60 protein-coding genes and 2 tRNA genes (1 of these 62 only partly in view) are annotated in these 53334 nt (G+C 66.7%); 32 read left to right on the top strand and 30 right to left on the bottom strand.

The window, feature by feature from the left end; genetic code table 11:
• A protein-coding gene (locus tag ACR2MZ_RS06740; RefSeq protein WP_434004299.1) for an acyl-CoA carboxylase subunit beta crosses the window boundary here: on the bottom strand, positions 1–1574 show its 5' portion. 61 nt of this gene lie to the left of the window's left edge; the window shows 1574 of its 1635 coding nt (coding positions 1–1574); the start codon lies at positions 1572–1574; the stop codon falls past the left edge of the window.
• Positions 1575–1672: 98 nt separating this feature from the next.
• Between ACR2MZ_RS06740 and ACR2MZ_RS06735 the strand changes: the two genes are divergently transcribed.
• From ACR2MZ_RS06735 to ACR2MZ_RS06715, 5 genes are read left to right on the top strand one after another with little or no spacing between them, the layout of a single operon-like run.
• Entirely contained in the window at positions 1673–2383 is a 711-nt protein-coding gene (locus tag ACR2MZ_RS06735) for a metal-dependent hydrolase (protein ID WP_434004298.1), read from the top strand.
• Positions 2384–2442: 59 nt separating this feature from the next.
• Complete coding sequence (locus ACR2MZ_RS06730; RefSeq protein WP_434004297.1) at positions 2443–4422, top strand: vWA domain-containing protein; 1980 nt, start codon at positions 2443–2445, stop codon at positions 4420–4422.
• Between the two features lie 49 nt (positions 4423–4471).
• Positions 4472–6052 (top strand): phosphoenolpyruvate carboxykinase (ATP), encoded by a 1581-nt coding sequence (gene pckA / locus ACR2MZ_RS06725; RefSeq protein ID WP_434004296.1) that lies wholly within the window; start codon positions 4472–4474, stop codon positions 6050–6052.
• Entirely contained in the window at positions 6049–6426 is a 378-nt protein-coding gene (locus ACR2MZ_RS06720) for a hypothetical protein (protein ID WP_434004295.1), read from the top strand. Before pckA ends, ACR2MZ_RS06720 begins: the two co-directional genes overlap by 4 nt.
• Complete coding sequence (locus ACR2MZ_RS06715) at positions 6426–7094, top strand: molybdenum cofactor biosynthesis protein MoaE (protein WP_434004294.1); 669 nt, start codon at positions 6426–6428, stop codon at positions 7092–7094. The genes ACR2MZ_RS06720 and ACR2MZ_RS06715 overlap by 1 nt, the downstream gene beginning before the upstream one ends.
• Before the next feature lie 46 nt (positions 7095–7140).
• Here the strand turns inward: ACR2MZ_RS06715 and ACR2MZ_RS06710 are convergent, their stop codons facing one another.
• From ACR2MZ_RS06710 to ACR2MZ_RS06690, 5 genes are all read right to left on the bottom strand, one after another.
• Entirely contained in the window at positions 7141–7470 is a 330-nt protein-coding gene (locus tag ACR2MZ_RS06710) for a hypothetical protein (RefSeq protein WP_434004293.1), read from the bottom strand.
• Between the two features lie 64 nt (positions 7471–7534).
• Positions 7535–9178, bottom strand: coding sequence for a thiamine pyrophosphate-binding protein (locus tag ACR2MZ_RS06705; RefSeq protein WP_434004292.1), 1644 nt, complete (start codon positions 9176–9178; stop codon positions 7535–7537).
• Between the two features lie 13 nt (positions 9179–9191).
• Positions 9192–9857: an O-methyltransferase gene (locus tag ACR2MZ_RS06700; RefSeq protein ID WP_434004291.1), complete on the bottom strand. Its 666-nt coding sequence runs from the start codon at positions 9855–9857 to the stop codon at positions 9192–9194.
• A complete protein-coding gene (locus ACR2MZ_RS06695; protein ID WP_434004290.1) occupies positions 9858–11006 on the bottom strand; it encodes an aminotransferase class V-fold PLP-dependent enzyme in 1149 nt (382 codons plus the stop codon).
• Entirely contained in the window at positions 11006–11458 is a 453-nt protein-coding gene (locus tag ACR2MZ_RS06690) for a hypothetical protein (protein WP_434004289.1), read from the bottom strand. Before ACR2MZ_RS06690 ends, ACR2MZ_RS06695 begins: the two co-directional genes overlap by 1 nt.
• Positions 11459–11571: 113 nt before the next feature.
• Between ACR2MZ_RS06690 and ACR2MZ_RS06685 the strand changes: the two genes are divergently transcribed.
• On the top strand, positions 11572–12192 hold the full coding sequence (locus ACR2MZ_RS06685) for an ATP-dependent Clp protease proteolytic subunit (protein WP_434004288.1): 621 nt from the start codon (positions 11572–11574) through the stop codon (positions 12190–12192).
• Between the two features lie 165 nt (positions 12193–12357).
• Here ACR2MZ_RS06685 and ACR2MZ_RS06680 read toward each other — a convergent pair whose 3' ends face one another.
• Together ACR2MZ_RS06680 and ACR2MZ_RS06675 are read right to left on the bottom strand one after the other, a co-directional pair.
• Positions 12358–13113, bottom strand: coding sequence for an MBL fold metallo-hydrolase (locus ACR2MZ_RS06680; protein WP_434004287.1), 756 nt, complete (start codon positions 13111–13113; stop codon positions 12358–12360).
• Positions 13110–14822, bottom strand: a complete 1713-nt coding sequence (locus tag ACR2MZ_RS06675) for an ATP-dependent DNA ligase (protein WP_434004286.1) — start codon at positions 14820–14822, stop codon at positions 13110–13112. Before ACR2MZ_RS06675 ends, ACR2MZ_RS06680 begins: the two co-directional genes overlap by 4 nt.
• 20 nt (positions 14823–14842) lie before the next feature.
• Here ACR2MZ_RS06675 and ACR2MZ_RS06670 point away from each other — a divergent pair, with 20 nt between their 5' ends.
• Together ACR2MZ_RS06670 and ACR2MZ_RS06665 are read left to right on the top strand one after the other, a co-directional pair.
• Positions 14843–15055 carry a hypothetical protein gene (locus ACR2MZ_RS06670; protein WP_434004285.1) on the top strand — a complete coding sequence of 71 codons (213 nt, stop codon included), beginning with the start codon at positions 14843–14845 and terminating at the stop codon, positions 15053–15055.
• A complete protein-coding gene (locus tag ACR2MZ_RS06665; RefSeq protein WP_434004284.1) occupies positions 15052–15420 on the top strand; it encodes a hypothetical protein in 369 nt (122 codons plus the stop codon). Before ACR2MZ_RS06670 ends, ACR2MZ_RS06665 begins: the two co-directional genes overlap by 4 nt.
• A 43-nt stretch (positions 15421–15463) precedes the next feature.
• On the opposite strand, the gene ACR2MZ_RS06660 is transcribed toward ACR2MZ_RS06665, so the two are convergent.
• The 3 genes from ACR2MZ_RS06660 to ACR2MZ_RS06650 form a co-directional block, all read right to left on the bottom strand.
• Positions 15464–16129 (bottom strand): class I SAM-dependent methyltransferase, encoded by a 666-nt coding sequence (locus ACR2MZ_RS06660; protein ID WP_434004305.1) that lies wholly within the window; start codon positions 16127–16129, stop codon positions 15464–15466.
• Positions 16130–16200: 71 nt separating this feature from the next.
• Complete coding sequence (locus tag ACR2MZ_RS06655) at positions 16201–17172, bottom strand: MBL fold metallo-hydrolase RNA specificity domain-containing protein (protein WP_434004283.1); 972 nt, start codon at positions 17170–17172, stop codon at positions 16201–16203.
• Positions 17169–17909 carry an NAD(P)H-hydrate epimerase gene (locus ACR2MZ_RS06650; protein WP_434004282.1) on the bottom strand — a complete coding sequence of 247 codons (741 nt, stop codon included), beginning with the start codon at positions 17907–17909 and terminating at the stop codon, positions 17169–17171. The genes ACR2MZ_RS06655 and ACR2MZ_RS06650 overlap by 4 nt, the downstream gene beginning before the upstream one ends.
• Before the next feature lie 109 nt (positions 17910–18018).
• On the opposite strand from ACR2MZ_RS06650, the gene ACR2MZ_RS06645 reads away from it, so the two are divergent.
• Positions 18019–18321 (top strand): hypothetical protein, encoded by a 303-nt coding sequence (locus ACR2MZ_RS06645; RefSeq protein ID WP_434004281.1) that lies wholly within the window; start codon positions 18019–18021, stop codon positions 18319–18321.
• A gap of 16 nt (positions 18322–18337) precedes the next feature.
• Here ACR2MZ_RS06645 and ACR2MZ_RS06640 read toward each other — a convergent pair whose 3' ends face one another.
• From ACR2MZ_RS06640 to ACR2MZ_RS06630, 3 genes are read right to left on the bottom strand one after another with little or no spacing between them, the layout of a single operon-like run.
• Positions 18338–19267: a tyrosine-type recombinase/integrase gene (locus ACR2MZ_RS06640; RefSeq protein WP_434004280.1), complete on the bottom strand. Its 930-nt coding sequence runs from the start codon at positions 19265–19267 to the stop codon at positions 18338–18340.
• Positions 19268–19306: 39 nt separating this feature from the next.
• Positions 19307–19789: an Hsp20/alpha crystallin family protein gene (locus ACR2MZ_RS06635; RefSeq protein WP_434004279.1), complete on the bottom strand. Its 483-nt coding sequence runs from the start codon at positions 19787–19789 to the stop codon at positions 19307–19309.
• Positions 19790–19846: 57 nt separating this feature from the next.
• A complete protein-coding gene (locus ACR2MZ_RS06630; RefSeq protein WP_434004278.1) occupies positions 19847–20371 on the bottom strand; it encodes a COG4315 family predicted lipoprotein in 525 nt (174 codons plus the stop codon).
• A gap of 189 nt (positions 20372–20560) precedes the next feature.
• Between ACR2MZ_RS06630 and ACR2MZ_RS06625 the strand changes: the two genes are divergently transcribed.
• On the top strand, positions 20561–20953 hold the full coding sequence (locus ACR2MZ_RS06625; RefSeq protein ID WP_434004277.1) for a hypothetical protein: 393 nt from the start codon (positions 20561–20563) through the stop codon (positions 20951–20953).
• A gap of 80 nt (positions 20954–21033) precedes the next feature.
• Positions 21034–23079 carry a heavy metal translocating P-type ATPase gene (locus ACR2MZ_RS06620; protein WP_434004276.1) on the top strand — a complete coding sequence of 682 codons (2046 nt, stop codon included), beginning with the start codon at positions 21034–21036 and terminating at the stop codon, positions 23077–23079.
• On the opposite strand, the gene ACR2MZ_RS06615 is transcribed toward ACR2MZ_RS06620, so the two are convergent.
• Genes ACR2MZ_RS06615 through ACR2MZ_RS06605 form a run of 3 tightly spaced genes read right to left on the bottom strand, consistent with a single transcriptional unit; the run spans position 23069 to position 24573 of the window.
• On the bottom strand, positions 23069–23722 hold the full coding sequence (locus ACR2MZ_RS06615; RefSeq protein WP_434004275.1) for a hypothetical protein: 654 nt from the start codon (positions 23720–23722) through the stop codon (positions 23069–23071). The two genes, ACR2MZ_RS06620 and ACR2MZ_RS06615, sit on opposite strands and share 11 nt — an antisense overlap.
• A complete protein-coding gene (locus ACR2MZ_RS06610; RefSeq protein ID WP_434004274.1) occupies positions 23719–24243 on the bottom strand; it encodes an HMA2 domain-containing protein in 525 nt (174 codons plus the stop codon). Before ACR2MZ_RS06610 ends, ACR2MZ_RS06615 begins: the two co-directional genes overlap by 4 nt.
• Positions 24244–24246: 3 nt before the next feature.
• A complete protein-coding gene (locus ACR2MZ_RS06605; RefSeq protein WP_434004273.1) occupies positions 24247–24573 on the bottom strand; it encodes a hypothetical protein in 327 nt (108 codons plus the stop codon).
• 212 nt (positions 24574–24785) lie between these two features.
• On the opposite strand from ACR2MZ_RS06605, the gene ACR2MZ_RS06600 reads away from it, so the two are divergent.
• Together ACR2MZ_RS06600 and ACR2MZ_RS06595 are read left to right on the top strand one after the other, a co-directional pair.
• Positions 24786–25085, top strand: coding sequence for an EamA family transporter (locus ACR2MZ_RS06600; RefSeq protein WP_434004272.1), 300 nt, complete (start codon positions 24786–24788; stop codon positions 25083–25085).
• Positions 25051–25224, top strand: a complete 174-nt coding sequence (locus tag ACR2MZ_RS06595) for a hypothetical protein (RefSeq protein ID WP_434004271.1) — start codon at positions 25051–25053, stop codon at positions 25222–25224. The genes ACR2MZ_RS06600 and ACR2MZ_RS06595 overlap by 35 nt, the downstream gene beginning before the upstream one ends.
• Positions 25225–25249: 25 nt before the next feature.
• Here the strand turns inward: ACR2MZ_RS06595 and hpaD are convergent, their stop codons facing one another.
• The 8 genes from hpaD to ACR2MZ_RS06555 all read right to left on the bottom strand — a co-directional run bounded on the left by hpaD (position 25250) and on the right by ACR2MZ_RS06555 (position 32135).
• Complete coding sequence (gene hpaD / locus ACR2MZ_RS06590) at positions 25250–26284, bottom strand: 3,4-dihydroxyphenylacetate 2,3-dioxygenase (protein WP_434004270.1); 1035 nt, start codon at positions 26282–26284, stop codon at positions 25250–25252.
• Positions 26284–27789, bottom strand: a complete 1506-nt coding sequence (gene hpaE / locus ACR2MZ_RS06585) for a 5-carboxymethyl-2-hydroxymuconate semialdehyde dehydrogenase (protein WP_434004269.1) — start codon at positions 27787–27789, stop codon at positions 26284–26286. Before hpaE ends, hpaD begins: the two co-directional genes overlap by 1 nt.
• An 8-nt stretch (positions 27790–27797) precedes the next feature.
• Positions 27798–28553: a fumarylacetoacetate hydrolase family protein gene (locus tag ACR2MZ_RS06580; protein WP_434004268.1), complete on the bottom strand. Its 756-nt coding sequence runs from the start codon at positions 28551–28553 to the stop codon at positions 27798–27800.
• Positions 28550–29455: a 2,4-dihydroxyhept-2-ene-1,7-dioic acid aldolase gene (hpaI, locus tag ACR2MZ_RS06575; protein ID WP_434004267.1), complete on the bottom strand. Its 906-nt coding sequence runs from the start codon at positions 29453–29455 to the stop codon at positions 28550–28552. Before hpaI ends, ACR2MZ_RS06580 begins: the two co-directional genes overlap by 4 nt.
• On the bottom strand, positions 29452–30972 hold the full coding sequence (gene hpaB, locus ACR2MZ_RS06570) for a 4-hydroxyphenylacetate 3-monooxygenase, oxygenase component (RefSeq protein WP_434004266.1): 1521 nt from the start codon (positions 30970–30972) through the stop codon (positions 29452–29454). Before hpaB ends, hpaI begins: the two co-directional genes overlap by 4 nt.
• Before the next feature lie 36 nt (positions 30973–31008).
• Entirely contained in the window at positions 31009–31542 is a 534-nt protein-coding gene (locus ACR2MZ_RS06565; protein WP_434004265.1) for a flavin reductase family protein, read from the bottom strand.
• 95 nt (positions 31543–31637) lie between these two features.
• Complete coding sequence (locus ACR2MZ_RS06560; protein ID WP_434004264.1) at positions 31638–31904, bottom strand: glutaredoxin family protein; 267 nt, start codon at positions 31902–31904, stop codon at positions 31638–31640.
• A 96-nt stretch (positions 31905–32000) separates the two neighbouring features.
• Complete coding sequence (locus ACR2MZ_RS06555) at positions 32001–32135, bottom strand: hypothetical protein (RefSeq protein ID WP_434004263.1); 135 nt, start codon at positions 32133–32135, stop codon at positions 32001–32003.
• A 36-nt stretch (positions 32136–32171) separates the two neighbouring features.
• On the opposite strand from ACR2MZ_RS06555, the gene ACR2MZ_RS06550 reads away from it, so the two are divergent.
• On the top strand, positions 32172–32327 hold the full coding sequence (locus tag ACR2MZ_RS06550; RefSeq protein WP_434004262.1) for a hypothetical protein: 156 nt from the start codon (positions 32172–32174) through the stop codon (positions 32325–32327).
• A 2-nt stretch (positions 32328–32329) separates the two neighbouring features.
• Entirely contained in the window at positions 32330–32686 is a 357-nt protein-coding gene (locus ACR2MZ_RS06545; protein ID WP_434004261.1) for a hypothetical protein, read from the top strand.
• 1714 nt (positions 32687–34400) lie between these two features.
• Here the strand turns inward: ACR2MZ_RS06545 and ACR2MZ_RS06540 are convergent.
• Both ACR2MZ_RS06540 and ACR2MZ_RS06535 read right to left on the bottom strand, forming a co-directional pair.
• Positions 34401–34476, bottom strand: a tRNA-Arg gene (locus tag ACR2MZ_RS06540).
• A gap of 33 nt (positions 34477–34509) precedes the next feature.
• Positions 34510–35154: a hypothetical protein gene (locus tag ACR2MZ_RS06535; RefSeq protein ID WP_434004260.1), complete on the bottom strand. Its 645-nt coding sequence runs from the start codon at positions 35152–35154 to the stop codon at positions 34510–34512.
• Between the two features lie 30 nt (positions 35155–35184).
• Here ACR2MZ_RS06535 and ACR2MZ_RS06530 point away from each other — a divergent pair.
• Positions 35185–35260, top strand: a tRNA-Arg gene (locus ACR2MZ_RS06530).
• A gap of 274 nt (positions 35261–35534) precedes the next feature.
• On the opposite strand, the gene ACR2MZ_RS06525 is transcribed toward ACR2MZ_RS06530, so the two are convergent.
• On the bottom strand, positions 35535–36434 hold the full coding sequence (locus ACR2MZ_RS06525; RefSeq protein WP_434004259.1) for a 2-deoxy-5-keto-D-gluconate 6-phosphate aldolase domain-containing protein: 900 nt from the start codon (positions 36432–36434) through the stop codon (positions 35535–35537).
• 91 nt (positions 36435–36525) lie between these two features.
• Here ACR2MZ_RS06525 and ACR2MZ_RS06520 point away from each other — a divergent pair, with 91 nt between their 5' ends.
• The 16 genes from ACR2MZ_RS06520 to ACR2MZ_RS06445 all read left to right on the top strand — a co-directional run bounded on the left by ACR2MZ_RS06520 (position 36526) and on the right by ACR2MZ_RS06445 (position 51814).
• Complete coding sequence (locus ACR2MZ_RS06520) at positions 36526–37299, top strand: GntR family transcriptional regulator (RefSeq protein WP_434004258.1); 774 nt, start codon at positions 36526–36528, stop codon at positions 37297–37299.
• A 122-nt stretch (positions 37300–37421) separates the two neighbouring features.
• On the top strand, positions 37422–38435 hold the full coding sequence (locus tag ACR2MZ_RS06515; protein WP_434004257.1) for a sugar ABC transporter substrate-binding protein: 1014 nt from the start codon (positions 37422–37424) through the stop codon (positions 38433–38435).
• A 21-nt stretch (positions 38436–38456) separates the two neighbouring features.
• On the top strand, positions 38457–40019 hold the full coding sequence (locus ACR2MZ_RS06510; protein ID WP_434004256.1) for a sugar ABC transporter ATP-binding protein: 1563 nt from the start codon (positions 38457–38459) through the stop codon (positions 40017–40019).
• Positions 40012–41070: an ABC transporter permease gene (locus ACR2MZ_RS06505; protein ID WP_434004255.1), complete on the top strand. Its 1059-nt coding sequence runs from the start codon at positions 40012–40014 to the stop codon at positions 41068–41070. The genes ACR2MZ_RS06510 and ACR2MZ_RS06505 overlap by 8 nt, the downstream gene beginning before the upstream one ends.
• Positions 41067–41708 (top strand): hypothetical protein, encoded by a 642-nt coding sequence (locus tag ACR2MZ_RS06500; protein ID WP_434004254.1) that lies wholly within the window; start codon positions 41067–41069, stop codon positions 41706–41708. The genes ACR2MZ_RS06505 and ACR2MZ_RS06500 overlap by 4 nt, the downstream gene beginning before the upstream one ends.
• Complete coding sequence (locus tag ACR2MZ_RS06495) at positions 41705–42178, top strand: cytochrome C (protein ID WP_434004253.1); 474 nt, start codon at positions 41705–41707, stop codon at positions 42176–42178. Before ACR2MZ_RS06500 ends, ACR2MZ_RS06495 begins: the two co-directional genes overlap by 4 nt.
• Positions 42175–42645: a transporter gene (locus ACR2MZ_RS06490; protein ID WP_434004252.1), complete on the top strand. Its 471-nt coding sequence runs from the start codon at positions 42175–42177 to the stop codon at positions 42643–42645. The genes ACR2MZ_RS06495 and ACR2MZ_RS06490 overlap by 4 nt, the downstream gene beginning before the upstream one ends.
• The gene (locus tag ACR2MZ_RS06485) at positions 42642–43808 is read left to right on the top strand and encodes an aminotransferase class V-fold PLP-dependent enzyme (protein WP_434004251.1); all 1167 of its coding nucleotides are present in this window, start codon (positions 42642–42644) and stop codon (positions 43806–43808) included. Before ACR2MZ_RS06490 ends, ACR2MZ_RS06485 begins: the two co-directional genes overlap by 4 nt.
• Positions 43768–44112: a putative Se/S carrier protein gene (locus ACR2MZ_RS06480; protein ID WP_434004250.1), complete on the top strand. Its 345-nt coding sequence runs from the start codon at positions 43768–43770 to the stop codon at positions 44110–44112. Before ACR2MZ_RS06485 ends, ACR2MZ_RS06480 begins: the two co-directional genes overlap by 41 nt.
• Complete coding sequence (locus ACR2MZ_RS06475; protein ID WP_434004249.1) at positions 44109–45200, top strand: aldose 1-epimerase; 1092 nt, start codon at positions 44109–44111, stop codon at positions 45198–45200. The genes ACR2MZ_RS06480 and ACR2MZ_RS06475 overlap by 4 nt, the downstream gene beginning before the upstream one ends.
• Before the next feature lie 13 nt (positions 45201–45213).
• Positions 45214–46020, top strand: coding sequence for an SDR family NAD(P)-dependent oxidoreductase (locus ACR2MZ_RS06470; RefSeq protein ID WP_434004248.1), 807 nt, complete (start codon positions 45214–45216; stop codon positions 46018–46020).
• Between the two features lie 24 nt (positions 46021–46044).
• Positions 46045–47313 carry an enolase C-terminal domain-like protein gene (locus ACR2MZ_RS06465; RefSeq protein ID WP_434004304.1) on the top strand — a complete coding sequence of 423 codons (1269 nt, stop codon included), beginning with the start codon at positions 46045–46047 and terminating at the stop codon, positions 47311–47313.
• Positions 47300–48586 carry an AGE family epimerase/isomerase gene (locus ACR2MZ_RS06460; RefSeq protein ID WP_434004247.1) on the top strand — a complete coding sequence of 429 codons (1287 nt, stop codon included), beginning with the start codon at positions 47300–47302 and terminating at the stop codon, positions 48584–48586. The genes ACR2MZ_RS06465 and ACR2MZ_RS06460 overlap by 14 nt, the downstream gene beginning before the upstream one ends.
• Complete coding sequence (locus ACR2MZ_RS06455) at positions 48586–49422, top strand: SMP-30/gluconolactonase/LRE family protein (RefSeq protein ID WP_434004246.1); 837 nt, start codon at positions 48586–48588, stop codon at positions 49420–49422. The genes ACR2MZ_RS06460 and ACR2MZ_RS06455 overlap by 1 nt, the downstream gene beginning before the upstream one ends.
• Entirely contained in the window at positions 49419–50891 is a 1473-nt protein-coding gene (xylB, locus tag ACR2MZ_RS06450; protein ID WP_434004245.1) for a xylulokinase, read from the top strand. The genes ACR2MZ_RS06455 and xylB overlap by 4 nt, the downstream gene beginning before the upstream one ends.
• The gene (locus ACR2MZ_RS06445) at positions 50888–51814 is read left to right on the top strand and encodes a carbohydrate kinase family protein (protein ID WP_434004244.1); all 927 of its coding nucleotides are present in this window, start codon (positions 50888–50890) and stop codon (positions 51812–51814) included. Before xylB ends, ACR2MZ_RS06445 begins: the two co-directional genes overlap by 4 nt.
• Positions 51815–51971: 157 nt before the next feature.
• Here ACR2MZ_RS06445 and ACR2MZ_RS06440 read toward each other — a convergent pair whose 3' ends face one another.
• Together ACR2MZ_RS06440 and ACR2MZ_RS06435 are read right to left on the bottom strand one after the other, a co-directional pair.
• Positions 51972–53093, bottom strand: a complete 1122-nt coding sequence (locus tag ACR2MZ_RS06440; RefSeq protein WP_434004243.1) for a site-specific integrase — start codon at positions 53091–53093, stop codon at positions 51972–51974.
• On the bottom strand, positions 53094–53334 hold a 241-nt coding region (locus ACR2MZ_RS06435), incomplete at its 5' end, for a helix-turn-helix domain-containing protein (protein ID WP_434004242.1).

Raw genomic sequence — 53334 nt, 5'->3', positions numbered from 1 at the left:
TTCAGCGCGTTGATCAGCTCCCGGCGAGTTTCGCGCGGTTCGATCACGTCGTCCACATAGCCCCGCTCTGCCGCCACATAGGGGTTGGCGAAGCGCGCTGTGTACTCCGCGACCAGCTCCGCCCGCAGCTTTGCCGGGTCGGACTCCCCGGCCAGCTCGCGGCGGTAGATGATGTTCACCGCGGCCTCAGGCCCCATCACCGCGATCTCGGCCGTCGGCCAGGCCAGGTTCAGGTCGGCGCCCATCTGCTTGGGCGACATGACGCAGTAGGCGCCTCCGTAGTCCTTGCGTGTGATCACCGTCAGCTTCGGCACGGTGGCCTCTGCATACGCGTAGAGCAGCTTGGCGCCGTGGCGGATGATGCCCTCGTGCTCCTGCGCGGTGCCGGGCAGATAGCCGGGTACGTCGACCAGCGACACGATGGGGATGTTGAAGGCGTCGCAGAAGCGGATGAACCGCGCTGCTTTGATCGACGCCTTGATGTCGATAGCTCCCGCCAGCACCTTGGGCTGGTTGCCCACCAGGCCCACCGTGTGGCCGCCGAGCCGACCCAGACCCACAACTATGTTCTGCGCGAAGAACGGCTGCACCTCCAAGAACTGTCGGTCGTCCAAGAGTCGCCCAATCAGCTCCCGCATGTCGTAGGGCAGGTTGGGACTGTCAGGCACCAGCGTCTGCAGCTCGGGATCCGCCCGTTCCGGGTCGTCGTCACTGGGGACGAAGGGTGGCGGCTCGCCGTTCCAAGCGGGCAGGTAGCTGAGCAGCCGGCGGATACCCGCCCAGCACTCTGCCTCGGTCTCCGGTAGGAAGTGGCCGACTCCCGAGAGCGTGTTGTGCACATCGCCGCCGCCGAGCTGGTCGAAGGTGACCTCCTCGCCAGTCGTGACCCTCACCACCTCAGGCCCCGTGATGAACATGTAGCCGGAGCCGTCCACTATGTAGATGAAGTCGGTGATGGCCGGCGAGTAGACAGCGCCACCCGTGCAGGGCCCGGCGATGACGCTCAGCTGCGGGATCACACCCGACGACTGCACATTGCGGAAGAAGATGTCAGCGTAGCCGGCCAGCGCCACCACGCCCTCCTGGATGCGGGCGCCCCCAGAGTCGTTGATGCCAATGATCGGCACCCGGTTGCGCAGTGCAAGCTCTTGCACCTTCACAATCTTTTCAGCAGTCACCTCGCCCAGAGAACCGCCCAGCACAGTCGGGTCGTAGGCGTAGACGCAGACTTGGCGACCGTCGATGGAGCCGAAGCCCGTAACCACGCCGTCGCCTGGCACCCGCTTTGACTCCATGCCGAAGCCGGTCGCCCGGTTGGTGGCGAACATGTCCAGCTCGACGAAACTTTCGCGGTCCAGGAGAGCCGTGATGCGGTCGCGCGCGTCCGGCTTGCCCTGCTCTCGCCGCTTCCGGGCCGGCTCGGTCTCCTGGTGGAGCACCTGATAACGGCGGTTGCGGTACTGGTTGATCTTCTGCTCGCTGGCGCTGACCGGTCGCACCTCCGGCGCGGGGGTCGCGTCCTGCTTGGGCCGGATCCGGCGGACGGGACTCAGCTGCGGCTTCCGCTGATCCATCGCTCGACCAATGCTAGGCTGCGCCCCCCTCGGGGCGGCCGAGACCGAATAGGGTAAGTGCCACGCCCCTGGCAAAACCAACGGTGAGGAGGGAAGACATGCCCATCAATGACGAGGTTCGCTTTACCTGGATCGGTCACGGCACCTGGCTCGCGCGCAGCGCGCGGGGCAAGCAGCTCCTGCTGGACGCCTGGGTCGCCGGCAACCCTGTCGCTCCCGAGCACCTGAAGAAGATCGACAGCCTGGATCTCATCCTCATCACGCACGGCCACTTCGACCACACAGCTGACGCTGTCGAGATCGGCAAGGCCACCCGCGCCAAGCTGATAGGCATTCCGGAAACCGTCGGCGTTCTGACCGGCCTCGGCTTCCCCGGCAGCGACAACATCGGGATGAACAAGGGCGGCACTATCGACATCGACGGGATCAAGATCACCATGGTCGACGCCCGCCACTCCGGTGGCATCGAGGCAGGCGAGCAGAAGCTCTACGGTGGCGATCCGGCCGGTTACGTGATCGAGTTCGAGAACGGCTTCACCATCTACTTCGCCGGGGACACCGACGTCTTCATGGACATGAAGCTGTTCGGTGAGCTGCACCGGCTCGACGCGGCCTTCCTGCCCATCGGCGGCCACTACACGATGGATCCCAAGAGGGCGGCCAAGGCAGTCGAGCTGCTGGGCGTCAAGACTGTGGTGCCCATGCACTTCGCCACCTTCCCAATGCTGACGGGGCGCCCGAGCCAGCTCCAGGAGCTTGTTGGCCCCGGGGTCAAGGTGCTGGACATTCAGCCGGGCGCCGAGGTCTGACCTCCGCTCGGCCGGGTTCCCGGCCGCATCTCTCGCTGTAACGTTGGCGCCAACGGCTCATGCCAGCCAGCTTCAGGTACTCGCGGTGGGACGGCAGCCAGCTCTTCGAGGAGCTTGATCCCGAGCGGACTCTCGACGCCCTGGCCGACGACCTGATGAACTACGGCGACCTCAATGCCGCGCTCCAGCGCCTGAACCGCTGGGGCAATCAGGACCTGGCAGGCCTGGAGAAGCTGCTCCAGGATCTGCAGAAGAAGCGCGAGGAGGAGCTGGCCCGGTACGACCTGGACACGGCTGTCGACGCCATCCGCGAGCAGCTCCAGCAGGTGGTCGACCAGGAGCGGGCGGGTATCGAGCGCAAGCTTGCCGAGGCGCCGCCGGAAAGCCGCCGGCTGCTGGAGCGCATGGCCAAGCAGCGCCGGGACAAGCTCGACCGCTTGCCTGACGACCTCGGTGGGCGCGTCAAGGCGCTGCGGAACTACGAGTTCATGGACGAGGGCGCCCGCGAGGCCTTCGAGAAGCTGGTCAGCCAGCTGCAGCAGCAGGTCATGAACCAGATGTTCCAGGGCATGAAGCAGTCCATCTCTCAGATGACTCAGCAGGATCTGGGCGCAGTCAGGGAGATGGTCAGGGATCTGAACGCCATGCTGGAGGCGCGGCGACAGGGCCGCCAGCCCGACTTTCCAGGCTTCATGCAGAAGCACGGCCACTTCTTTCCGCCGGGTATCGAGAGCTTGGACCAGCTGCTGGAGCACCTGCAGCGGCAGATGGCTCAGATGCAGTCGCTCCTGCAGTCGATGTCGCCCGAAGCGCGGGCCGAGCTCCGGCTGATGATGGACGAGCTGCTCCAAGACGATTCCTTGCGCCTGGAACTGGCCAGGCTGGCCGGTCTCATGCAGCAGATGGCGCCGCCCTCAGAGCTCAGCGAACGTTATCCCTTCTTCGGCGACGAACCCGTCTCCATGCAGCAGGCGATGGGCTTGATGGACCAGCTGCAGCAGATGGACCGCTTGGAATCGCAGCTGCAGCGGGGCAGCTTCCGCCTGGATGACGTCGACCCCAGCCTGGCCGAGAGCCTGCTCGGGCCCGAGGCGCGCCGCCAGCTGGATCAGCTGCAGCAGGTCTCACGCGTGCTGGAGAAGGCCGGCTACATCGAGCGCAAGGGTCGGCGCTTGGAGCTCACCCCGAAGGGCATGCGCCGGATCGGCAAGGGAGCCTTGAAGGACATCTTCGCCCAGCTCAAGAAGAGTCAGGTCGGTCAGCACCAGCTGCGCGCCGGCGGCCTCGGCACTGAGGCGGCGGAAGAGCTGAAGCGCTATGAATACGGCGACCCCTTTCTTCTGGACATGAAGGAGACGCTTTTCAACTCACTTCAGCGCGAGGGTCCAGGGGTGCCTGTGCGACTGCAGCCGGACGACTTCCAGGTCCACCACACCGAGCACGCCAGCCAGGCGTCAACAGTGCTGATGATCGACATGAGCCGCTCGATGTTCCTGCGCGGCTGCTTTCTGGCCGCCAAGAAAGTCGCCATCGCGCTGGACGCACTCATCCGTTCCCAGTTTCCGCGCGACAGCCTCTACGTGATCGGCTTCTCCAACACAGCTGTGCAGCTGAAACCGCAGAACCTGCCGAGCCTGGCGCTGAACGACTACGTCTACGGCACCAACATGCAGCACGGCTTCCAGGTCGCGCGCTCTCTACTCGCCCGGCATCGCGGCAACCGTCAGATAGTCATGATCACTGACGGCGAGCCAACCGCCCACCTGGACGAGGGCGGTCAGGTGTTTTTCCACTACCCGCCCACGTTCCGCACGGTGCAGGAGACCCTGAAGGAGGTTCAGCGCTGCACCCGCGACCACATAGTCATCAACACCTTCATGCTCGAGCGAAGCCCTTATCTGGCCGACTTCGTCAGCCAGATGACACGCATCAACAAGGGCCGGGCGTTCTTCGTCTCGCCTGAGCGGTTGGGCGAGTATGTCCTGCTCGACTTCGTCTCCGGCAGGCAGCGCCGCCGCTACGCTCGCGCCGCCGGCTGAACGCCTGAATGGAGGCGTAACCGCGTAAGTCCGTGAGTATGATCGACGAATGCAGGTGATCGAGAGGCCCCTGCTGGGCCATGTCGGCCTGGGCGGCGCCATGCGAAGCTGGCACAACCTCGCTCCTGCCGAGCTTTACGAGCAGGCCATCGTCCGCGGCGAAGCCAACATCGTCAGTTCAGGTGCGCTGATCGCTGACACCGGCCAGCACACCGGCCGCTCGCCCAAGGACAAGTTCTTCGTCGAGGAGCCGAGCTCGCAGGACAAGATCTGGTGGCACTCCGGCAATCGGCCGATCTCATTCGAGCATTTCGACCAGCTGTTCGAGCGCATGGCCAAGTACATCCGGGCCAACGAGGTTTACGTGCGAGACCTATTCGCCTGCGCCGATCCACGCTACCGCCTCAAGGTGCGCGTGGTCACCCAGTACGCCTGGCACAGCCTATTCGTCAACAACCTTTTCATCAGACCTTCGCCGCAGGAGCTGGAGGGCTTCGAGCCTGACTTCACAGTCGTGGCGCTGCCCGAGGTCAAAGCCGATCCCTCGCTCCACGGCACCCGCTCCGAGACCTTCATCCTCGTCAATTTCGCGCGCCGGACTGTGCTGATCGGCGGCACGCGCTACGCCGGCGAGATGAAGAAGTCGATATTCACAGCTCTCAATTACCTCATGCCCGAGGCTGGAGCTCTGCCCATGCACTGCTCGGCGAACGTCGGTCATGACGGCAATGTGGCACTCTTCTTCGGCCTCTCAGGAACTGGCAAGACGACCCTCTCCTCGGATCCCACTCGCAAGCTGATCGGCGACGACGAGCACGGCTGGTCGGACGAAGGCGTGTTCAATTTCGAGGGCGGCTGCTACGCAAAAACCATCCGCATCTCGAAGGACGCCGAACCGGAGATCTACGCCGCCACCAACAGCTTCGGCACCGTCCTGGAAAACGTCGCTTTTGATCCTGACACCCGAGTCCCCGACTACGACGACGGCAGCAAGACCGAGAACACGCGGTCCGCCTATCCTGTCGAGCTCATCCCCAACGCCGATTTGAGCGGCCGCGCCGCTCACCCGAGCAACGTTGTCTTTCTCTCAGCCGACGCCTTCGGCGTGCTGCCCCCGGTCGCGCGCCTAAATGACGAACAGGTCCGCTACTTCTTCCTCTCCGGCTACACCGCCAAGGTCGCCGGCACCGAGCGCGGGGTGACCGAACCCGAGCCCACGTTCAGCTCCTGCTTCGCCGGCCCGTTCCTGGTGCTGTCGCCGGAGACCTACGCCCAGATGCTGGTCGAGCGCCTGCACAAGCACGATGCCCAGGTGTGGATGCTGAACACCGGCTGGGTGGGGGGCGCCTACGGGGTCGGCAAGCGCATCTCGATAGCTCACACGCGCGCGATCGTCAGAGCGGTGGTCGAGGGAAGGCTGCGGGACGTCGAGACGCGAACGGATCCGGTCTTCGGCCTGGCAGTGCCCGTGGCAGTGCCCAAGGTGCCTGCCGAGGTTCTCAATCCTCGCTCCGCCTGGCCGGATCCGCACGCGTACGACCAGCAGGCTCGGCGGCTCCGGGAGATGTTCGAGGCGAACCTGGCCCGGCTCGCCGAGGCGGGCGCGGTAGAGCCTACCGAAGAAGATTGACGGCAGCCCAGCGTGTCGGCATCGTCGGCAGCCGGCACTATCCCGACCTCGACCGAGTCGCCAGCTACGTGCGCGAGCTGCCCCGGGCGGCGAGCTTGGTCACCGGCAGCGCCAGCGGCGTGGACGCTACAGCAGCCCGAACTGCACGCGAACGAGGTTTACCGGTGAAGGTGCTGGCGGCATCTTTCGAGGAGGCGCGGGATGACGAGGTCGCCGCCAGTCGCAATCAGCGCCTGGTCGGAGCAGTGGATGTGCTGGTGGCTTTCTGGGACGGGGCCTCCAGCGGCACCCGTCGAACCATCGAGCGGGCCCTCGACAGCGGCAAGGAGGTGCACGTGCTCACTGCCCTCGGTTCGCCGGGAAAGGAGGCCTGATGGTCACCGTCAGGCTCTTCGCCCGCCTCCGCGAGCAGGCCGGGGTGGCCTCCGAGCAGCTGCCGGGCGGCGGCAGTATCGGCGACCTCTACCAGGCGTTGCGGCGGCGGCATCCCGGCCTGGAAGCAGACCAGAACCTGATCCGGCCTGCCCGCAACCAGAACTACGCCGGCTGGGAGGACGAGGTAGCTGACGGTGACGAGATCGCCTTCATCCCCCCGGTGAGCGGCGGCTCCGGGCCAGTGGCCCTGATCGAGCTGAGCGCCGAGGTGCTGGACGCCCGGCGCCTCGAAGCGGCTGTGACACACCCGGGCGCGGGCGCGATCTGCACCTTCACCGGCATCGTCCGCGACAGCGCTCGGGGTGAGAGCGTCACCCACCTGGAGTACGAGGCCTACGCCGGCATGGCCGAGGCCAAGATGACTGAGCTGGCCGACGAGATGGGCCGCCGCTGGCCTGCCGCTCGAGTGGCGATGGCGCACCGCATCGGCAAGCTGGACATCGGCGAGGCGTCGGTGGTGGTGACTGTCGCCTGCCCCCACCGGGGCGAAGCCATCGAAGCCTGCCACTGGGGCATCGACAGGCTGAAGGAGTCGGTGCCGGTCTGGAAGAAGGAGTTCGCCAGCTCCGGCGCGGTCTGGATCGAAGGCCCCGACGCCCGCCCCTGACCACTGCGCTGGAGCGGTGCGACCTCGCGGCGGCGCAGGCCTTCGTTCACAATCGATCGGTATCGTCGCCGCGCTCCGCATGCTCAGCCGCGAGGCGTGCCGCCTCGGTGTCCTGCCGCCCTCGCCGCCGAAGCGCCGAGCGAGGACCGAGGGGACGCCACCAGCGACGCGGGACATCAGCTGTCAACCTCCCTCGCAGTGCGTTGTACTCGGCCGCGAGCCCGTCCCTTCGGAGGCGAGCCAGCTGGACGTGGTCAAGGCTGATGTAGGGCTGCGCCAGTAGGTCGGCCTCGTGCTCGGCGGCGCGCACGAGTGCCTCGGAGATCGCGCCGGATGCCACCAGTCGGCTGACACGGCGAGTCGGCCCTCGGCTCATGACCGACAGGATGGCACACGCGGCGCCCCGACGCGAGGGACCAACCAACCGAAGATGTCAGCTTTCAGTGACCCTTGAAAGCCTCCTCCAGCCACGGAGCCACCACCGTGGGGACCACCTTGGCGTCGACCAGGAGCGATCTGTCCCGGCTGCCGGCCAGCCACTCCCCCACCTGAGCCAGGTCCTCGCGGCGGCGGACGGTAACTCCGTCCAAGCCGGCCGCCCGCGCCAGCGGCACAAAGTCAGTTTCCTCGAATCGCACCAGGCTCAGATCCTCGCCGAGTGGCTCGAAGTGATGTACCTCAGCCCCGAAGGCGGCATCGTTGAAGACCACGATCAGCATGCCCAACCGGAAGCGGGCGACAGTCTCGAGCTCCGAGATGCCCATCAGCGCGCCGCCGTCACCGAGCGCAGTGACCGTGAGCCGGTCGGGTCGGCCGATGGCCGCGCCGATGCCCGTGGCGAGTCCAATCCCCACCACTTGAAAGTTCTGCGTGAACGCGAAAGCCGCCGGCTCGGGCACAGTCCAGTAGAGCGCCGCATTGCCGCAGAAGTGGCCGCCGTCAGTGGCGATGTTCACCTCCCGCGGCAGCAGCTCACCGACGGCCAGCGACAGCGTTCGCGGGTCGATCCGCTCGGGCGTGCTCTCATCTTGGTACGGCTGCTTCAGCCAGCTACCCGCCGCGATGCGCGCCGCCAGCTCGTCGCTGCGCCAGCCGGGGACAGCCCGATCCGCCAGCTCGGCGCTCAGCCCGCAGACGGTGCTGCGGGCGTCGCCGACCAGCGCCAGGTCGACCCGGTGGTGCTGACCAAGCGCTCGAGCGTCACTGTCGATGGCAATCACCCTCGCCTGCCGGCTCAGCAGGCTGCCCTGGCGCGTTGTCCACATGTTGAGGCTGGCGCCTGCCGCCAGCACGAGGTCTGCCTCGGCGATCAGCTCCGCCGCCAGGTCGCTGGAAAAGCCGCCGGAGATGCCGAGTGACCAGCGACTGCTCTGGAAGTAGTCCTTGGCCGGCGCGCTCGTCGCCAGCAGGGCACCTATCTGCTCGGCCAGGCGCTCCAGCGCCTCACCGGCTCCGGCCAGGACCGCTCCGCGGCCGGCGATGACAAGAGGCCGGCGGCCTTTTGCCAGCAGCGCCGCCGCCGTCTTCAGCTCTGTCTGACCGGGGACGGCAGGCGGCAGGGCGACCAACGGCGGGAGCTCAGCCGGGGGCTCCGGGCAGTCAGCGTGCTGCACGTCGAGCGGCATCATCAGGACCACCGGGATGCGCTCCGCGAGCGCCCTGCGATAGGCCCGCACCGTGTCGACCACAGCGGTCTCCGGGCTGAGCAGCCGCGCCACGACGGCTCCCACTGCCACAACCAGCTGGGCCTGGTCGATCCTGAAGTTGGAGAGTAGAGCCGTGGCACCGACATCCGAGGTGACCAGGAGCAGCGGCGTCCGACTCTTCACAGCTTCGGTGAGTCCGGTCACGGCGTTGGTCAGACCCGGTCCGTGGTGCACAGTGCAGACACCCACCCGGCCGGTGACCCGGGAGTAGGCATCCGCCATTGTGATGGCACCGCCCTCGTGCCGGGCGCCAAAGAAGCGGGCCCCGGCCGCCACCATGGCGTTGGTGGCGACCAGGTTGCCGCTGCCGATCACACCGAAGACCTCTTCTACACCCAGCCTGACCAGCGTCTGTCCCACCGCGCGGGCTGTATTCATGACGGACCGGGCGTCAGACGGTGGGCAGCGCCAGGTCTGCCTTGCGCGCGAGGGAAACGCCGTCCCGCAGCGGCACGATGACGCTCTCCAGACTCGGTTCGTCGGCCACCAGCTGGTTGTAGCGCGCGACGTTCCGAGCGCCGCGCGACCGGGGATCCACCACCTCGCCCCGGCGCAGCGCGTTGTCAGCTAGCAGCAGTCCGCCCGGGCGCAGCCGCTTGAAGGAAAGCCGGAACGAGCGCTCCGCCGCCGCCTCGTCGGGAAAAGAGTTGAGGAGGTCGTTAAAGATCGCGTCGACTTCGACCGCCATGCCCTCCAGGTACTCCAGCGCATCCGCCTCCACCACCTCGATCCGGTCAGCCAGGCCCGCTTCGGCGATGTTGGCACGCGCCAGCCGGGCTCGCTCTGGATCCAGCTCCAAGCTCAGCACGCGGCCGCCGCAGCCGTTGGCCAGCCAGAGGGCGCTGTACCCGGCGGCAGTCCCGAGCTCGAGCACGTCGACGCAGCGGTTCATCCGGAGCAGCAGGGCGAGAAGACGGCCGACCGCAGGGCCGATGGCTGGCAGATTGTTGCTTTCCAACTCCTTCTCAAGGCGCGCCAGCACACCGCTGCTCGGCGGCAGCAAAGATTGGAGGTAGCCGTCAAGCTCCGGCGTCATCTCCAGCGCTTCCAGCTTCACTCAGCGAACCTCCAACGGCGCCAGCACCTCCAGCACTCTGTCCATCTCCCGCTCCAGGTTGTAGAAGTGCGGCGAGAGTCTGACCAGATCGCCGTGCAGGCGCGACACGATGCCGGCCGCAGTCAGCTCCCGCCAGACTGCTGAGGCGGGCGAACCGGGGCGCCGAAAGCTGACTATGCCTGAGCACTCTCCGGGCGCGCGGGGCCAGGGTTCCACCAGCTCGTAGCCGAGACCGTCCAGGCCTTCGCGGAGGCGGGCGGCCAGGCCCAGTACGCGCTCCTCCACCTGCGCCGGACCGGCGTCCAGAAGGATCTGCAGGCCGGCCAGGTAGCCGGTCAGATCCAGGAGCGAGAGAGCTGACTCCTCGAAGCGGCGGGCGGTGGCCGCCGGCTCGTAACGCGGCTGGAAGTACTCGAAGGGGCTGGTCACGCTGCCGGTGCCGACCAGCACCGGACTGAGCTTGCGAACGAGCTCGGGCCGGCAGTAACAGAAGCCCATGCCGATCGGACCGAGTTGCCACTTGTAGCCGCCCGCCGCGGCGAAGTCGACAGGCAGGCGGTCCAAATCAAGCTGCAGCGCTCCAGCCGATTGGATCAAGTCCACGGCAAAGATGACGCCGCGCCGGTCCAGCTCGGCGCCGATCTGAGCCAGGTCCAGCCGGTAGCCGTTCCAGAACTGGACATGGCTGAGCGCCACCACGCGCGTGCGCTCGTCCACCAGGGAGAGGACCGCGTTGGGCGTGATCCGGCCTGCCTCAGGCTCGACCAAGCGGAACTCGACCCCCCGCTCGCGCAGGGAGAGCCAGGGATAGAGGTTGGCCGGGTACTCGCCGCGGGCTCCCACCACGTTGTCGCCGGCGTGCCAGTTCAGACCCCCCGCCAGGAGCGAGAGGCCGTGAGCGGTGCTCCTGACAAGCGCCAGGGTGTCGGGCTCGGCGCCGACCAGCCGGGAAAGGGCCGAGCGGACCTCCTCGGCCAGCTCCTGGCTGTGGCCGGCGCGGTAGGGCCGGCTGGTCAGTTGCTCAGTCAGCTCCTCCAGCGCCGCCCGAGCCCGCTCCGAGAGCGGCGCGTTGCCGGCGTGGTTCAGGTAGAGACACTGGCGCGTGATGGGGAAGAGGTCGCGAGCGTCGTTCGGGCGGAGAAGGGGCATCAGGCCTCCCAGAAGTTTTCCAGCAACGGTTCCAGCGTGCCAATGTAGGCGGCCAGCAGATCGCTCGCCTGGTCCAGCAGCTGGTCGCTCAGCTCGGTCCCCGGCAGCGTCTCATACAGGCGTGACCAGCCCCTGTCCCACGGCTCCAGCTCCGCCCGCGGCAGCGTGCCCTTGACCTGCACCATATGGGCGCGGAAGAACTCGCGCGCTCGATCGTTCAGGGCCCTGTCGCCTTCGAAATGGAGGCCGACCTCCAACCTGCCGATGGCTCGATGGTGCCAGACCTCGAAGTGCGTTTCGCGATGACCGTAGTCGAACTTCAGCAGACGGGGCCCGGGCCGGGAGTCGAAGCCCCGAAGTTGGGCCGGCAGCCGGCCGGCCAGCTTCACCTGCACCGCGGCGAAGAAGTCCTTGGCGGTAAGGATCTGGGCGGCCGACCGGCTGGCTGTCACTCGGCAAAGCCTAAGTGTCCTGACCGGACAACGGGGCTGCGGGCCGACGACCGGGGGCGGCAGAGCAATCGGCAGGAGCTGGGAAGCTCGGCTTCGGCAATATAGTGACGGGGATGGAACCTCTGGCCTGGGTGCCGACTGTGATCGAGAACGAGGGCGGCAACCGCGAACGCTCGTTCGACATCTACTCTCGCCTGCTGCGAGACAGGATAGTCATAGTCGGGCGCCAGATCGACGACACGATGGCCAACTTGATAGTGGCCCAGCTTATCTTTCTCGCCGCTGAGGATCCCGAGAAGGAGATCCAGATGTTCATCAACTCTCCGGGGGGCTCGGTGGCCTCCGGCTTCGCCATCTACGACACCATGCAGTTCGTCTCGCCACCCATCTCCACCATCGCCATCGGCCGGGCTGCCAGCTTTGGCACGGTGCTACTGATGGCCGGCGAGAAGGGTAAGCGCTTTGCCCTTCCTTCGACCCGCATCCACCTGCATCAGCCACTGATCGCCGGTCAGGGCATCACCGGTCAGGCCACCGACTTGGACATCCACGCCCGCGAGATCATCCGAATCAAGGCGGAGATGAACGATCTCATCGCGTACCACACGGGTCAGCCGCTGGAGCGGATCGAGCGCGACACCGAGCGCGACTTCTACATGTCACCCGAGGAGTCGATCGAATATGGCCTCATCGATGGTCTGATCGAGACGCCTCCCCTGGCGGTAGCCGGATAGCGGGCAAGGGAACGGGCACGGGGAGGCAGGCTGTGGCTAAGTGGACGTCCGGTACCGACCGGGATGAACCCGGCCTATCGACCTGACGTTGGGGCGAGGTAAGCAGGTCTCCCGCTTCGAAGCTCCAAGCGGCAGCACATGGCAAGGGGAGGCAGGCGCAGAGCGTTAGAGCTCTAGTGTCATGCCGTCGCGGGCGGCCTTCACCTCGCTGCCGACTCGCTGGCTCATGGCGGCCGCCACCTCCCAGGGTCGGGCTCGCCACACGCCCATGCCGAAGTGGCTGATGACCGCCAAGCGCGGCTTCGCCTCCCGGATGATGCGCTCCGCGTCGTCCAGTCCCAAATGCGGCAGGTCTGGCCGGCTCTCCGTCAGCACTGTGTGAATCAGCATGACCTCCGCCCGGTGGTCTTCGGCAATGCCTTCATAGAACTTGGAGTCAGTCACCCAGCCCAGCTGGTCCCGGTCAGCGCCGAGCGTCCGGAAGCGGAAGCCGTAGGTCTCCACGCCGTGCACGTGGCGGCGGGTGCTGTGAAAGCTCAGCTCGCCCAGCTGGTAGGCACAGTCGGGCTCCAGCCTCACCAGTTCGTGGGGAAAACCGCGCAGGTAGTTCAGGATGACCGGGTCTTCGTCCAATGCGTCCGAGGGGCAGAAGACGGAGCCGCGGGAGCAAAAGCCGCCTTCCGTCATGCCCTCGATCATCACGTTGATGTCGCAGGAGTGGTCCAGGTGCTTGTGGCTGAGCATGATGCCGCCGAGCTTGGTCAGGTCGACCTTGCGCTTTGCGTACTGCACGACAGCGCCTGGCCCTGGATCGAGGGCCAGTCGGGTGCCGCCCGCCTCCAGGTAGAGCCCGCCCGAAGCTGCGAGCTGCTTGGCCACCATGAAGCGGGCGCCGGCAGTGCCCATGAAGGTCAGCTTCACCTGCCGTCCCCGGCAGAATCTTCTCCCGCCACCTCCGCCGCCGCTTCCGCCAGGCCGGGTCCTGTCGCGACTTCGGCCAGCGGCACCTCGCGCTCGAAGTAGCGGCTGTAGAGCTCCTCGACCCGGCCGAGAGTGTCGATCTCGCTCGCCGGCTTGTCAGGCCGCAGGCGGACGATGCGCGGAAAGCGCATGGCGTAGCCGCTGCGGTGGCGGTTGGAGCGCTGGAGGGCGTCGAAGGTCACCTCCAAGACCACCTCCGGCTTCACGACAAGGGTGCGGCCGTGCTCGGAGATGGTCTGAGCGAGGAAGTGCTTGGTCATAGTCTCGATCTCGCGGTCGGTGAGCCCGGTGTAGGCCTTGCCGACGTTGAGCAGGCGGCCGTCCTCGGTGCGAACCGCGAAGGTGTAGTCGGAGAGGACCTGACGCCGCTTGCCGTGCCCCCATTCGACGGCTGTGACCACCACGTCGAGTGAAGCCAGGGGCCGCTTCAGCTTGAGCCAGGCCAGGCCGCGGCGGCCAGGCGTGTAAGGGCTCTGCGGGTCCTTCAGCATCAGCCCCTCGTTGCCGCGCTCCCGCGTCTCGGCGAAGATCTGGTCCAGGTGCGGCGGATCCGCCGCATCTTCCAGCCGGGCAAGGAGGAACGGCCACGCGAGGCCGAGGGCCTCCAGCCGCCGCCGGCGCTCGGCCAGCGGCAGGTCGAGAAGCGGTTCGCCATCCAGCCAGAGCAGGTCGAAGGCGACCAGCACGACAGGCGCCTCCAGGCGCAGCTTGCGACTGACCAGCTTCCGGCCCAGCCGCCGCTGGAGTTGGGAGAACGGCAGCACTCGGTCGCCGCGATGGGCCAGGATCTCGCCGTCGATCAGCAGTTCATGGCCAGCGCCGGCCGCAGCCTCGACCACCTCGGGAAAGGCGGCAGTCGTCTCCTTCAGGTCGCGGCTGAAGAGCTCGCAGCGGCCATCGCGAGACAGATGCAGCTGGCAGCGAACGCCGTCGTACTTCTCCTCCGTCCAGAGCACAGGCGTGCGCATCCTGGCGAAGGCTTCAGCAGCCGTTTCGACCGGACTGGCGAGCATGAAGCGCACCGGCTGAAAGAGCTGCAGCTCGCCTTTCTCAAGGTCGCCCACCTGGCAGCGAAGAGCTGTCACGCCGAGATCGCCGGTCAGCATGTGCGTGCGCTGTACCGCCGCCAGCGGCACGTCGAAGGCCCGCGCCAGAGCCGCTTCGACCAGACCTTCCTGCATGCCTATTCGCATCTCCAGACTCAGGATCTTGAGCACGTACTTGACTTGAAGTGGTTCCAGCCGGGCCAGAAGCGCCTGCAGGCAGCGCTGTTTTTGGGCCGCGCTCTTAGCAAGCCGGATGGCGTCGAAGCCGGCGGCTATCTCGCCCAGGCTGACCTGCTCGCCGCCGCTTCGGCCCGCCAGCGCCTCCTGGCCCCAGTCGCCGAGGTCGGAATGCTTCAGGTAGAGGGCACTCAGCTCGGCGGAAGAGAGGTCCGACAGTTCGCTGACCGCCTGTGCGATGGCCTTCCAGCCCAGGTTCAAGCGGTATCTCTGCGAGCGGCCGTAGGGCTGGCCGCTCATCCAGAGGACCGCGCGGCTCAGGTCATCACTCTGGAGTGTGCTGAGATACTCGGCCAGGACGCGACCCTTCTCCAGCGTGGAACCCGTCGCGCCGATCTGCTCAGCGGTCTGCGCGAACTGAAGCACCGTTCCTTATCGTAGGTTCGGTGCGCCGCTGTCCGTATCTGGAGGAGCTGGTGAAAGAGCGGCAGCTGATGCTGCGGCGCTACCGCTTCGACTGCCACGTCGATCACCAGAGCCACCACAAGGTCAGCCTCCACGAGTCTCCCCCGATCTGTGTCCGCAACTACGAGGACTGCCACCTGTACAGGGAGGAGCGCCGCCGGGAGGACGACGTGATCCTCCGCTACACGGAATGAGCCAGCCCACCTGCGAGGTGTGCGCCGCCCCTGCCCTGCCTCTGCACGGCGCCTGCGCTTTCTGCCGTTCGCCGCTGGCCGATAGCTCCGCGGACCCTGAGCGGTTGCTGGTCTATCTGACGGAAAAGCTGCCCCGCGGCAGGGCGCGCCGGGCGGTGCTGAATCACAATCGGCTGAAGCGCTTCAGCGTGGTGGCGGCGGAGCAGACGTTCGAGGCGCGGCTCCAAAAGGTGGGCCTTCGCCTGAGCCCGGAGTCCGATCCCGCCGACTGGGTCGACAGTTTGCTGCAGGCGCTGAGCCGGGACGCCGCCCGCGATACCTCTCTGCGGACGGCCCTCAGTAAGGCCGGCTGGGCCCTGCGTTAGGCAACCGTCGAGCCGGGCGGCACAAGATGTCCGACTGGCCGACTCAGGTGCGCTGAGAGCACATGAGGCACCAGATCATCTCGTATTCGATCACGGCTTCCGGCGTCTCCCGGGCGAGCTGCTCCAGCTGATTGGCGCCCGCCTCGAACTCCTTTTCCGGGAGCAGCGCCAGGGTCGAGATGTAGCGGGACCGCACGCTCTCGGCCAGGCGCCGGACTGTAGTCTGGCGCCGCATTCGCACCTGCTCCTCGACGGCCCACAGAAAGCCCGCCCGGGTCAGCGCTTGCAGCCACCGCTCAGGGGACCGGAAGCGAGGCAGGTCTGCGCCGGGCAGCGAGGGGAACCAGCGGTTCAGCACATGTCCCCCGACATGCTCAGGCGTCAGCGTCCAGGTGGCGCTCCAACCGCCTGGTTTCAGCACCCGATGAACCTCCGCTGCGGCCGCCGGCCAGTCCGGGATCAGGTGCAGCGCCAGCGAGCTGAAGGCAAGATCCGCGCTCGCGCTGGGCAGCGGCAGCGCTTCGGCGCGGCCCAGGCGAGCCTCGAAGCCGTCCGCCTGGGCCAGCATATTGCGCTCAGGGTCGATGCCGATAACTGAGGCCGCGTTCGTCAGCTCGGCGGCAGCCTTCAGCAGCTTGCCCGGTCCGCAGCCGATCTCCACGATCGCCGGGGCGGCGGGCAGCGGACAACGTTCAAGCATCAGCTGCAGGCGCCTCGAGTCCTGTTCGCTCAGCGGCCGGAGTGCCGCGTAGCTGCCGGCGATCGCCTGGAAGTGGTCGCTCAGATCGCCAGCGCCAGCTGCTCGGTCCGGGCCAGCGCGTGCGCCCGCACTCCCCGCCGGCGGAGGTGCCGAGCGAGCTCATCCGCGTAGCCGTGGACCGTGTAGACGTGCTCCGCGCCAGAGAGACGGACCACCTCCAGCAGCTCGTCGAAGTCGCAGTGGTCGGAGAGCGGAAAGCTGCTGTCGGCCCCGAAGAGGCGGGCGAACTGGGGATCCTTGGCCCAGCCGGAGACGAGGGCCGTGCGGTAGCGCGCAAGGCGCCGGAGAGCCTGCTTGCCGGCAGGAGGCATGAGCACCACCCTGTCCTCCAAGCGTTCCTCGACCTGGCTCAGCTCAGCCCATTCGGGCAGCTTTACACCAGCCGCCTCATAGCCGCGGGCGAAGGGAAGGCAGCGTTCTTCGAGGGCGAACCGAAAGCCCAGGCGGCCGAGCAACAGCATCACCTCCTGCGCCTTGCCCAGGGCCTGGGCAAGGATGACAGGGGTCGCGCCGCCCGCTATGGCCTGACGGCACCAGAGGGCCAGCTCCGCGACGACCGAGTCCGGCTCGGGGAAGCGGAAATGCGGCAGGCCGTAGGTGCTCTCCACCACCAGGGCCTGCGCCCGGGGCACAGCGGTGGACAGCCCTGCGGGGCGCCGGAGCTTCATGTCACCTGTGTAGAGCAGGCTCCTGCCAGGCTGCTCGAAGAGCAGCATCGCCGAGCCCAACATGTGGCCCGCGTCATGCAGGGTCACCCTGGCCCCGTCCACCACCACCGTCTCGCCCAGCGGCACCACTTCCACGTCATGCGGGCGCCGATGCTGGCTGAGAAGGGCCAGGGTTGGCTCGGTCAGCAGAGCTCGGCGGTGGCGACGAGCGTGGTCGGAGTGGGCATGTGACACGAACGCGAGCTCCCGCACCACCTGCGGATCCAGCCAGAGCTGATGGCCGACGACCGAGATGCCTCGATCCCAGTTGACGTCGCAGCTCATAAACGCAGCGCCGAGAGCTGAAGCGTGTCGTGCATTGCAAACAGGTGCGGCGGGACGTCGGCGCCCACTGCGGCGTAGGCCGCGAAGGGGATGCCGATGTCAGCCAGCCACACATCACCCGCCAGCTCGGGACCACGCCCGGCCAGCAGGCCAGCCTTTGGTAGGCCGAGAGTCACGGTGATGGCGGCCTCGATGGCGATTCCTGGCGCGGCGCCGCTGTCCGCATCAAGGCCAGAAGGTACATCAGCGGCGATCACCTTGAGGCGCGCTCCGTTGATGGCTTCCAGGCACGACTTGAGCCTGCCCTCTGGCGCTCGATGCAGGCCTGTGCCAAAGACGGCGTCGAGCACTACTTTGGCGCCGCGCCAGCGTGGCTCCGGGTCGATACTGACTCCCAGCGCTCGCAGCGCCGTCAGCTGCTCCGCCGGCAGCGGACCGAGCCGTTCGGGCTCGGCCAACGCCACGCCGGCAAGCCGTCCCCAGCGGTGGAGATGACGAGCAGCAGCCAGGCCGTCACCACCGTTGTTTCCGGGCCCGCAGACTACATACGTACCACCCGGGCAATGCCTGGCCAGCTGCCAGCCGGCGGCCTCCATCAGCCAGGACACGGCCAGCCCGTAACGCTCATGTGCCAAGCGGTCGACCTCCGTGACCTGAGCGCTGCTGAGAGTGGAAAGAACTCGCGCCGGCTGCGCGGGAAAAGTCTGCAAAGATGCGATGACTGAACTGTACTTCACCTATTTATCAGCCAGACTCTTGACAAACCGGCGGCCCGACACGGAAGATCAATCGGGAGTACACGGACAGGGCTGTCCGAGTCAATCGTTCACAGCCGGAGGTCAGCCGATGATCCGAGAAGCGTCGATGGCGATCGAGACTGTCACAGTCTCACAGCAGCGGGAGCAGGCCGAGAAGTACGCCAAGCGCAACAAGATGCGCTACTTGGACCGCCTTTTGGATCAGCTCGAGCGGTTGAATCTGGCGGACCAGTCGGAGGTCCCCAAACCGCTCGCCGAGGCGGTCAAGACGCTCGTGGTGGCGTCGCCGCCGACGGCCGCCTGTGATCAGTGCGGCGACGAGGTGCTGGCGACCATGGAGTGCCTCTACGAGATCCAGGACGCACTCATGGGCCACCCGGACGACGATTAGTCCTGGGTTTGCCGGCTCAGCCCTCGTGCGGTAGTTCTTCCAGGTAGCGCTCGTAGCGCTGATACGCGTCTTGTTTGCGCGCGTCGACGATCTTGGTGTAGCCCTGCAAGGTGTTGAGGTTCGCGTGGCCCAGCACCTCCTGCACCAGCCGCACGTCGCCGCCAGTCACCTCCAGCAGGCTGGTCGCCGCCGTGTGGCGGGCGACATGGGGGGACTTGAAGGCCCAGGCGCCGACTGACCGCCGCACCCGGTTGACTATGTGCCGCGCTCCGTCAGCGGTGAGCCGCCGCTCGCCGCGGGCTGCCCGCGCCCGGTCGAAGTTCACGAAGAGCGCCAGCGAAGCATCCTCCCGCGCGTCGAGGTAATCAGTCAGGGCCACTTTCGCCTGCTCCGTCAGGTACACGGCGCGCTGCTTTTGGCCCTTGCCGGTCACGATCAGGCGGTGGCCCTGCTTGGGGACGTCGGTACGGTCCAGGCTCAGGGCTTCCGAAATCCGGCAGCCGGTGCTGATGAGGAAGTGCACCAGCGCCCGATCGCGCTTCTCGAGTGGTGTGACCCTGGGCAGCGCGGTCAGGAGATGGGAGAGCTCATCGGGCGGCAGCGGTTTGGGCAGGCGCTGTTCAAGCTTCGGCAGCGTGATGCGGTTGGACAGGTCGATTGGGATCAGGTTCTCGCGGGCCAGCCAGCGGAGCCAGGAGCGGATGGCCACGAGCGAGCGAGCCCTGGAGGCTGGACGTGGCACAGAGGCAGCGAGATGGCGCTGATAAGCTCGCAGGTCCTCGTAGGTCAGCTCATCCATCTGCAAGCTGTGCCGGCGCTCGCTGAGGAACTCGCGGAAGCGGTTCAGCTCGCCGCGGTAGGCCCGCACTGTGTTGGGGCTGCGGTTGGCCTCGAGCTCGAGCCAGCCCAGGTACTCATCCTGGGCGGTCGGGAAATCCAGAGACATCTCAGGGGGAGCCGGGCCGGAGGCTGCGGCGCGAGCGGCTCAGGACTCCTCGGCGCGGTCAGGTACCTTCCTGGCCTGAACCGCCCGTTTCGGTTTACCGGGCTCGCTGGCGCGATTCACCTGGATCCTGACCCGTTCCGGGTGTTTGCGAGTGGCCTTGGGCACGCGGAGAGTGAGCAGGCCGTGTTCGACCTGAGCCGCGGTCTCTTCCAGCAGGCAGTCGGCCGGCATGGCGATCTGGCGGAAGTAGCAGGTGCCCGGCAGCTCCTGGTGGAGGTAGTCACGATCGGGGCTGGTGACCTCGGCCTGGATCGTGAGCATATTCTCCGCGCAGAGGACCTCCACATCCTCGGGCCGGAGCCCAGGCATCGCCGCTTCGAGCATGAGCATGCCGCCCTCTTCCCAGACATTGATAGGCATTGATTGAGCTGACCGCTGCGGTTGGCCGCCCTGTCCTATCACCCGCAGCATCTCGCGCACCAGCGGGTCGGTCCGATAATCGGAGAAGCGCGAGTCAGCCACGTGGTTGATTCTAGTCGCCGCCTCTATGCCGATTGATGGACTGTCGGTTACAAGCAGTCAGTAGCCGCCGCCGGCGGTGGGCGAAGTTCCCGGGGCAAGGTTGGGACTCACCACGAACCACTTTCCACCGACTCCCTGGCCGTAGGTGTCGCCGCTGTCCTTGTCCATGGCGTAGTAATACAGCGGCCAGCCGTTGTAGGTGACCTGGGTGCCGCCCTCGGGGTTGGGGATTGTGCCCAGCTTGCCGGTCACACCTGGGCCCGCTGCCGGCTGGCTGGTGCCGGCCTCCAGCCGCAGAGGCGGCCAAGCCTTGGCGCATGGCCCGACGCAAGTCACCTTGCCCTGGGAATCGGGAGCAAAGTAGTAGAGCGACAAGCCTTTGCCATCGACCAGGATGGTCTGTGACGTTCCCGCCACCGTCTTGGTGGCGGTCTTGACAATCGGCGCCGCGGCGGGGCTGGTAGCCGTGGAGGCGGAGGAGCCCGATGAGTAGGAGCCTCCGCCACCACCGCAGGCGATCACGAGCAGCGCGATGGCCAGGGCGAACACCGACCGTCCTCGCTGCACGAGTTCAGCAGCCATTGGCAACCCAACTATGCGTTTCCATCAGTGGTTAGTACGGGTCCGGTTGCCTCGATGGTTCTAACCATCTCAACCAATCTGCGGTCGCATCCAACCGATCGCTGCCCGTACGACCCCTGCTCCCCAACCTCAACTCTTAGCCCCCTGCTTGCCCAGCCTTAAGGGCCCGTCCGGCAAGCTACCAGCAGGATGCAGCTTGCTTCCCATTCGGAGCCGATCGGGATCGAGGTGGTGCACCGGCTCCCGGGCCGATGCCGGCTGCGCTTCGGCGCGGATCGAGCCGCCAGCGGCCGGTTGCTCGCGCAACGGTTGGCCGGCCATCCGGGAGTGGTCTGCGTGCGCTGGCGGCCGGCCAATCGGTCACTGACAGTCGAGTACCTACCCTCGGTCGAGCTTGATGAGCTGCTCCAGCAGGCGAACGGGCGCGTGGGGCGTGGCCTGCCCGAAGTGGCGGGCTCAGGGTTGGAACACTTCGCCGCCCTGGGTGTAGCTGTCCTGAGCGGAAATCTGGCGGAAGCGCTCTTGCTGCTGCTGCTGCCGGTTCTCCTGCCGTGGGCTCCTGGATCGCCGCAGGTATATTAGCTGTACTCTGCGCTATCAAGTTTTGTCCCTCCATGGTCTCTGACGCTGCCCCGCGGCGCGCTCGGCAGCGACCTGCGCCGTTGGCCCGCAGCCTCCGCATCGCTCATGCAATTCCCGGCCGGGTGCGCTTTCAGGTCGCGACTGAAGACCAGGCCCACGGCGCAGAGCTGGCGCGCCGGATGGCGGCCCATCCCGCCGTTTCGGCGGCGAGCTGGCGCGAGAGCTCCCGCTCCCTCGTCGTCCGGTTCGACCCCGCTCTCAAGTCAGGCGACCTGCTCAGTGCGCTGCCTGCCGCCGCTCAAGACGCCGAGGCGCCTGCCACGCCGGCGACGCCTCTCTGGCGGCAGATGCTGGTCCCGGCCGTATCTCTCACCACCGGCCTGCTGGTCCCGGCGCCACCTGCTTCTTTCGTCATCGCCACATGCGCGCTGCCAATCGCGCGGCGGGCGGTCAGGGGTCTGGTCGGCCGGAAGCTAAACATCGACGTGCTGGATGGAGTGGCCGTAGGCCTGCTGCTCGCCAGCGGCGACGTGCTGGCGGCAGGCGTCTCGGTCGGTCTGATCGAGACCGGTGAGCGGATCCGGCGGCGAGCCTCGGGCCGAGCTCGTCGCGTTCTCCGTTCCTGGCTCGGCACGACGCCCAGCGCGGTCCGCCTCCATGAGGCTGGTAAGGAACGCATGATCCCGCTGGAGGAGGTCAAGGCGGGTGACCGCATCTCCGTCTACGCCGGCGAGTCGGTGCCTGTCGACGGGGTTGTCATCGAAGGTCTGGGTGACCTGGACGACAAGACGTGGTCGGGCGAAGCGATGCCGCGCCGGGTGGCCACGAGTGCCCAGGTGTTGGCTGGCAGCTCGCTTTACGACGGCCGCGTGCTGATCGAGGTCCTTGCTTCAGGTGATGAAACTCGCGCAGCCAAGTTGGCCATAGCGCTGGAGGACGCCATCGCCGCCGACACCAAGGTCTCCGACATGGTCTATCGCATTGCCGACCGCTTCGTGCTGCCGGTACTGGCCACCGGCGGGATCGCATTTGCGGTGACCGGGCAGGTTGGCCGCCTGGTGTCCATCCTGATTATCGACTATGGCACCGGCTTCCGAGTCTCCATCCCCACGACCGTGCTCACCACCATGATCACCGGCGCCCGCCAGAAGGTGCTGTTCAAGAACGGACGCGCGATCGAGGAGCTCGCCCAGGTCGACACCATCATCTTCGACAAGACTGGGACGCTGACCAGTGGCAGGCCGAGCGTAGCAGCCATCGAGCTTCTGGCCGACCTGGATCGGCAGGAGGTGCTCCGCCTCGCCGCCGCTGCCGAGGGCCAGATCCAGCACCCGATGGCTGCCGCCATCCGCCGCGCGGCCAAGGCTGATGGCCTCAGAGCTGAGACGCCTCACGAGGTCCGGTATCAGGTCGGCGGCGGCGTCATCTCCCGAGTCGGTGAGCACCTGGTGGTGGTGGGCCAGCCCGCACTGCTGGCGCAGCAAGGGATCACGTGTCCTGACACTTCGATCGCCGGCTCCTCAGTGGTCATAGTGGCAGTGGACGGCCGCGCAGTGGCGCGCATGTCACTGCGAGACCGGGTTGACAGCAACGCCAAGGACGTGCTGGCAAGCCTGCGGCGGTTGGGCATCCAAGGCTTCATCCTGGCGACCGGCGATCGAGGCTCCGCCGCCGCTGCTGTCGCCAGGCAGCTGGGACTGGACGAGTATCACGGCGGCATGCTGCCCGAGGACAAGGTTGCGTTGGTCCGCCGGCTGCGTGCTGAAGGCCACGGCGTCGCGGTCGTCGGCGACGGCATAAACGATGCCTACGCCATGGCCGAGGCAAGTGTCGGCATAGCGGTTCCAGACGGGGCTCACCTCGCGCGTGAAACGGCTGACGTCGTCCTGCTCGCAGAGGATCTGGCGCCGCTGCCCACTGCTGTTCGGTTGTCGCGCGAGGCAATGGGCATCATGCGCCAGAACATCGGCCTGGTCGCCCTTCCCAACACAGTTGGCATGGGCTTGGCAGTCGCCGGGCAGCTGACGCCGTTGGCGGCGACGCTCATGAACAACGGCTCCACTGTGCTCGCCGCAGCCAACGCTCTGCGCCCGCTGCAGAAGAACCGGCTGCCGGCTAAGAGCTAGTCGTCGCTCCCTCGCCTGCTGAGCCGCCTGCCTCTGGCGTCGCGGTCCGAGCCGCTGGGCTGCGCCGTGTGGCCCGGCGGCGGGGTGCAGCTGTGGTCTCAGCCGTCGCGGTCGGCCGCCGGCGGCGCCTACCGTTGCCGGTGGTCGCGTCGCTGGCTCCGGCCCGGCGGCGAGTCCGGGTGGCGCCGGCGGCCCCGTCACTGGTGGTCCCAGCTGCGGCGCGGCGGCGCCTGGTGGTACCAGCGCCCCCTCCAGCGGCGCGGCGGCGGCTCCGAGTGCCGGCTGCGCGGCGGGCGGCGCGACCGGCGGCCCCGGCTTTTCCTGCGACCGCACCGGCCGGATCGGCCTGCGCCGCCCGGCGCAGCGGCCGAGGCGTGCTGGTCAGTTCCACAGTGCCCTCGGCATCGCCGCCGACGGGCTTGGCGGCTCCCTCGAAGAGCTGGACTACGAAGTTGACAGGCCGCCCAAGATCCTGCCGGCGCAGCATCTGCACAGCTGGGATCGCCCCTATGAAGACCGCCACCGGCCACTCGATGAGGCCGAAGGCAAGCGCCAAGCCAACTCCGCCGTAGTACCCCGCCGTTCGGGGCACGTCCATGCTCATGGGACCAACTCGGACACTGATCGGTCCGCTGTTCTTCATAGGGGCTCCCTCCTTACTCCTTGTTTGGTGGCCGGTGCATGCTCGGGATACAGCTTGAGAAACGAATCGGCGCCGTAGTAGAGCAGCACATACCACGGCACAGTGCCGATGGTGAAACCTGTGTTCATGAGCTGGCGCACGCCGATGGTGAAGAAGGCGGCGGGGACAACCCAGCGCAGGGAAACACGTCCCTTACTGGCTGCTTTGAGCCTGTCGTCACCCAGTCTGACAGCCGCCACGAGAGCGTTGACCTGCGTCTGGGCCTGGCGCTCGAAGGGCGCCAGATCGAGCACGGTTTGCAGCCCCTCCCGCACCCGCGGTCCATTCGACGAGTGGATGAGAATCGACCCTGTGCGCTGGTTGACATGGACCTCGTCCACCGCATCAATCTCCGCCACATGGGAGCGGATCCGCTCGATCTGCTGAGGGTCACGGTCTTCCTTGGCGATCCGGACACGGATGCGGCCATGCGCAGCGTGTTCGATCCGCGCCCGCGGGCGCTCGGCGGCTCGGGGCGCCACAGACTATTCCGGCGCGATGGTCAGCGCGTTGCCCGCCGCTGTGCGGCGGCGCGGCCGCCGGGGGGTGGTGGTACGAGCAGTGGCCCGGGTGCGGCGCACAGGAGCCTTCTGTTCGGCGACCTGCTCATAGCGCGCTTCCGCCACCAGATCCTGAGCCTTCTCCAGCGCCTCCGCGCTGATCTCCTGCAGGCGCTCGGCGCCGGTCATACCCACCTTTACAGCACGCTTGGCGACAGGGCGCAGACGCTCACTGAACGCAGCGCCAATGGCGACTCCGAGACCGATGTACAGGCCGCCCGGGATGACAGCTTCCAACAAGTCAGCAAACATGCTTTTCTCCTCCAGCTTTTGGTGTGGTCTGAACCGTGTCTGACAGGTTACAACTGCTCGCGGCCGATGCGCACAGTTGACTTGGCAGAGTCAGCGGCAGACCTGGTTTGCGCGGGCACAGATGTGCCCTTGCGCCCGACCCGGTTGACACTCAGCAGCTAGGCATCGATCTCAGTTTGTCCGGAACAACCGCGTTGGCTCGGCCGGTAGGAATGAGCGGTGTCTACTTGACGCGCCGCGGCCTCCTGCTGTTCGCATCGATGTCCCTGATCTGGGGCATTCCGTACTTCTTCATCCGGATAGCTGTGAGCGAGCTCTCGCCGGCCACGCTCGTTTTCATGCGTACTACGCTGGCCGCGCTGGTCCTGCTTCCCTTCGCGCTGGCTCGCGGAGGCGGCTTCGCTGTCGCGTTTCTGCTCTTCTTCGCGCTGATCACCGAGATCGGGCCTGTGCGTCATCACCTACATCAATCCAGCGGTGGCGGCGCTACTCGGGGTCTTCGTGCTCGGTGAGACCTTCACCCTGGGCATGGCCGCCGGCTTTGTGCTGGTGGTGTGTGGCGCGGCGCTTGCCACCAGTCGGACAACGCAGTTCCGCCGGTTCCGCCAGCTTATCAGCCGAGAGCGGACCGGACCCGACGTCACCGGCTAGCGGGCAGTGCTTCGCCGATCCGATTTCAGCGGGGAAGTAGCGGCTGGCGGAGTTCCTGCGCCGCTGGGTCGCTGACCGGCACAGTGCTGCCGTCGGCCGCCTGGAGCAGGGAAGACTCCAGGTACCACCGCTCAGGCACTGTATGGCCCCAGAAGCTGCGGCGCTGCTCGTCGTTGACGCTCCAGCGCACCGGGTCCAGATCGGGATCGCCAGTCCAGTAATCAGCCGTGTAGAGCTCGATGCGGTGACCATCAGGATCGCGGAGATAGAGGTAGAAGGCGTTACTTACCCCATGGCGGCCGGGTCCACGCTCGATAGTCTCCTGCCAGCCCGCTCCGCCGAGCGCGTCGCAGGTGTTGAGGATGGCATCCTTGTCAGCCGCCCAGAAGCCCAGGTGGTGCAGCCGAGGACCGCGGCCGGCTGTGAGCGCCACATCGTGGACATGCGGCTTGCGGAACATCCAGGCCGCGTAGATGGTGCTGTCGCCACTATCGCCGCCGATGTACTCGGAGCAGCCGAAACCGAGTTCGTGATAGAGGTCGAAAGCCCGCTGCACGTCAGGCACATGCAGGTTGAAGTGGTCCAATCGCTGCATGCGCGCCCCCTGCTGAAGGTGATAGCGCTGCAGCAGGCAGGGCACCTTCTCCATCCGGCTGAAGAACTCGAGCGGACAGCCGAGTCGATCCTGGACGCGCAACGCCCGACCTTGACCTCGTTCCTCGCCCGCGTCCAGCCAGCGCGTGAAGCAGCCGGCCGCCCGGTAGTGGTCGGCTGCGCGCTCCAGCTCGGCCTCAGAGGCAACCAGGAAGGAGAGATGACCGGCTGCCGCCACGCGTCCCGAGCGGAGCACCAGGCAATGATGGTGCCTGTCCTCATAGCCGCGAAGGTAGATGGCTGAGTCATCCTCTTCGGTCACCACGAAGCCCAGGAGGTTGACGTAGAACTCGCGCGAGTGCCTGAGGTCAGTGACCAGCAGTTCGGCGTGCGCGGCGCGCACGATGTCGAAGGGAGCCGCCCGGCGGGCGCCTAGCCAGTCCTGGGGATCGCCTGGCTGGGCCATCAGCCGCCGGTGCCAAAGCGGGGGATGGGGTGCTCACCAAGCGCCACATGCACGGTCTGCAGCTCGCAGTAGAACTCGAAGCTGTAGTGGCCGCCCTCGCGCCCGATGCCGCTCCACTTGCTGCCTCCGAACGGAGTGCGCAGGTCGCGCACGTTCTGCGAGTTCAGCCAGACGAGTCCTGAGTCGATCGCCTGCGCCACCCGCTGACCCCGCTGCAGGTCGCGAGTCCAGACGTAGGCGGCCAGACCGTAGCGGACGTCGTTGGCAAGCCTGACCGCCTCCGCCTCGCCGTTGAAGGGCGTCGCCACCACCACCGGGCCGAAGATCTCCTCCTGGAAGACGCGCGCCTTCGGCTTGACGTCGGCGATGAGAGTGGCGGGCAGGTAGTTGCCCTGGGCCAGGTGCTGGGGTCGCTCACCGCCGGCGAGCAGCCGGCCCTCCTGGCGGCCGATCTCGACGTAGCTCTTCACGCGCTCGTAATGTTCGCGGTGGATCAGCGGTCCCAGCTCCGTGGCGGGGTCGAAGGGATCACCCAGCCGCACCTGGCTCGCGCGCTCTGCTGTGCGCTCCACGAACTCGTCGTAGATCGGCTCCTCGATGAGCAGCCGGGTTCCGGCAGTGCAGCGCTCGCCGTTGAGGGAGAAGACGCCGAAGACTGCCGCGTCCACAGCCCGCTCCAGGTCCGCGTCGGCGAAGACGACCACCGGAGACTTGCCGCCCAGCTCCATCGAGCAGCGCTTCAAGGTCTTCGCTCCGTTGGCGATGATCGCGCTGCCGGTGGTGGTCTCGCCGGTGAAGGAGATGAGCTGTACGCCTGGGTGCTCGACCAGCGGTGCGCCGCACGTCTCACCGAAGCCGTGAACCACATTGCAGACGCCCTCAGGGAGGCCCGACTCGGCGATGATGGCAGCCAACCGCGAAGCGCTCAGCGGCGACCACTCGGCAGGCTTCAACACGCAGGTGTCGCCGGCGGCCAGGCACGGCGCCACCTTCCAGGTCTCCAGCATGAAAGGGGTGTTCCAGGGTGTGATCAAACCGGCCACGCCGACCGGTTTCAGAAGCGTGTAGTTGAGAAAATCCCCTGTCTGGTAGGAGGCCGTGCCCAGGGTCTCGATCTGGGCGGCGAAGAAGTGGAAGTTCTGCGCCGCCCGCTTGGCCTGGCCCTTGGCCTGGGTGATGGGAAGCCCGGTGTCCAGCGTCTCCACCTCGGCGATCTCGGTGTCTGCCGCCTCGATCAGCTCGGCAATCCGTCGCAGATAGCGAGCCCGCTCGGCGGCACGCAGGCGGGGCCAGGGGCCTTCCTCGAATGCGTTGCGGGCAGCTCTGACTGCAAGGTCGATGTCCGCCTCAAGTCCTTCGGCGACAGTCGTGATCACCTCGTTGGTGGCGGGGTCGATGGTCTCGAAGGTGCCACCGGCCTGGCTGGGCTGGAACCTGCCGTCGATGAAGTGCTCGACAGGTCGGACGCTTGCCTTCACGTGAGGCCGCTCTGACCCGGTTGCCATTTGGCCCATCAGCCAAAAGCCTCCTGCTCACTGACTATGTGGTTTTCGAGAACGCCGAGCCCTTCCACCTCCAGCCGCATGCGATCGCCGGGATGAACGTGCGAGATGCCCTTGGGCGTGCCGGTCAGGATGAGATCGCCCGGCTCCAGGGTCATGAAGTGCGTGACGTATTCGATAATCTCCGGGATCTTGCGCATAAGGTCCCGCGTGCTGCCCTCCTGGCGCAGCTCGTCGTTGACGAAGGCCTTGAGCGTCAGGTCGTGGGGATCCTCCACCTCGTCTTGGACCAGATAGGGACCGATCGGGCAGAAGGTGTCCCAGCACTTGCCTCGCAGGGGGGGCCGAAAAAGGTTGGTCACGAAGTCGCGGATGACGAGATCGTTGGCGATCGTGTAACCGCCGATGTAGTTCAGCGCTTGCTCCGGTTTGACACGCCGGGCGCGCCGGCCGATCGCGACTGCCAGCTCCACCTCGTAATGAACGAACTTGCCGCCCTCGGGATAGATGACTGGCGCGCGGTGCGGCACCCAGGTGTTGGGCGACTTGAAGAAGAGCGCCGGCTCCTGAGGTTCCTTCAGCTCCAGCTCCGCCGCGTGGTCCGCATAGTTCAGAGCCAGGGCGATGACCTTGGTCGGCTCGACGGGCAGCAGGAACTGGAGGTCTGCCTCCTCGTGCTCAGCCCCGTCAGCAGTGCGCAGCAGACCCGGCGTGATCAGCTCGGCCGGCTCTGCCCGGCCATCCCTGAGCACGCGGGCCCGCTTCACCGCCTAGCACCCACCGGCACGGCGAAGTCGTACTGCGCCATCACCTCTCGGAGCCGGCGCTGGTTCTCAGCGCTGGGTTCGCAGAGCGGGAGGCGGTAGACCGGCTCGATCAGGCCCAACTCGCTCATCACCCACTTGAGCGGGCCGGGATTCGTCTCCCAGAAGAGGGCGTCATTGAGCGGCAAGAGCCGGTAGTGCAGATCCAGCGCCTCGGCGGGCTTGCCGGCCTGGACCAGATCGTAGATGGCGGCGACCTCCTTGGGCAGCAGATTGCCGGTGGCGCTGACGTGGCCGGCGCCGCCGATCGCCAGCATCGGGTAGCAGAGCAGCTCGATGCCTGAAAAGACGAGGAAGTCGCGACCGCACTCGTGCAACACCCGGCAGACGTGCTCGAAGTCCTTGTTCGACTCTTTCACCCCGATGATCTGGGGCTGATCGCGGCGGAGGCGGGCCAGCGTGGCGGGTGCGATGTTGATGGCCGTGCGGCCCGGGATGTTGTAGACCAGGAGCGGGATTTCGACTGACTCGGCGATGGCCGTGAAGTAGCGGTACAGGCCCTCCTGCGAGGGTCGGTTGTAGTAGGGCACGATCAGCAGCGCGGCGCTGGCCCCCAGGTCCTGCGCAAAGCGCGTGAGGCGCAGGGTCTCGGCCAGGTTGTTAGTGCCGGTGCCGGGAACGAACGGCACCCGCCCGGCGATGCGCTCGGCCACGTAGCGCATCACGTCCTCCCGCTCGTCCAGGGTCAGGGCGCTGGGCTCGCCGGTGGTGCCGGTGACTGAAAGACCGTGACTGCCGGAGGCGATCTGCCAGTCGACCAGCCGGCCCATCGCCTCCAGGTCGAGCTCGCCGCCGGCCTTGAAGGGAGTGACCAGGGGGACTATCGATCCCCGCAACTCCGTCATCCGCCTTGCCTGGCGGCCGGCGCCGCCAGCAGCTCCGAGCCGGCCAGTGGCGCCAGGGGCCCGTCGGTGTTGAGGAAGGCGTTGACGCGCTCCTTGACCTCGCTGCGATCATAGCTGCCGACCAGCGCCTGGGCCATCCGCACAGGATCGCCAAAGAAAAAGAACTCGTAGATCTCCTGCCGGCTGGCAAAGGAGCTCGCTGACGCATCCCAGGCGAGGCGGAACAGCTTCACGCGGTCGATGCCGTTCAAGCTCGCGGCCTGGAGGAAGCGATCGACGTCCACCCCGGTCTCGCCTTTTGTATCGGCCTCGGTGGGGAGGCCGAAGAGGCCGCTGGCGGCAAGCTGCCAGACGATCTCCCGCAGCCGCGGGTAGGTGCGCGGGAACCAGTTGCGAGCGGTGTTGAGCGGTGCCCAGGCGGGCGTCATCAGGCCCCACTGGTTCACTTCTGCGTCCGCCTCAGCCGCCCGGAGCACTGCCCGGAGCAGCTCGCGGGTGTTGATCACCTCGGCGATCTTCTCCTGCACATGCTGGAAGCTCTCGATCTGGATGGCATCGCAGATGAGGGATGTCAGGCCGAGCATGAACTCGGTCTTGGCCAGGTCCTTCAACACCACCTGGTGGGTCATGTGGGCCAGGGCACCCGTCTCGCTGTACATCTTGCCCCTGGTCAGCACCTCGGGATGGCGGATCATGAAGCAGCGCTCGTAGGGAACCTGCACGTCGTCGAAGATCGCGACGGCGTCCATCTCGTCGAAGCGCGAGCCCAGCGGGTGGTCGAAGTGGCTGCGGCCGTAGTCCAGCGACTCGCGACAGAGAAAACGCAGACCCGGCGTGTCACAGGACACGGCAAAGGCGAAGGAGTAGGGCTCATCCTCCGGCCGGGCTTGGAGCACGGTGGAGGGGAAGACCACAATCTCATCAGCGATGGGGCCGATGGTGGCGAGCATGCGGGCGCCCCGGATCACTATGCCGCTGTCGGTCTCCTTCAGTATCTGAGCCGCCTGGTAGGGGTCGCGCTGCTCCGCTGCCGACTGCGAGCGATTGGCCTGCGGGTTGATCAGCGTGTGAGTCATCAGCAGGTCGTTGTCGCGCACGTGTTCGTAGTAGCTGCGCATGTTCTTGCCGAAGCCGCTGTCGACCTGGGCGAACCAGTCCTGGGCGGCGGCCATGGCCATGACCGAGCTGTTGAGGTAGTCGCCGGTGCGGCCCAGCAGGCCCAGGCTGCGATCGGACCAGAGCTTCATCATCTCGGAGCGCTGGGCGAGATCCGCCTTCGTCCGCGGCTGCAGGAAGGAGGTGCCGACGGGCTCGCCGGTGGTCGGCGAGGGATAGGTGAGAACATCCTTCACCCGCTCGTCGTGCTGCAAGTCGTAGAGCGCGGCATAGGCCTGCGCGACGCCCTTGAAGGCGGGGTGGCTGCCGATGTCGGAACGCACTGTTTCACCGTGTACGCGGATATCGCGGCGCGACTCATTGAGTGCCTCTAGGTACTGGGCGCCGGTTCTCGCTGACATACGCTCAACCTCCTGGGGTTGGATTGCGATTGCTCATCAAGCGTCGTAGGGAAGCTCGAACGGGTCGAAGGGCAGCGTCGGCTGCGAGGGAATGGGCCGGGCAATCGGGATGAAGCGACTGGCGAAGAAGCCGAGCGCGTCACCCTCGCTCACCTGCAGGTCGATCACCTGACCCACCAAGATGGAGTGGTCCCCCCCGTCGTAGGTGCGCCAGGGACTGCACTCGAGCTGGACCAGGGCACCGTAGAGGCGCGGGCTGGCGTGGCCCTCGTACCACGGAATCTGGACCTGGTCGGCGATGCCTGCGAAGTGCTTGGCCAGCGCTTCCTGCTCGGGCTTCAGAACATTGACGGTGAACGGCTGATCAACCACCAGGTCATGGCTCCGAGACCAACGCGCGATCGAGACAAGGATCAGTGGGGGGTCAAGCGACACCGAGCAGAAGGCGTTGACTGTCAGGCCGCGAGGCCCGTCCGGACCGCGGTAGGTGACCACCGTTACGCCGCTGGCGAAGCGGCCCAGAGCGGAGCGGTAGGAAGTGGGGTCCAGCGGGCGCGTTGGGGCGCTCACGTCCTTCTCTCGCCATGACGATGGGGCTGCATCGCTCCCATTGTTTCACCGCGGCGTCCAGGCTGCCTAAGCGACGGCCCAGGCTCTGTTGGACGTCAGGCGCCGCGTTGCATGGTTTTCAGAGCTTCCAGCAGCTCGCGACGTGACGGCTCGACCAGCACCCTGCCATCCGGGAAGACCAGGGTGGGCACGCTGCGGTAGCCGCCGTTCAGGGCCATGACTGTCGCGGCGGCCTCGGGGGACTCGTCCAGGTTGACGTGGCGATAGGGCGTTCCTGTCTCGGCCAGCACGGCCTTGGCCAGGCGGCAGTCCGAGCAGTGGGTAGTCGTGTAAACGACGAGCGTGCCACTCTCACCGGACATGGGCTCCATGCAGTCCTGTACGGCGGCCGGGGAGGTTCTGTTCCGGGCTTTGGCCACCAGGCCGGGTGCTGCTGTCCGCTGAGTGGGTCTGCCATCTCAGGGATGGCGATGACTCACCAGGTCGAGAGAGAGCGGCCGAGCCAGTACAGGTGAGGACTGCACTATGTGCACCGCGAGCCTCAGGTGTAGGCGGCGGCGGCTCTCGCTGATCATCCGCAGGAGCGGAGACATTGGTGCAACGCCTCTGTGCGGCGCTAGCTTGTCAGCATGAGCCGCGCCAGAACGCGGCCGGCAGCCCGCTTGTTGGCCTGGGCGTCGGTCGCCGGCCTGGCTGTCGGAGTCGTTCTGGAGCTGTTGACAGTGCTGCTCGCGATCGCAGGCCCCGAGGACCCGGATGGTCGCTGCGGGGAAACGGTGCCCTAATCGTGCCGACCGGCCTGGCTCCTGCTGCTCTGGGCGCCGGCTGGACGGCCTTGGTGCTCCAGGCACATGGCCGCTCCTGGATCGCCGTCGCCGTCACGGTCGGTGCGCTCGGACTACTCTGGTCGGCGCTCGACCTTGTGGCGATCAGCCTGGTTCAGCGTGAGCTGGCGGTCATTGTGGTCGGCGTCGCCGTCTACCCGATCTGGCTCATGCCCGTGCTGGCTCCCCTGGCTGCTTGGCTGACAACCGGCGGCCGGGGCGGCTGCGCGGTGAGCCGGCACGCGGCGGGTGGGGTTGCCTATCTGCTGACACTCGTGGTGGGCTTCGCTGCCAGCACGCGCGTGCTGCCGCCCGGGTAACCTGCCCGCGGCCGGATGGTTTCCAGGTCGGGCAAAAGGGCCCAGTGCGGGGGTAGCAGCGAGGCGCCAGTCGGCCACCCGGTCGTCGGCGGTCCGAACCTTCTCCTCAACCCTCAGAGGGAGGCAGTCTGCGCACGTGCCGAAGGGGCAGACCAAGCGCAGGGGTGACTTGACTCAGCCAGCCTGCACGACGGCGGCGATTCGAGTTAGTCTGCGGTCGGCTGAGCAGGAAGCCCACCACACTCAGCAGGCCACCGAGAGCCATCGGCAGCACGAATGCGGACCCCGTGGCCGCCGGCATGGAGGATTGGCAGTCAATCGGCCCAGCGCCACCCTCAATGCAGACCATTGGCCCTCCGGACGACTCGCAGGCCTGGATCCGGGCCCCCAGAGAGATGCAGGAGTAGATGCTGTTGGACTGAAGCGAGTTGGCCGTGGCAGCGTTTCCGGAGGCAAGAGCGCGTGTCTGGCTTCCGCTGCCCGGATTGAACCAGGCGCTCGATGGTGGATCGGCAGCTGCCGCGCCGGACGAATCACTGGCGGTCGGGCCGGCCGCTCCGGCAGGCTCGACAGGGGAGGCGGCCGCTGCCGTGGCCTGGTCCGTCGGGCTGGCGCTTCCACCGGGGTCAGTCGGCGCACCGGACTGCTCGGACGGCGAAGCGGGGCCAGGAACATTCGCAGCCGGAACTGAAACAGACGGCCCCGCTGGGCCAACATTCACCTGCGCAGGGGGTCCGGAGGGTAGGGACACCCCGACGTTTACAGTCGGCGCAGCTGGCAGGGGCGGCTGCACTTTCACTGGCGGCGCGGTTGGGGCTGGCACTTGGACTTTCACGGCCGGCGCGGTTGGGGCTGGCACTTGGACTTTCACGGCCGGCGCAGTCGGGACGGGCACCGGGGCCTTCACCCTCACCGCTGGAGCAGCCGGCAGCTGCACGTTCACGGCTGGCGCAGCCGGCGTAGGAACTGGGATCTGCACCTTCACCGCCGGCGGGGGTGGCATAGCGATAGACACATTCAGGGCCGGAGCCGCGGCGGCGGAAAGGACGGGCGTGCAGAGGAGAGCGGCCACGCACACGAGCGTGGCCGACGTGGATCGCCTAACGAGAGAGCGCAGTTTCGAATTGTTCTTGTCAAACAACTTCGCAGTCCTCCTCTTCCCGGCCAGCGCCGACAGCCGGGCTCGGGTGAGCTGAAGTGGTGGTCTTAGGTTTGGGGACGACGATACTGCAGATGGGCAAGAATTGCATTAGTACATTCGTCCCGGTGGGTAGGGACTGGCGAGGCTACGTCAGCCGTTTCGCCCAGGCGTAGTGGTTTTCCGGCTAAGGCGGTGGCGTCCGAGAATGGCTGTTGCGATTGTGGGTGTTCGGAACCCGGAAATGCACCCGCCTCTGATCGATCTTGCGCAAATTGCGGTAGCGAGTGATTAATTGGAAGAAGGTGTGGGCCCACTTAGATGACTTAAGATAGGGATAGAGCCGAGCGAGTTCAGCGAATTCTCGCGAACCGGGAAGACATTGCCGGTCGGCGGCTCTCCTTTTCTGGGGGATGGCAGCATGAGCTGCGGCGTGACTGGTAGTGGATTGATGGTTCGGGTGGGCGCCGGGAGCTCGCGAGCGAGCGCTGGCCGAGCCACACGTGCGGCCGATGGAGTTCGCAGGCTCCAGACGCGGCAGGCGCACTGTCTTGGTGATCTGGACGGTGAGCAGGTTGGTGCGCCTGGCAGGAATCGAACCTGCTGCCTCTTGCTCCGCAGGCAAGCGCTCTATCCGGTGAGCTACAGGCGCACGCGCAGCCCCCAAGTGTACTGACGCTTCGGTTCAGCCCGCCCGCCCGTCAATGGCCACCAAAGCCCGCTGCAGCTCGACCGAGTCGAGTGCCGAGGCGAGTACGAAGATACAAAATTGGTGAGACTGCCAGAAGGCCACTGAAAGATTACGGTTGTCAACTGTCCGCTGGCGCAGCCAGGAGTGCGCGCCGAGCTGAGTCCCGACTCCCTGCCGAAGGCCTGGCTCCAGCTGGTCCTCGGCGGGCGTCGGGAAGCCGAAGAGGCCGGCCTGGAAGGCTCGCTGAGCGGCTCCGTCGTCCGAGAAGCGAGCCACGACGGATATGACACTCCGGCTCGGGCCTGAGCCCGGCTCAGCTGTGCATGAATCGCTGCCCGTGGCAAACTCGGTCACGGCAGACGCGTTGGCCCCCTCCCCTTGCAGCTGCTTCCAACCGCTGGACAGCAGCGCCCGCCACTGTGAGGTGGCCGGGAGACGCTTGAGGTAGGTCTCTATGTCGCGGGGCGGGTCGCAGGGCTTGAACTCAGCCGAAACGTCTCGGGCCTGCAGGCCCACCTGGGCCGGATCGACTTGGGTGAAGGCCAGGGGACCGCAGGCCATGGCTGAGAGCATCGTCAGGGTGACGCAGACGAGGACAAGGATGCGTCCCGGCCGAAGGCTCGTCGGTCTGGGTGGCATGACTGGGCAAGGTTAGACTGGCTTCGCGTCGCGCCCGTAGCTCATCGGACAGAGCGTGCGGCTCCGGACCGCAAGGCAGGGGGTTCGATTCCCTCCGGGCGCACCAATTTTGAATACGAATCTGGTCTGCGCCGCTCCTCGGCAGGCTGACCGTGTAGCAAATATGTAGCAATTTGTAGCAACGGCCGAACGATCCGGCCCCACGTGTTCAGCTTGTCGCCCCGACCCCGCCCGGCTGCACCGATCAGCGGTCCTGCCTTCCTGTGAGCAGGCTGCGGCCGACACGGTACTGCAGATCCTTGCGACTGAAGCCGAGCCGACCGCCGCACCATCTGCTTTTGAGTGCCCGCCACACTCCCGAGCGCGAGCCGATCTCGTGTTCACGTTTCCCGGGGGAAGTAACCAAGGCGTCCCTGAGTGAACGTCTCGACCATCGAGCGGTAGCGCTCGGCAACCGTCCGCACGGCGTCCTCGCGGCGGTCCTCACCTGCGGCCCACCTCCGCACCGCGTCAGCCCAGGCCGTTCGGCCCACCGCGAAACCCGCATAGCCGGGCGCTCCTGACGCCGCTTCCAGCCAGCGCAGCACAGTGGTCATATCAGCCCCCTGGCCAAGCATCACGCAGCACGCGTGATCCCGGCCCTCCGCGGTCGCCACCCTGCCGAGTCGCTCACAGTCTTGGGGGCTGTCCATGCCCTCGACCTTCCAGACATCCGGTTCGAGGCCGGCGGCCCTTAGTTCCTGGAGAGCCTCGAGCATCAGGGCGGGGCGAATCTCGCGCTGGAAGCGACGTCGGTCGCCACCGCAAGCGGCGAGCTGGTCCGAAAGGGGTTCGACCAGGTACTCGAGCATGTACTTCTGGCCGTTCCGCTTGCACCATTGGTCGAGGACGAGGACCCGCCCAGCCTGGCGCCGATTCCGACTCTCGTCGTCGCGGGGGTTGTGGCGGACCAAGGCCTTGGCATAGGTCGGGGCGAATTCCTGGAGGTGGGCGGCGAAGTCCTCGAAGCGAAACTCGAACTCACCGGGACCGAAGCGCTCAACCGGCATGGCGACCGAGAATCCGCGGCTGGCGGCCTCCCGGGCGATGTCGCCGCCGTACTCCTCGTCAACGAGTATGCCGGCGCCGGCCGGCTGGACGCCAGAGTCAAGCGCGAGCAGCAGGCCGTCGAAGATCAGTCGCTTGGCCGCCTGCACAAGGCCGCGCTCAGTTCCCACCAGCTCGAACAGTTCGTAGTGATGATCAAAAGCCAGCACATTCAGGCGGTTCTCACCGCTCATTCTCACCTCGCTATGTTCCATCTCCCGGAACGGGCCAGGAGCACGACTATTGCCTCTGGCCGGTTGGAATGCTAGCATGCAAGAACGGAATATGAGGAGAGGGAGCGGGCAGTCGGTGCGTGCCCAGGGCTATGCGGTGATCCGCGAACGAATCGTCGCGCTGGACTACAAGCCTGGCCGTCAGCTATCCGAAAATGAGCTCGGCGCCGAGTTGGGGGTAAGCCGGACTCCAGTTCGGGAGGCACTGATTCGCCTCGCCGATGAGGGTCTGGTCGAGGTGGTGCCACAGCTAGGCACGTTCGTCTCGCTTATAAATGTCCAGCAGATTCGCGACCAGCAGTTCGTCAGGGAGGCTGTCGAACGGGCAGCATTGAGTATCAGGGGCGACCGGCTCAGGCCCGACGAGCTGGACGCCCTGCGCTCGTACGTCGCCCGACAACGCGACACCGAGCCGGCCGCTGATTACGAGGGTTTCTTCGCGCTCGACGAGTCGTTTCATCGAATGCTGGTCGGTATCAGCGGTTACTCCGGAGCTTGGCCGGCCGCCCGGCGGGCTTGGGCACATTTGAACCGGGTCCGGCGCCTGAGCCTGATGATGCCCACTGTGCTGAAGCGGCTGATCGCGGAGCACGAGACTCTGGTGGCGGCGCTCTCACTGCCTGATCTACAGGAGGCCGACCGGATTCTGACGCGCCACCTTCGTGCAGTCCTCGAGTTGCTGCCGGCCCTGCGGGAACAGTACCCAGGCTACTTCTTGGACGATGAGGCGGGCTCCGCCGAACCGGCGATCGGCGTAACCACAGCAGCCGGAACTGATGGCTGGCGGGGATTCCGAGGAGGCTGGCAAATGCGTACGCCCATCTGAGCCACCACGATTTGCGACCGGTGGTCGGCGACGGCTGGCCGGCTGACCGGTGGACTAACCACAGACGAGTGAGAGGAGATGGAAGAGTGATCTTAAGAGCCAGGCAAGCTTGGTGGCCACGGATGGCCGGAGTTCTGGGTCTGCTGACGGTGCTTACTGCCGCATGCGGGGGGAGCGGTGGCGGCCAACAATCAGCCAGCAAGCCGAAGATCGGGGTGATTCAGATCACGCTGACTCACGGTTACCAGCAGATTCTCAACGAGGGCTACAAGACCCAGGCTGCCAAGAACGGCGTCGATGTCGCTTTCTGCATCAACAATCTGAATCCGAGCCAGGACGTACGGTGCGCTGAGGACCTGCTTTCCGGCGGTGCCACCGTGCTGATCAACGCTCCGGCCGATCCCGGCAGCTGGAGCTCGGTTCTACAAGTCGCGAAGGCCAAGAACGTCCCCGTGGTGAACGACGGCTCACCGGAGACGATCACGCCCGGCATGGTGCCGTTCACGGGCACCGACAGCGTGCTGGCGGGCAAGCTCGATGGGGATTTCACGGTCAATTGGATCAAGACCAACCTTGGCGGCAAGGCAACTGTCGCGGAGCTCACCCTGCCAACCTTCACTGACTGCCAGAATCGGAACAAAGGCTTCCACCAATCGCTGGACACGCTCCCGACCGCACCTATAGTGGCCAGCGCGGACGGCAAAGGCCAGCGGGCGTCGGCGCTCCCCGCGACTGAGAACATGCTCCAGGGCCACCCTGACATCAACGTCGTGTTCGGCTGCAACGATGACTCCGCACTGGGTGCCCTGAGCGCCCTCCAGGGCAAGAACAAGGCCCCGGCGAGCACGCTGGTGGTAGGCATAGACGGTACCCAGGAGGCCTTCCAGGAGATCCAAAAGGGCGGCATGTTCCGCGCCGACGTGGCGCAGCGTCCCGACTGCTACTCGCGGCGGATGATGGACATTGCGTCACAGCTCGCGAAGAAGGAGAAGACCGTTGAGTCCTACAACTCGAAGGGTTTCTACTTCATGAAGCCGGCTCTTGTGACCAAGGACAACGTCGACAACTGGCTCAAGTGGAAGGGGACGCCCGAAACGGCACCTGAACCCTGTGCATTCTCGACCAACCACCAATAGTCAGGCTGGAGCCTTAAAAGGGTGATCGCCCCGGAAGCTGTTGACATGCGCGGCATCTCCAAGCGGTTTCCTGGCGTGCAGGCGGCCAAGGATGTCACCCTCCAGGTCCGCCAGGGCGAGATCCATGCCCTGGTGGGGGAGAACGGAGCTGGCAAGTCGACCCTCATGAAGATACTTGCCGGCGTTTACGGCGCCGACGAGGGTGAGATCCTCGTCGGCGGCCGGCCCGCCGTGTTCCATAGTCCGATCGATGCCATCGAAGCAGGGATCTCCACGATCTATCAGGAGCTGATGCTCTGTTCGAACCTGAGCGTCGGCGCCAACATCTTCTTGGGGCACGAGCGAGCCTACTGGCCCGGCTTCGTCGACGAGCGTGAGGTGCGCCGCCGTGCCCGCGAATACCTCGAACTAGTGGGATTGACTGTCGATCCTGCCACCCCTGTGCGCCTGCTCTCGGTGGCGCAGCAACAGATGGTCGAGATCGCTCGTGCGCTCTCGCTGGACACCGGTGTGATCATCATGGATGAGCCCACGGCGACGTTGAGCGAGCGGGAGACAACCAACCTGTTCCGCGTGCTCAACCTTCTGCGCCAGCGTGGCACGTCGGTCGTGTACATCTCGCACCGGCTGGAGGAGATCTTCCAGATCGCCGATCGGGTCACTGTCATGCGCGACGGGCAGGTAGTGGGGACGGCGGCAGTCTCAGAGATGACAGAGGATCGGTTGGTCGAGATGATGGTAGGCCGCTCGCTGAGCGGCGAGTACGAGAAGCGGCCCCGCCCGGCGCCGCGAAGACCACGCCAGGCACCGCTCCTTGAAGTCCGCGGGCTGATGCGCAGCGGCTATTTCCACGAAATCGACTTCAGCCTCGAAGCCGGCGAAGTGCTGGGTTTCGCAGGTCTGGTCGGCGCGGGCCGGACGGAGGTGATGCGGGCGATCTTCGGCCTGGACCCGATCGAGGCGGGGCAGGTTTTGCGCGATGGAGCGCGGGTTTACCTTCGCGGTGCAGCGGACGCCATCAGACATGGCATGGCCATGGTGACCGAAGACCGGAAGGCAGACGGGCTTTTCCCCAACTGGGTGGTTCGCCAGAACGCATCGTCGGCGAACCTGCCCCGACTGAGCAGGTTCGGGTTCGTTCGGCGAGGAGTCGAGGGCCGCGCGGTCCAGCGACTGATGCGCGACCTTGATGTCCGTCCCCACAACCCGGAACAAATGATGGCGAACCTATCAGGGGGCAACCAGCAGAAGGCGATCATTGGCCGCTGGCTGCTGACCGAGCCTGAGGTGTTGATCCTCGACGAGCCGACGCGCGGCGTGGACGTGGGCGCGAAAGCGGAGATCCGGCGTCTGATCAGGCGCCTAGCCGCGGATGGGAAGGGGGTGTTGATGGTGTCGTCGGAGCTGCCGGAGTTGCTGGCGACCGCGGACCGGATAGTGGTGATGCGGGAAGGCCGGATCACTGCTCAGCTGTCTGGTAGCGACGTGACGCAGGAGGAGATCATGACGTACGCAGCAACTGCCACGACGGCGGCCGGCAGCGAGCTGGCTAAGAACAAGGAATTCGGAGGCTCCAATGGCTGATTCGAGACGCCCGGCGGAAGCCCAAGCGGTACTCCACAGGCCGCCCCAGGGAGGTCTCGGTCGTGCCGGGGCGGCGCTAACCCGAGGCTGGGGCGCCGTTCGCATCCAGGACTTCGGCGCTCTCCTCGCGCTGGTGCTGCTCTGCCTGCTCTTCGCCTGGCTGGCCCCCGGCTTCCGCACGTTCAGCAACGTGGTCACGGTGTCTCGCCAGGTCGCGACGGAGGCGATAGTGGCCGCCGGGATGACCTTCGTCATCATCACCGCTGGAATCGACCTGTCAGTCGGATCCCTGGTTGCGGTCGGCGGCGTGGTCGTGGCAGGACTCATGACCCGCCAGCACCTCCCCTTGCCGCTGGCCATCCTTCTGACGCTCGTAGTGCTCGGCCTCTTCGGCGCATTCAACGGGCTGTCCGTCGCCCGGCTCGGGCTCCAGCCGTTCATCGTCACCCTCGCGATGTTCGCCTCCGCCCGCGGCATTGCCGAGGTTTACACAGGCGGGACCGTGATCACAGTCGCCGATCCCTCGTTCAGCGTGATTGGCAACGGCTACCTCGGTCCCGTTCCGGTGCCCGTGATCATTGCGTTGGCAGTGCTCCTGGTGGCCTACGTCGTGCTGTCCAGGACGCGGTTCGGCCGTTACGTCTACGCGATTGGCGGCAACGAGCAGGCGGCGCGGATCTCTGGGATCCCGATCGCCCGGGTCAAGACGACTGTCTACATCCTGACCGGGCTGGCCGCGGGCATCGGCGGCATCATCACCGCATCAAGGTTGTTTTCCGGCGACCCTCAGGCTGGCCTCAGCCTTGAGCTGGACGTGATCGCAGCCGTGGTGATAGGCGGTACCAGCCTCTTCGGCGGCATAGGCAACATCCGCGGCACGCTGATCGGCGTCCTCATCATCGGCGTCATCTCCAACGGCCTGACGATCCTGAACGTACAGACGTTCTGGCAGGACGTCACCAAGGGCGCCGTGATCTTCATCGCCATGCTTCTGGACATGCTGCTGCGCAAGCTGGAGAGCCGCCGGATCCGGGCGGCCGCGCAGGCGTGAACCGGCTCCGGGCCCCGCTGATTGCCATCGTGGTGGTCGCCGGCCTGACGTTGGGGGGAGCCCTCCGAGTCGTACCCCACCTCGCCTCTCCGGCGGGGGCCGCTGGCGGGGTTGGCAGCCAAACGGTCACCTACCTGGATGCGCCGAAGCTCACGACCCCGACCGACCCCGTTGCCCGCGCGACCGTCACGTTCTACCGGTCGGTCATCCAAGGTCAATTCGACCGGGCGTACGACCTGAGCGTCGAGCTCCGCCAGACGGGCTCCGAGGCGGGTGGGCTCACCTCGCGGCAGGACTTCGTGGCCAGTCTCCGGCAGGAGATCGGCCCTGACGGTCTGCCCGTCGGCATCGCCGCGCTGAAGGTCGACTGGGAGCGACCGTTCAGCCCGGCATCAGTCGCGACAAAGGAGGTTCCGGAGTTGGCGGCGCTGCGCTGGCTCCCCGGCCAGAGCCGTCTGATGCTGGCGCGCGTCAGCGGCCAGCTCGTGGGCAACTGCGCTATTGGTACTTTCTTCCGGACGGACGTGCTGGCCGAGGTGGGCGGCCGCTGGAAGGTGCTGCTGCCCGGCCGCGCCGCAACGTCAGCGGCGCATTTCGAGACGTGGTTCCTGCCGCGTTCAGGAGCGCTTGGAGATTGACCGGGCGCTTCCGGCCCAACGCAGTGCACTATGGCGTCGTCGCCGGCTTGGGAGCTGTCGCCGTCGAGGCGTTCTTCGGTGTCCGGCAACCGTCCGCTTACGGCGTCTGCATGGCCTGTCACGGTCAGGACCTGGTCGGCTGGTTTACCAATCACCTCGTCGGAACGCATCTGGCGATCTCGCCCGACGCCTCTGCCGCCCCTCTGCTCACGACCGTGGGCGTTTTCCTCGGCGCAGGCGCTGCTGCAGCGCGCAACGGCGAGCTCAGGTGGCGCAGGGTGATGGGCAGTCCACTGGCTTCCCTGCTCCTCGGGGCGCTGATCGCAGTGTTCGCCCTCATTGTGGCGGGTTGTCCAACTCGTCTCTGGCTGCGTCTGGCCTACGGTGACCCGGCGGCCGTGGCGGCCGTACCCGCGCTTGTCCTGGGCGTGGTGGCGGGCACCGCGGTGCTGCGAAGGCGGGCGGCATGACCGCCGAGCCCGCAATCGCCACCCTGGTCCTCGGCCTTCTCATCGGTTACGTCGGCCAGCGTTCTCGCATGTGCTTCATCGGGGGTGTCCGGGACTTCATGCTCGTGCGCGATGGCGAGCTGCTGAAGGGGCTGCTGGCGTTCTTCGTGACCGCGTGGACCGCCTTCGCAGTGGCCGGACTGATGGGACTGCTGGGCGACGGCTGGTCGCGCGGTGGTCTGTCGGTGGCGGCCGCCGGCTGGACGGTCGGGCTCCTCGCCCAGGGTTGGATGCTGGCCATCGCGGTGGTGGCGGGCTTCGCGGTCGGGCTCTTCTCGGTCTTCGCCAATGGCTGCCCTTTCCGCCAGCACGTGCTGGCTGCCCAGGGCGACGGCAACGCCGCCCTCTACCTGGCCGGGTTCTACGGCGGCATCCTGATCTACGGCTTGGTGTTGGTGCGGCTGGCCTCACGTCTGCTGACCGGTTGAGCGCCGCAGCGACCGGATCACCGGTCATCTACCTGGACAACGCGGCGACCTCGTGGCCGAAACCGGAGGCGGTTGGAGCGGCAATGCTCGACTGCCTCGAGCGAATCGGGGGCAGCCCCGGCCGCTCAGGGCACCGCATGGCGGTCGCCGCGGCTCGTGTGGTCGCCGAGACACGCGTCGCGCTGGGTGAGCTGTTCAACATCGACGATCCCTCGCGGATTGTCCTGACAAAAAACGTCACGGAGGCCTTGAACCAAGCGCTTTACGGCTTGGTCGGGCAGGGCGATCGTGTTATCACCACCGCCATCGAGCACAACTCAGTGATGCGGCCGCTGCGGCATCTGGAGCAGAAGGGCGCAGAGATCAGCGTGGTTCCAGGCTCGCCCGACGGCGCCCTGGATCTCGAGAGCTTGGCGCTGGCGCTCGAGCGACCGGCCCGTCTCCTGGTGCTAACCCACGCCTCCAACGTGATCGGAAACGTATTGCCGGTCGCCGAAGTGGCATGCCTCGCTCATGCCCAGGGGATTCCGGTGCTGCTCGACGCGGCGCAGACGGCGGGCGCCTGGCCGGTCGACGTTCAGGCGCTCGGGGTCGACATGCTGGCTTTCACGGGGCACAAGGCGCTGTTCGGGCCGACCGGCACCGGTGGGCTGTGGCTGCGGGAAGGGCTCGAGCTGGAACCTCTGGTGCGAGGTGGCACCGGCAGCAACTCCGAGCTGGAGCTGCAGCCAGACTTCCTGCCGGATCAGCTCGAGAGCGGCACGCTCAACGTGGTTGGTATCGCAGGGCTTGGCGCCGGCGTCTCGCATGTGCTGGCCTGCGGAGTCGGCACGATCCGGGATCACGAGGGTTGCCTTGGAGCGCGGTTTCTTGACGGACTGCGCCAGGTTCCCCGCGCTCGGCCGCTCGGTCCCCAGGACGCCGCGGCCAGGGTCGGCCTCGCTTCGTTCAACCTGGACGGAGTGTCGCCCTCAGACGTCGGCTTGATCCTCGACCGCCGGTTCGGGATCATGTGCCGGATCGGCCTCCACTGCGCGCCGGCCGCTCACCAGGCGCTCGGCACCTATCCAGTCGGAACCGTGCGCTTCTCCTGGAGCGCCTTTACAACGGAAGGGGAGATCGATGCTGCCATCGAGGCTCTGGCGACGATCGCCCGCGGCTGATCAGCGGGTCGCGGCCGACCCCGAGCCAGCTCCCGCCACCGCCGCCTGCGGGGTGCCGTTCGACGGTCTCGTCACCTTCTATTCGTCCTTCCACGCCCTGCGCGCCGAGAGCCTCCTCCTCCGCGCCGGCCACGCTGCGCGATTGATCCCGGGACCTCGCGACATCAGCCCGCACTGCGGAACTGCGCTGCAGTTCCGCTACGAGCAGAATGAGGCAGTGGCTGCCCTGCTGGCCATCAGGCGGGTCCAGATCGAGGCGATTCACCACTTCAGGCTCGGCCGTCTCGCCGAGGAGTTCGGATGATCGGCTGGATCGAGCCTCGCAAGCACGGCTGCCGGCTTGCGGCGTTCCAGCAGCATGGTCTGCAGGTGGTGGTGCTCGAGAACCGCGCGCTGCGGGTAACTGTGCTGCCGGACAAGGGTAGCGACGTCGTGGAACTGCGGCTCAAGGAGCTGGACCTGGACGTACTCTGGGCTTCCCCGACGAGCCTGCGCGACTGGCGCGCCGCGCGGGCGTCGTCGCCGGGTCTGGGACCGATGATGGACTTCTACGAAGGAGGCTGGCTGGAGGCGCTGCCAAATGGAGGGCCGCCGGCGGCTCATGCAGGCACTGAATGGGGCCAGCACGGGGAAACTCCCAGCCTGCCGTGGGAGTGGGGGGTGGTCGCCGACAGGCCGGAGGAGGTCGCGGTCGTACTTCGGGTCCGCCTCCTGCGCTATCCGTTGGTACTGCAGAAGGTCATGCGTCTTCGCGGGGACCGGGCCGTGCTGGAACTTGATGAGACGCTCGTCAACGAAGGGGCTGAGCCCATCGACTTGATGTGGGGTCATCACCCGGTCCTGGGCGCGCCGTTTCTTGCGGGAGGCTGCTCTTTTCACTTGCCCGGCGGGATGGTCCGGGTCCCCGATGCCGTCGCATTCGACCGCCAGCGCGCTCTTCCTGCCGCCACCGGCCGCTGGCCGCTGGTCGCCGACCGGGAGGGCGGCGAGATGGACCTCTCGCAGATGCCGCCACCCGAAGCTCGGCGCGCCGAGTTCCTCTACATCACCGATGTTCCGGAGGGCTGGTACGCGGTGACCAACCCGGAGTTGAGGGCTGGGTTCGGGCTCAGCTGGGACCCCGCTGTATTTCCCCACCTGTGGTACTGGCAGGTCGCCCGAGGCGGATACGGCTACCCCTGGTTCGGCCGCACTTACAGCATGGCGCTCGAGCCCTGGACCTCCTGGCCCGGCGAGGGGCTGGCCGAGGCCGTCCGCCGGGGCACCTCCCGGCGGCTGGAGGCCGGCGGATGCATTGACACCCACCTCGCCGCCGTGCTCTTCCGAGCTGGGGGCCGAGTGGAACGGATCGCGCCCGACGGCAGTGTGACCTCGGGTGCGGAGTCGGACTGATCAGAGGGGGAGAATGACGGACACTCAAACCAACCTGGCTGGCAAGGTGGCCGTTGTGAGCGGCGGCAGCACCGGGATTGGCCGGGGCGCGGCGCGCCGACTGGCTCAAGCCGGCACTGCTGTGATCATCGGCAGCCACGACGAGGCATCTCTGGAGCGGGCAGTGGCGGAGCTGAGCCAGGAGGGCCTGATCGTGAGCGGCATGCGGGCCGACGTTCGCGCTGCCGGCGAGGTCGAGGCTCTCGTGGCAGCGGCGGTCGCCCGTCATGGGGGCCTGGACATTCTGGTTAACTCCGCCGGCATTCAGACCTACGGCAGCGTGGTGGACATGCCGGAGGAGACCTGGGACCGGACGCTCGAGATCAACTTGAAGGGCATGTTCCTGACCGGCAAATATGCGGTGCCAGAGATGCGCCGCCGCGGGGGCGGCGCGATCGTAAACGTCTCGTCGGTGCAGGCGTTCGGGGCGCAGACGGGCGTCGTCGCGTACGCCGCCAGCAAGGGAGGCGTGAACGCGTTGACTCGAGCGATGGCGGTGGACCACGCGGCGGACGGCATCCGTGTCAACGCAGTCTGTCCCGGCTCGGTGGACACACCCATGTTGCGCTGGGCAGCCGACAAATTCAAGGGCGAGCAGAGCGTCGAGGCATTGATCCGGAGCTGGGGGGCGCTGCATCCGCTGGGGCGGGTGGCGACGGTGGAGGAGGTGGCTGAGGTCATCACGTTCCTGGCCAGCCCCGCCGCCAGCTTCGTAACTGGCATCGAAGTCCGCGTTGACGGCGGGATGCTGGCCAGCCTTCCGGTCACCCTACCGAAATGAGACTTTGAGCGAGGAGGTGGTCCGCTGAAGATACGCGACGTCCGCGCGACCACTGTGACGGTACCCATCGAGGCGCCGCTGCGCCACAGCAACGGGGCGCACTGGGGCCGTTTCGTGCGCACCATCATCGAGCTGGAAACCGACGAAGGACTGGTCGGGTTGGGTGAGATGGGCGGCGGTGGCGAAAGCGCCGCCGCGGCATTTGCGGGCCTCCGGCCCTACCTGTTGGGACATGATCCCTTCGATCTTGAAGCGCTTCGTTTCAAGATCTGTAATCCCACCGCCAGCCTCTATAACAACCGCACACAGCTGCACGCCGCGATTGAATTCGCCTGCCTGGACCTGGTTGGCAAGCGGCTGGGCGTGCCCGTCTACCAACTCCTCGGCGGGCGGCTTCGTGCCGAAGTCCCTTTCGCGAGCTACCTGTTCTTTCGGCATCCGAATCCCAGCACGGGCGAGGGTGAAGTTCGCACGCCAGACCAGCTGGTCGCACTTGCGCGAACCCTGAAGAAGCGGCACGGGTTCACCACGCACAAGCTGAAGGGCGGCGTCTACCCTCCGGAATACGAGGCGGAGTGCTTTGAGGCGCTGGCCGCCGCATTCCCGGAGGACCGTGTGCGTTACGACCCCAACGCTGTTCTCAGCGTCGAGGCGGCCATTCGCTTCGGCCGCCGCATCGAGCGGTTGCGCAACGACTACTTCGAGGATCCGACCTGGGGACTGAACGGGATGCGCCAGGTGCGGGACAGAGTCGCCATGCCGATGGCCACCAACACCGTGGTAGTCAACTTCGAGCAGCTGGCTCAGAACGTGCAGCATCCTGCTGTCGATGTGATCCTGCTCGATACCACGTTTTGGGGCGGGATCCGTGCGTGTGTCAAAGCGGCCGCCGTCTGTGAGACCTTCCAGCTGGGCGTTGCCGTGCACTCGTCCGGAGAGCTGGGGATCCAGCTGGCCACGATGCTGCACCTGGGTGCAGTACTGCCCAACCTCAGCTTCGCGGCCGACGCGCACTATCACCATCTCGTCGACGATGTGGTACAAGGCGGCAAGCTGGAGTACTGCAACGGCTGTATCAGCGTGCCGTCCGCTCCCGGTCTCGGGATCGAGCTGGATCCGGACCGAATGGCGCGCTACGCCGAGCTCTATCGCGAGCTGGGCGGCTATCCCTACGATCGCGACCCCGGGCGTCCGGGTTGGTATCCGCTGGTTCCCAACCAGGATTGGGCCGATCCGACGGTGGGAGGCCCCGTTGCCCTGATCAATCAGGATTCGGCCCTTGAGAATCGCTGAGGCAGGGCCTGCCGGAGTGGCCCCTAATGGCGGTTGGCTGGGCAATCCGCTCCACGAGTCGTGGCTATTGGCCGAGGCAAACCGCCTGCTGGACTTCTACCAGTACGCCTGCGTGGATCCGGGCGGCGGCTTCTTCGAGCTCGACTCGGAGGGGGTGCCGGCAAAGGTCCCCAACAAGGAGATAGTCGTCTCCGCCCGGATGACGTACACGTTTTCGCTCGCACACCTGATGGGGCGGCCGGGCGCCGGAGCCGTCGCCGACCACGGCATCCGCTTCCTTCTCGAGCGGCACCGCGACCCGCAGCACGGCGGCTACTACTGGACGGCTGGGGCGGACCGGCCGATCGACAGCGCGAAGCAAGGCTACGGCCACGCCCATGTGCTGCTTGCCGCCGCCACCGCGGTGCTGGCCGATCGACCGGAGGGGGACAGGCTTCTGCAGGACGTGACCGAGGTGCTCGACCGGCGGTTCTGGTCGGAGGAGGAGGGCCTGTTTGTCGAGGAGTTTCCGCGCGACTGGGCCGGCGGCTCCGGCTATCGCGGCCAGAACAGCAATATGCACATGGTCGAGGGGCTGCTCGCCGCGCACGACGCCACTGGCGAATCCGAATACCTGCGCCGGGCTCTCAGCGTCTGCCGCCGCCTGATCACGGAGAAGACGGCGAGCAACGACTGGCGGCTGGCGGAGCACTACACGGCCGACTGGGAGATCGATCCCGACTACAACCGGGACGACCCGGACCACCTCTACAGGCCCTACGGCTCGATCGTCGGGCACTGGCTCGAGTGGGCCCGTCTGCTCTGCCAGGCCTGGGCCGCTACGGGCAATCGGGAGGCCTGGTGCCTAGAGAGCGCAAGGCGACTGTTCCGTCAGGCTCTGAGCGACGGTTGGAACGTCTCCGGCGAGGGGTTGATATATACGGTGGACTTCCAGGGCAGGCCGCTCAGCCGCGACAGGTACTGGTGGACGTTCGCGGAGGCGCTCGGAGCGGCCGCCTACCTCGCGGACGTCACGGGCGTCGCGGAGTACGAGCGCTGGTACCGGACGTTCTGGGACTTCACTCACCGCCACGTCATCGACCACCGGAGAGGCGGCTGGCATGCGGTTCTGGACTCGGACAATCAACCCAAGAGCCAGCCGTGGAGCGGCAAGCCCGACCTCTATCACGCGCTGCATGCCTGCCTTCTTCCGCTGCTGCCAACCGACCGGGGACTGGCGGTCTCGCTGCGCCAGGGCCTGACACGGTCCGGCGCGGCGCGCGGAGTGCGCTGATGTCGGGCTGCTTGGTCGACCTCGCGCGCACGCGCGTCTTCTACGACGGCACCCTCACCGACCCGCAGCTCGACCACCCTGAGGGGATCGCAATCCACCCCGATGGCAGCGTCTGGTGCGGAGGCGAGCGGGGGCAGATCTTCCGCATCGCGCGCGACGGCAGCTCAATGGATCAGGTGGCGTCGACGGGAGGCTTTTGCCTGGGTCTGGCCTTCGCCGGCGACCGACTTTACGTCTGCGATATGAAGCACCGCGCTGTGTTTGCCCTGGATACCCGCACGGGGCGCCTCGAGCGATTCGCCGAGGGGGCCGGCGGCGTTCGCATGCGCGTGCCGAACGCGATAGCTGTTCTCCCTGGAGGCGACTTATTTGTCTCGGACAGCCACGGCATGAAGGAGCCGGGACCGGGCATCTTCAGGTTTCAGCCTGATGGCTCGGGCGAGCTCTGGTACGACGCCGATGTGGATTTCGCCAACGGCGTGGCGCTCTCGCCGGACAGTCGCTTTCTGTATGTGGCTGCGACATTCGGCAGCGCCGTCTTCCGCATCCCGATCGGAGAGGACGGCTCACCGGGTGGCCGGGAGGAGGTGGTTCACCTGCCGGGGGTGTTGCCCGACGGCCTCGCGCTGGACACTGCCGGGCGGCTCTACATCGCCTGCTACGAGCCGAGCAAGGTGCTGCGCGTAGCCCCCGACGGCACCGTTCGCTGCCTGGTGGCCGACCCGGAGGCCCACCAGCTCTGCCACCCGACCAACGTTGCGCTGCGCGGCGGCGAGATGTTCATCTCGAACCTCGGGCGCTGGCACGTCACCGCCCTACAGCTCCCGGAAGAGTGACGGCAGCCGGCCTGCTCGGCCTCGATGTCGGCACCACCGCGGTCAAGGGCGTTGCCCTTTCGCCGGCCGGTGATCCACTGGCGGTGGCGGAGGCCTCCTATCCGCTCCGGACTCCTCGGCCGGGATGGGCCGAACAGGACCCGGAGGACTGGTGGCGCGCTACCCAGCAGGTGCTCGGCCGACTGACGCAGTCGGTCACGGAGGTCCTAGCGATAGGCTTCTCGGGGCAGATGCACGGGCTGGTCTGCCTGGACGAGCAAGACCGGGTGATCCGTCCCGCGATCCTGTGGAACGACCAGCGTACCGCCGCCGAATGCGAGGCGATCGAGAAGGCCATCGGGCTCCAGCGACTGATCCAGCTGACTGGGAACCGGGCGCTCCCCGGCTTCACAGCACCGAAGCTTCTGTGGCTGCGCAGCCAGGAGCCGGCCAGCTTCGCCCGCATCCGCCACGTCATGCTGCCCAAGGACTACATACGCTTCCGGCTCACCGGCGAGCGCGCGATGGACGTTACCGACGCCTCCGGGACGCTGCTCTTGGAGGTGGCGGCGCGGCGCTGGAGCACCGAGGTGTTGGAGGGGCTGGAGCTGCCGCCCTCGTGGCTGCCGCGACTGCTCGAGAGCACGGAGCCGGCCGGTCGGGCGCCCAACGGTTCCCCCGTCGCGGCCGGCGCCGGCGACCAGGCGGCCGCAGCCATAGGTGTCGGCATCGACCGGCCCGGTCCCCTCTCGGTGGTGCTGGGGACGTCCGGCGTCGTGTTCGCCGTCCTGCGCAACTACGCGCCGGAGCCGGAAGGACGCGCGCACACTTTCTGCCACGCGGTGCCCGGTACGTGGCACGCGATGGGGGTGATGCTCTCCGCGGCCGGCTCGCTGCGCTGGTTCCGGGACACGTTGGCACCGGGGCTGGACTACGAGGCCCTTCTGGCCGAAGCTGCCGCCTCCCCGGCGGGCGCGGGAGGGCTGCTGTTCCTGCCCTACCTGGCGGGTGAGCGCACGCCGCATGTGGACCCGGCCGCGCGCGGCACCTTCCACGGCCTCTCGCTGCAGCATGATCGCGGAGCCCTCACGCGGTCGGTGCTGGAGGGCGTGGCGTTTGGCCTTCGGGACTGCCTGGAGCTCCTGCGCGGGCTTGGTGTGGGCTCGGCCGTGGGCAGGGCCTCGGGAGGTGGTGCCCGCAGCAAGTTCTGGCTCCGTGTCGTCGCCAGCGTGCTCGGGATCTCGCTGGAGGTCTCGACGGTAGAGGAGAGCTCGGCGTTGGGAGCAGCCATGCTGGGCGGTGTCGCCGCCCGAGTCTTCGCCGACGTGCCACAGGCGGTGAGCGTGTGCGTCAGGCTGAAGCCCGGTGCCGAGCCGGACCGCGACTGGCTGCCGGTCTACGAGGATGGGTACGCGCGCTTCCGTTCCCTGTACCCAGCGCTGCGCGCCCTCCGACCACCGTTGGTCGCTTCGGCGGACGGATCCGGATGATTGCCGTCGCGGGGCATACGACCGTGGACCTGAGGGTGCGCCCGGTGCCGCGCGACCTCCAGTGGCTGGGCTTGACGACGGTCGACGTGGTCTCGCTCCACAGCGGGGGGCTGGTGGCCAACGCCGGCTCCGTGATCGCCAATTTCGGCGTGCCGGTTATGACCCTTGGCTGCATCGGCGATGACGAGCTGGGCGCCATCCTGGGCGACCGGGTCCGGTCGTGGGCGACCGACGCCCGCCTGCACGTGGTCGAGGGCGTTCCCACATCGAGCACGATCGTGCTTGTCCACCCTTCCGGGGAGCGCACCTTCCTCCACTGCCACGGCGCGAGCGACGACTTCGGCACGGAGGACGTCCCGATTGCGACTCTAGTCGACGTTGGCGTCCGTGCCCTGCATCTCGGATATGCACTGCTTCTGCGGCGGCTCGACGGCGCACGCCTGCGATCGCTCCTGACCGAAGCATCTGGTGCCGGTCTCCTTACATCGCTCGACGTCACGCATGGGCCGGAGATGCGATGGGAGGAGCTGGTGCCGGCGCTCCCGCTTGTGGACGTCTTCTGTCCCAGCCTGGCGGAGGCCACCGCCATCACCGGACTCCCGGACCGCCGTGCCGCGGCCCGCCGGCTTCTGGAGATGGGCGTGCGTCAGTTCGTCGCCGTAACGGACGGGAACCGCGGCTGCTCCGCGGCGACGCGGGAGGGCTGGGAGCAGGACGTCCCCCCGACTCCTGTCGAGGCGGTCGACACCACTGGGGCCGGAGACGCCTTCGCCGCCGCCATCCTAGTCTCCTGGTATCGGGGCCTGGACTGGCCGCAGGCCGCGCGGGTGGCATCCTGGGTCGGTGCCCGGGCGGCCACGACGATCGACGCCGTCCGGGCGCTACCCGGCTGGGAGGAGGCTGTGTCCGCGTCAATCGGCTGAGTTGCTCCTTAGCCCGTGGTCGTTGCTCTGCCGGGCGCAGCGACCCGTCGACAACTGGGGCCCGATGAGAAGTCTGGCCGCCTGCGGCGGAGTGCTGGTGGCTGTCGTCGCAGCCCTGAAGGTGGCCGGTGAGAACCTGCTAGCGGGTGAGAACCTGCTAGCGGGTGAGCAGGTCCTCCATACGATCTGCGGCGTCGCGCCGCAGTTCGGGAATTACATGCGAGTACGTGTTCATGGTCATGGCGATCTCCGAGTGCCCGAGTACGTCCATGACCACCCTCGGCGAGACGCCCTGGACCATGAGGAGCGTTGCGCATGAGTGCCGAAGGTCGTGGAAACGCCGCTGTGAAAGGCCTGCTTGATCCAAGTGCCGGTGAAAGTGACGGGAGACCGTGGTTCCCTCCAACGGCTCCCCTTCTGGAGTTGTGAAGACAAGATCGTCGCGTCGAACTGAATTACCTGTTGCCGCCCGCTCTTCGGCCTGACGAACCTTGTGCTGCCGGAGCCCATCGACAATCGAAGCGGGTATGACTAGCGTCCGTCGGCTGCGGTCCGTCTTCAGATCAACGAGTTGCAGCTTTCCGTCGAGCCGCTGCAGTTGCTTGGAAACGCGAATGTATCCCATGTCCAAGTCAATGTCCTGCCAGCGGAGTCCGAGGGCTTCCCCCTGCCGCAGGCCCATAGTCAGAGCGACCGAATAGAGGGCCTCCAGGCGATCACCTTTGATCGCTGCCAGGAACCGCCGCGCCTCATCGGTGGTGAAGGGCCGGATTTCGTATCTGCTGACCTTGGGCAGCTCGACCATGGTGGCGGCGTTTCGAGAGAGAAGGCCCCACCGGATCGCCTGGTTGAGCGCCGTCCGCAGCGTGCCTCGGATGTACTTGACGCTCTTGGGCGACAGACCTTCTTGAAGCTTGCGATTGATCATCGACTGGACGTGCATTGGCGTCAGCCTGTCAAGAGCAACGGTTCCGAGGATTGGCTTGATGTGTAGCCGGACATGGACCTCGTAGCCTAGGTACGTCCAGCGCCGAACAGACGGCTTGACGACCTCCTCGAGCCATTGGTCGAGATACTTCCCGAGAGTTAGCCCAGCTGCGTCGGTGTAAGTGCCGCTGTCGATGGAGTGCTGAATCCCCGTCAGCTTTCTGCGGACCGCCTCTCGGGTGGTGCCGTAGAGCACCTTCCTATAGCCATCAGGCGTCGTCGCGGCAGCGCACCATTTGCCGTCTTTGCGCTGATAGATGGAACCCTCGCCGTTACCCCGCCTTCGGGGCATTTAAAGCTCTCGATCGCCCATCTGGAAGGTCTCTCGGAACCTGGCGCCACGGTCCGATCGCTGTTCTCGAATGGAGATCAGCGTCTGGTTCTGCACCCACTCCTCCAGCGCCTGGCGCGGTACACGCACGCAGCGGCCGAGGTGCACGACGGGCAACTCGGCCCTCGCCATCATCTGAAAGACCTTGGTCCGGCCGATGCCGAGCAGCTGGGAGACCTCACGGCTGTCCAGCAGCCAAGTG

Origin of the sequence: Candidatus Dormiibacter sp. (assembly GCF_050999135.1) — a bacterium.
In the GTDB taxonomy this organism is placed as follows: domain Bacteria; phylum Chloroflexota; class Dormibacteria; order Dormibacterales; family Dormibacteraceae; genus Dormiibacter; species Dormiibacter spiritus.
This window is presented reverse-complemented; position numbering and strand designations above follow the sequence as displayed.

What these genes read in the sequence shown, in the direction of transcription:
- ACR2MZ_RS06735 (WP_434004298.1), top strand. Translation starts at nt 1,673, where the DNA reads ATGCCCATCAATGACGAGGTTCGCTTTACCTGGATCGGTCACGGCACC.
- ACR2MZ_RS06730 (WP_434004297.1), top strand. Translation starts at nt 2,443, where the DNA reads ATGCCAGCCAGCTTCAGGTACTCGCGGTGGGACGGCAGCCAGCTCTTC.
- pckA (WP_434004296.1), top strand. Translation starts at nt 4,472, where the DNA reads ATGCAGGTGATCGAGAGGCCCCTGCTGGGCCATGTCGGCCTGGGCGGC.
- ACR2MZ_RS06715 (WP_434004294.1), top strand. Translation starts at nt 6,426, where the DNA reads ATGGTCACCGTCAGGCTCTTCGCCCGCCTCCGCGAGCAGGCCGGGGTG.
- ACR2MZ_RS06710 (WP_434004293.1), bottom strand. Translation starts at nt 7,470, where the DNA reads ATGAGCCGAGGGCCGACTCGCCGTGTCAGCCGACTGGTGGCATCCGGC.
- ACR2MZ_RS06705 (WP_434004292.1), bottom strand. Translation starts at nt 9,178, where the DNA reads ATGAATACAGCCCGCGCGGTGGGACAGACGCTGGTCAGGCTGGGTGTA.
- ACR2MZ_RS06695 (WP_434004290.1), bottom strand. Translation starts at nt 11,006, where the DNA reads ATGCCCCTTCTCCGCCCGAACGACGCTCGCGACCTCTTCCCCATCACG.
- ACR2MZ_RS06685 (WP_434004288.1), top strand. Translation starts at nt 11,572, where the DNA reads ATGGAACCTCTGGCCTGGGTGCCGACTGTGATCGAGAACGAGGGCGGC.
- ACR2MZ_RS06665 (WP_434004284.1), top strand. Translation starts at nt 15,052, where the DNA reads ATGAGCCAGCCCACCTGCGAGGTGTGCGCCGCCCCTGCCCTGCCTCTG.
- ACR2MZ_RS06655 (WP_434004283.1), bottom strand. Translation starts at nt 17,172, where the DNA reads ATGAGCTGCGACGTCAACTGGGATCGAGGCATCTCGGTCGTCGGCCAT.
- ACR2MZ_RS06645 (WP_434004281.1), top strand. Translation starts at nt 18,019, where the DNA reads ATGATCCGAGAAGCGTCGATGGCGATCGAGACTGTCACAGTCTCACAG.
- ACR2MZ_RS06640 (WP_434004280.1), bottom strand. Translation starts at nt 19,267, where the DNA reads ATGTCTCTGGATTTCCCGACCGCCCAGGATGAGTACCTGGGCTGGCTC.
- ACR2MZ_RS06630 (WP_434004278.1), bottom strand. Translation starts at nt 20,371, where the DNA reads ATGGCTGCTGAACTCGTGCAGCGAGGACGGTCGGTGTTCGCCCTGGCC.
- ACR2MZ_RS06625 (WP_434004277.1), top strand. Translation starts at nt 20,561, where the DNA reads ATGCAGCTTGCTTCCCATTCGGAGCCGATCGGGATCGAGGTGGTGCAC.
- ACR2MZ_RS06615 (WP_434004275.1), bottom strand. Translation starts at nt 23,722, where the DNA reads ATGAAGAACAGCGGACCGATCAGTGTCCGAGTTGGTCCCATGAGCATG.
- ACR2MZ_RS06605 (WP_434004273.1), bottom strand. Translation starts at nt 24,573, where the DNA reads ATGTTTGCTGACTTGTTGGAAGCTGTCATCCCGGGCGGCCTGTACATC.
- ACR2MZ_RS06600 (WP_434004272.1), top strand. Translation starts at nt 24,786, where the DNA reads ATGAGCGGTGTCTACTTGACGCGCCGCGGCCTCCTGCTGTTCGCATCG.
- hpaD (WP_434004270.1), bottom strand. Translation starts at nt 26,284, where the DNA reads ATGGCCCAGCCAGGCGATCCCCAGGACTGGCTAGGCGCCCGCCGGGCG.
- hpaE (WP_434004269.1), bottom strand. Translation starts at nt 27,789, where the DNA reads ATGGCAACCGGGTCAGAGCGGCCTCACGTGAAGGCAAGCGTCCGACCT.
- hpaI (WP_434004267.1), bottom strand. Translation starts at nt 29,455, where the DNA reads ATGACGGAGTTGCGGGGATCGATAGTCCCCCTGGTCACTCCCTTCAAG.
- hpaB (WP_434004266.1), bottom strand. Translation starts at nt 30,972, where the DNA reads ATGTCAGCGAGAACCGGCGCCCAGTACCTAGAGGCACTCAATGAGTCG.
- ACR2MZ_RS06560 (WP_434004264.1), bottom strand. Translation starts at nt 31,904, where the DNA reads ATGTCCGGTGAGAGTGGCACGCTCGTCGTTTACACGACTACCCACTGC.
- ACR2MZ_RS06555 (WP_434004263.1), bottom strand. Translation starts at nt 32,135, where the DNA reads ATGTCTCCGCTCCTGCGGATGATCAGCGAGAGCCGCCGCCGCCTACAC.
- ACR2MZ_RS06550 (WP_434004262.1), top strand. Translation starts at nt 32,172, where the DNA reads ATGAGCCGCGCCAGAACGCGGCCGGCAGCCCGCTTGTTGGCCTGGGCG.
- ACR2MZ_RS06535 (WP_434004260.1), bottom strand. Translation starts at nt 35,154, where the DNA reads ATGCCACCCAGACCGACGAGCCTTCGGCCGGGACGCATCCTTGTCCTC.
- ACR2MZ_RS06525 (WP_434004259.1), bottom strand. Translation starts at nt 36,434, where the DNA reads ATGAGCGGTGAGAACCGCCTGAATGTGCTGGCTTTTGATCATCACTAC.
- ACR2MZ_RS06520 (WP_434004258.1), top strand. Translation starts at nt 36,526, where the DNA reads ATGAGGAGAGGGAGCGGGCAGTCGGTGCGTGCCCAGGGCTATGCGGTG.
- ACR2MZ_RS06515 (WP_434004257.1), top strand. Translation starts at nt 37,422, where the DNA reads ATGGCCGGAGTTCTGGGTCTGCTGACGGTGCTTACTGCCGCATGCGGG.
- ACR2MZ_RS06505 (WP_434004255.1), top strand. Translation starts at nt 40,012, where the DNA reads ATGGCTGATTCGAGACGCCCGGCGGAAGCCCAAGCGGTACTCCACAGG.
- ACR2MZ_RS06490 (WP_434004252.1), top strand. Translation starts at nt 42,175, where the DNA reads ATGACCGCCGAGCCCGCAATCGCCACCCTGGTCCTCGGCCTTCTCATC.
- ACR2MZ_RS06480 (WP_434004250.1), top strand. Translation starts at nt 43,768, where the DNA reads ATGCTGCCATCGAGGCTCTGGCGACGATCGCCCGCGGCTGATCAGCGG.
- ACR2MZ_RS06475 (WP_434004249.1), top strand. Translation starts at nt 44,109, where the DNA reads ATGATCGGCTGGATCGAGCCTCGCAAGCACGGCTGCCGGCTTGCGGCG.
- ACR2MZ_RS06470 (WP_434004248.1), top strand. Translation starts at nt 45,214, where the DNA reads ATGACGGACACTCAAACCAACCTGGCTGGCAAGGTGGCCGTTGTGAGC.
- ACR2MZ_RS06455 (WP_434004246.1), top strand. Translation starts at nt 48,586, where the DNA reads ATGTCGGGCTGCTTGGTCGACCTCGCGCGCACGCGCGTCTTCTACGAC.
- ACR2MZ_RS06445 (WP_434004244.1), top strand. Translation starts at nt 50,888, where the DNA reads ATGATTGCCGTCGCGGGGCATACGACCGTGGACCTGAGGGTGCGCCCG.
- ACR2MZ_RS06440 (WP_434004243.1), bottom strand. Translation starts at nt 53,093, where the DNA reads ATGCCCCGAAGGCGGGGTAACGGCGAGGGTTCCATCTATCAGCGCAAA.